The organism is Fontimonas thermophila, from assembly GCF_900113085.1.
GTDB classification, from domain to species: domain Bacteria; phylum Pseudomonadota; class Gammaproteobacteria; order Nevskiales; family Nevskiaceae; genus Solimonas; species Solimonas thermophila.
Map to the genome: position 1 here is coordinate 1 of NZ_FOOC01000014.1, position 51127 is coordinate 51127.

50 protein-coding genes, 3 tRNA genes and 1 pseudogene are annotated in these 51127 nt (G+C 66.0%); 34 read left to right on the plus strand and 20 right to left on the minus strand.

Annotated elements, in window-relative coordinates; all coding sequences use genetic code 11:
* A partial coding sequence (locus BMZ48_RS12900; RefSeq protein ID WP_143383609.1) for a transposase occupies positions 1-87 on the minus strand: 87 nt, incomplete at its 3' end.
* Positions 88-314: 227 nt separating this feature from the next.
* Between BMZ48_RS12900 and BMZ48_RS11260 the strand changes: the two genes are divergently transcribed.
* From BMZ48_RS11260 to BMZ48_RS11270, 3 genes and pseudogenes are all read left to right on the plus strand, one after another.
* Positions 315-611 carry a CopK family periplasmic copper-binding protein gene (locus tag BMZ48_RS11260; RefSeq protein WP_091535216.1) on the plus strand — a complete coding sequence of 99 codons (297 nt, stop codon included), beginning with the start codon at positions 315-317 and terminating at the stop codon, positions 609-611.
* Positions 612-1054: 443 nt separating this feature from the next.
* Positions 1055-1345: an Arm DNA-binding domain-containing protein gene (locus BMZ48_RS11265; RefSeq protein WP_091535355.1), complete on the plus strand. Its 291-nt coding sequence runs from the start codon at positions 1055-1057 to the stop codon at positions 1343-1345.
* 343 nt (positions 1346-1688) lie between these two features.
* Positions 1689-2012: pseudogene (locus tag BMZ48_RS11270) on the plus strand (VOC family protein); the annotation flags it as partial.
* 362 nt (positions 2013-2374) lie between these two features.
* On the opposite strand, the gene BMZ48_RS11275 reads toward BMZ48_RS11270, so the two are convergent.
* Positions 2375-3574: an acyl-CoA dehydrogenase family protein gene (locus BMZ48_RS11275; protein WP_091535220.1), complete on the minus strand. Its 1200-nt coding sequence runs from the start codon at positions 3572-3574 to the stop codon at positions 2375-2377.
* A gap of 117 nt (positions 3575-3691) precedes the next feature.
* Complete coding sequence (locus tag BMZ48_RS11280; RefSeq protein ID WP_091535222.1) at positions 3692-4480, minus strand: glutaminyl-peptide cyclotransferase; 789 nt, start codon at positions 4478-4480, stop codon at positions 3692-3694.
* Between the two features lie 160 nt (positions 4481-4640).
* Here BMZ48_RS11280 and BMZ48_RS11285 point away from each other — a divergent pair, with 160 nt between their 5' ends.
* The 9 genes from BMZ48_RS11285 to BMZ48_RS11325 all read left to right on the plus strand — a co-directional run bounded on the left by BMZ48_RS11285 (position 4641) and on the right by BMZ48_RS11325 (position 14995).
* The gene (locus BMZ48_RS11285) at positions 4641-4778 is read left to right on the plus strand and encodes a hypothetical protein (RefSeq protein ID WP_200769608.1); all 138 of its coding nucleotides are present in this window, start codon (positions 4641-4643) and stop codon (positions 4776-4778) included.
* Between the two features lie 228 nt (positions 4779-5006).
* The gene (locus tag BMZ48_RS11290) at positions 5007-5873 is read left to right on the plus strand and encodes a YicC/YloC family endoribonuclease (protein ID WP_091535226.1); all 867 of its coding nucleotides are present in this window, start codon (positions 5007-5009) and stop codon (positions 5871-5873) included.
* 37 nt (positions 5874-5910) lie between these two features.
* Positions 5911-6540 (plus strand): guanylate kinase, encoded by a 630-nt coding sequence (gmk, locus tag BMZ48_RS11295; RefSeq protein WP_091535234.1) that lies wholly within the window; start codon positions 5911-5913, stop codon positions 6538-6540.
* 52 nt (positions 6541-6592) lie between these two features.
* Positions 6593-6856, plus strand: a complete 264-nt coding sequence (rpoZ, locus tag BMZ48_RS11300) for a DNA-directed RNA polymerase subunit omega (RefSeq protein WP_091535237.1) — start codon at positions 6593-6595, stop codon at positions 6854-6856.
* Between the two features lie 123 nt (positions 6857-6979).
* On the plus strand, positions 6980-8779 hold the full coding sequence (locus BMZ48_RS11305) for an acyl-CoA dehydrogenase (RefSeq protein ID WP_091535240.1): 1800 nt from the start codon (positions 6980-6982) through the stop codon (positions 8777-8779).
* An 11-nt stretch (positions 8780-8790) separates the two neighbouring features.
* Complete coding sequence (locus BMZ48_RS11310) at positions 8791-9729, plus strand: MBL fold metallo-hydrolase (RefSeq protein ID WP_159431163.1); 939 nt, start codon at positions 8791-8793, stop codon at positions 9727-9729.
* Between the two features lie 47 nt (positions 9730-9776).
* On the plus strand, positions 9777-10757 hold the full coding sequence (gene dusB, locus BMZ48_RS11315) for a tRNA dihydrouridine synthase DusB (RefSeq protein ID WP_091535248.1): 981 nt from the start codon (positions 9777-9779) through the stop codon (positions 10755-10757).
* A 207-nt stretch (positions 10758-10964) separates the two neighbouring features.
* The gene (locus BMZ48_RS11320) at positions 10965-11963 is read left to right on the plus strand and encodes a hydrolase (RefSeq protein ID WP_091535358.1); all 999 of its coding nucleotides are present in this window, start codon (positions 10965-10967) and stop codon (positions 11961-11963) included.
* Between the two features lie 116 nt (positions 11964-12079).
* Positions 12080-14995 (plus strand): PAS domain S-box protein, encoded by a 2916-nt coding sequence (locus BMZ48_RS11325; protein WP_159431164.1) that lies wholly within the window; start codon positions 12080-12082, stop codon positions 14993-14995.
* 56 nt (positions 14996-15051) lie between these two features.
* Here the strand turns inward: BMZ48_RS11325 and BMZ48_RS11330 are convergent, their stop codons facing one another.
* From BMZ48_RS11330 to BMZ48_RS11360, 6 genes are all read right to left on the minus strand, one after another.
* Positions 15052-15786 carry a sterol desaturase family protein gene (locus tag BMZ48_RS11330; protein ID WP_091535254.1) on the minus strand — a complete coding sequence of 245 codons (735 nt, stop codon included), beginning with the start codon at positions 15784-15786 and terminating at the stop codon, positions 15052-15054.
* Between the two features lie 23 nt (positions 15787-15809).
* Entirely contained in the window at positions 15810-16190 is a 381-nt protein-coding gene (gloA, locus tag BMZ48_RS11335; RefSeq protein ID WP_091535257.1) for a lactoylglutathione lyase, read from the minus strand.
* Between the two features lie 69 nt (positions 16191-16259).
* Positions 16260-16766, minus strand: coding sequence for a DNA-deoxyinosine glycosylase (locus tag BMZ48_RS11340; RefSeq protein ID WP_200769609.1), 507 nt, complete (start codon positions 16764-16766; stop codon positions 16260-16262).
* Positions 16767-16830: 64 nt separating this feature from the next.
* The gene (locus BMZ48_RS11345; RefSeq protein WP_091535263.1) at positions 16831-17577 is read right to left on the minus strand and encodes an SDR family oxidoreductase; all 747 of its coding nucleotides are present in this window, start codon (positions 17575-17577) and stop codon (positions 16831-16833) included.
* An 8-nt stretch (positions 17578-17585) separates the two neighbouring features.
* Positions 17586-18278, minus strand: a complete 693-nt coding sequence (locus BMZ48_RS11350; RefSeq protein ID WP_091535264.1) for a histidine phosphatase family protein — start codon at positions 18276-18278, stop codon at positions 17586-17588.
* 346 nt (positions 18279-18624) lie between these two features.
* Positions 18625-19494, minus strand: coding sequence for a DUF4382 domain-containing protein (locus tag BMZ48_RS11360; RefSeq protein ID WP_091535269.1), 870 nt, complete (start codon positions 19492-19494; stop codon positions 18625-18627).
* Between the two features lie 184 nt (positions 19495-19678).
* Here BMZ48_RS11360 and BMZ48_RS11365 point away from each other — a divergent pair, with 184 nt between their 5' ends.
* The 3 genes from BMZ48_RS11365 (at position 19679) to BMZ48_RS11375 (ending at position 22998) form a co-directional block, all read left to right on the plus strand.
* A complete protein-coding gene (locus BMZ48_RS11365; protein ID WP_091535272.1) occupies positions 19679-20404 on the plus strand; it encodes a response regulator in 726 nt (241 codons plus the stop codon).
* On the plus strand, positions 20401-21666 hold the full coding sequence (locus tag BMZ48_RS11370; protein ID WP_091535273.1) for an ATP-binding protein: 1266 nt from the start codon (positions 20401-20403) through the stop codon (positions 21664-21666). The genes BMZ48_RS11365 and BMZ48_RS11370 overlap by 4 nt, the downstream gene beginning before the upstream one ends.
* A 117-nt stretch (positions 21667-21783) precedes the next feature.
* Entirely contained in the window at positions 21784-22998 is a 1215-nt protein-coding gene (locus BMZ48_RS11375) for an NHL repeat-containing protein (RefSeq protein WP_143383689.1), read from the plus strand.
* 99 nt (positions 22999-23097) lie between these two features.
* On the opposite strand, the gene BMZ48_RS11380 is transcribed toward BMZ48_RS11375, so the two are convergent.
* On the minus strand, positions 23098-23961 hold the full coding sequence (locus BMZ48_RS11380; RefSeq protein ID WP_234981624.1) for a hypothetical protein: 864 nt from the start codon (positions 23959-23961) through the stop codon (positions 23098-23100).
* Here BMZ48_RS11380 and BMZ48_RS11385 point away from each other — a divergent pair.
* On the plus strand, positions 23936-24256 hold the full coding sequence (locus tag BMZ48_RS11385; RefSeq protein ID WP_234981625.1) for an Ig-like domain-containing protein: 321 nt from the start codon (positions 23936-23938) through the stop codon (positions 24254-24256). The genes BMZ48_RS11380 and BMZ48_RS11385 overlap by 26 nt on opposite strands.
* Positions 24257-24268: 12 nt before the next feature.
* Here BMZ48_RS11385 and BMZ48_RS11390 read toward each other — a convergent pair whose 3' ends face one another.
* Positions 24269-25162: a recombination-associated protein RdgC gene (locus BMZ48_RS11390; protein ID WP_159431165.1), complete on the minus strand. Its 894-nt coding sequence runs from the start codon at positions 25160-25162 to the stop codon at positions 24269-24271.
* Positions 25163-25480: 318 nt separating this feature from the next.
* On the opposite strand from BMZ48_RS11390, the gene BMZ48_RS11395 reads away from it, so the two are divergent.
* From BMZ48_RS11395 to mtnC, 5 genes are all read left to right on the plus strand, one after another.
* Complete coding sequence (locus BMZ48_RS11395; protein WP_091535284.1) at positions 25481-25693, plus strand: cold-shock protein; 213 nt, start codon at positions 25481-25483, stop codon at positions 25691-25693.
* Between the two features lie 200 nt (positions 25694-25893).
* A complete protein-coding gene (gene mgtE, locus BMZ48_RS11400) occupies positions 25894-27342 on the plus strand; it encodes a magnesium transporter (protein ID WP_091535360.1) in 1449 nt (482 codons plus the stop codon).
* Positions 27343-27395: 53 nt separating this feature from the next.
* Positions 27396-28004 (plus strand): methylthioribulose 1-phosphate dehydratase, encoded by a 609-nt coding sequence (locus BMZ48_RS11405; protein WP_091535285.1) that lies wholly within the window; start codon positions 27396-27398, stop codon positions 28002-28004.
* Between the two features lie 4 nt (positions 28005-28008).
* The gene (locus tag BMZ48_RS11410) at positions 28009-28560 is read left to right on the plus strand and encodes a 1,2-dihydroxy-3-keto-5-methylthiopentene dioxygenase (protein ID WP_091535286.1); all 552 of its coding nucleotides are present in this window, start codon (positions 28009-28011) and stop codon (positions 28558-28560) included.
* Positions 28561-28618: 58 nt separating this feature from the next.
* Entirely contained in the window at positions 28619-29293 is a 675-nt protein-coding gene (mtnC, locus tag BMZ48_RS11415) for an acireductone synthase (RefSeq protein ID WP_091535288.1), read from the plus strand.
* 17 nt (positions 29294-29310) lie between these two features.
* Here mtnC and BMZ48_RS11420 read toward each other — a convergent pair whose 3' ends face one another.
* Positions 29311-29850 carry a M15 family metallopeptidase gene (locus BMZ48_RS11420; protein ID WP_091535291.1) on the minus strand — a complete coding sequence of 180 codons (540 nt, stop codon included), beginning with the start codon at positions 29848-29850 and terminating at the stop codon, positions 29311-29313.
* Positions 29851-29853: 3 nt separating this feature from the next.
* On the minus strand, positions 29854-30663 hold the full coding sequence (gene cysQ, locus BMZ48_RS11425) for a 3'(2'),5'-bisphosphate nucleotidase CysQ (RefSeq protein WP_234981626.1): 810 nt from the start codon (positions 30661-30663) through the stop codon (positions 29854-29856).
* A gap of 53 nt (positions 30664-30716) precedes the next feature.
* On the opposite strand from cysQ, the gene yrfG reads away from it, so the two are divergent.
* Positions 30717-31403 carry a GMP/IMP nucleotidase gene (gene yrfG / locus BMZ48_RS11430; RefSeq protein ID WP_234981627.1) on the plus strand — a complete coding sequence of 229 codons (687 nt, stop codon included), beginning with the start codon at positions 30717-30719 and terminating at the stop codon, positions 31401-31403.
* Between the two features lie 36 nt (positions 31404-31439).
* Here yrfG and BMZ48_RS11435 read toward each other — a convergent pair whose 3' ends face one another.
* On the minus strand, positions 31440-32702 hold the full coding sequence (locus BMZ48_RS11435; protein WP_091535293.1) for a DEAD/DEAH box helicase: 1263 nt from the start codon (positions 32700-32702) through the stop codon (positions 31440-31442).
* A 251-nt stretch (positions 32703-32953) separates the two neighbouring features.
* Here BMZ48_RS11435 and trxA point away from each other — a divergent pair, with 251 nt between their 5' ends.
* Positions 32954-33295: a thioredoxin gene (gene trxA / locus BMZ48_RS11440; RefSeq protein ID WP_091535305.1), complete on the plus strand. Its 342-nt coding sequence runs from the start codon at positions 32954-32956 to the stop codon at positions 33293-33295.
* Positions 33296-33610: 315 nt separating this feature from the next.
* Positions 33611-34828: a transcription termination factor Rho gene (gene rho, locus BMZ48_RS11445; RefSeq protein ID WP_234981628.1), complete on the plus strand. Its 1218-nt coding sequence runs from the start codon at positions 33611-33613 to the stop codon at positions 34826-34828.
* Between the two features lie 98 nt (positions 34829-34926).
* On the opposite strand, the gene purD is transcribed toward rho, so the two are convergent.
* The 6 genes from purD to BMZ48_RS11475 form a co-directional block, all read right to left on the minus strand.
* Positions 34927-36207: a phosphoribosylamine--glycine ligase gene (gene purD / locus BMZ48_RS11450; protein ID WP_091535319.1), complete on the minus strand. Its 1281-nt coding sequence runs from the start codon at positions 36205-36207 to the stop codon at positions 34927-34929.
* A 120-nt stretch (positions 36208-36327) separates the two neighbouring features.
* Positions 36328-36924 carry an outer membrane lipoprotein gene (locus tag BMZ48_RS11455; protein ID WP_091535320.1) on the minus strand — a complete coding sequence of 199 codons (597 nt, stop codon included), beginning with the start codon at positions 36922-36924 and terminating at the stop codon, positions 36328-36330.
* A 48-nt stretch (positions 36925-36972) separates the two neighbouring features.
* Positions 36973-37635, minus strand: a complete 663-nt coding sequence (locus BMZ48_RS11460; RefSeq protein WP_091535321.1) for a DUF6989 domain-containing protein — start codon at positions 37633-37635, stop codon at positions 36973-36975.
* A gap of 120 nt (positions 37636-37755) precedes the next feature.
* Positions 37756-39084, minus strand: a complete 1329-nt coding sequence (locus BMZ48_RS11465; protein ID WP_091535322.1) for a serine/threonine-protein kinase — start codon at positions 39082-39084, stop codon at positions 37756-37758.
* 76 nt (positions 39085-39160) lie between these two features.
* Positions 39161-40045 carry an alpha/beta fold hydrolase gene (locus BMZ48_RS11470; RefSeq protein ID WP_091535328.1) on the minus strand — a complete coding sequence of 295 codons (885 nt, stop codon included), beginning with the start codon at positions 40043-40045 and terminating at the stop codon, positions 39161-39163.
* A complete protein-coding gene (locus BMZ48_RS11475; protein ID WP_159431166.1) occupies positions 40042-40959 on the minus strand; it encodes an alpha/beta hydrolase in 918 nt (305 codons plus the stop codon). The genes BMZ48_RS11470 and BMZ48_RS11475 overlap by 4 nt, the downstream gene beginning before the upstream one ends.
* Before the next feature lie 450 nt (positions 40960-41409).
* Here BMZ48_RS11475 and BMZ48_RS11480 point away from each other — a divergent pair, with 450 nt between their 5' ends.
* The 10 genes from BMZ48_RS11480 to BMZ48_RS11525 all read left to right on the plus strand — a co-directional run.
* Positions 41410-43209 (plus strand): M61 family metallopeptidase, encoded by a 1800-nt coding sequence (locus BMZ48_RS11480; protein ID WP_091535336.1) that lies wholly within the window; start codon positions 41410-41412, stop codon positions 43207-43209.
* A 7-nt stretch (positions 43210-43216) separates the two neighbouring features.
* Positions 43217-43864 carry a glycerol-3-phosphate 1-O-acyltransferase PlsY gene (plsY, locus tag BMZ48_RS11485; protein WP_091535382.1) on the plus strand — a complete coding sequence of 216 codons (648 nt, stop codon included), beginning with the start codon at positions 43217-43219 and terminating at the stop codon, positions 43862-43864.
* Positions 43849-44829 (plus strand): biotin--[acetyl-CoA-carboxylase] ligase, encoded by a 981-nt coding sequence (locus BMZ48_RS11490; protein ID WP_091535337.1) that lies wholly within the window; start codon positions 43849-43851, stop codon positions 44827-44829. The genes plsY and BMZ48_RS11490 overlap by 16 nt, the downstream gene beginning before the upstream one ends.
* Complete coding sequence (locus BMZ48_RS11495) at positions 44826-45557, plus strand: type III pantothenate kinase (protein ID WP_091535338.1); 732 nt, start codon at positions 44826-44828, stop codon at positions 45555-45557. Before BMZ48_RS11490 ends, BMZ48_RS11495 begins: the two co-directional genes overlap by 4 nt.
* 160 nt (positions 45558-45717) lie before the next feature.
* The gene (locus BMZ48_RS11500) at positions 45718-47640 is read left to right on the plus strand and encodes a Tad domain-containing protein (RefSeq protein ID WP_091535348.1); all 1923 of its coding nucleotides are present in this window, start codon (positions 45718-45720) and stop codon (positions 47638-47640) included.
* A gap of 35 nt (positions 47641-47675) precedes the next feature.
* Complete coding sequence (gene hrpB, locus BMZ48_RS11505) at positions 47676-50162, plus strand: ATP-dependent helicase HrpB (protein WP_091535350.1); 2487 nt, start codon at positions 47676-47678, stop codon at positions 50160-50162.
* Between the two features lie 97 nt (positions 50163-50259).
* Positions 50260-50346: transfer RNA gene (locus tag BMZ48_RS11510), tRNA-Tyr, on the plus strand.
* A gap of 62 nt (positions 50347-50408) precedes the next feature.
* Positions 50409-50482: transfer RNA gene (locus tag BMZ48_RS11515), tRNA-Gly, on the plus strand.
* Between the two features lie 22 nt (positions 50483-50504).
* A tRNA-Thr gene (locus BMZ48_RS11520) sits at positions 50505-50580 on the plus strand.
* Positions 50581-50661: 81 nt separating this feature from the next.
* A partial coding sequence (locus BMZ48_RS11525; protein ID WP_143383660.1) for a GTP-binding protein occupies positions 50662-51127 on the plus strand: 466 nt, incomplete at its 3' end.

A 51127-nucleotide genomic window follows, 5' to 3' on the forward strand; every position in this document is an offset into this window, starting at 1 on the left:
CCGGCGGCACAGGTCCTTGACCGCCACGCCAGCCTCGGCCTCACGCAGAAAGCCGATGATCTGTTCTTCGGTAAACCGCTTCTTCACGTCCAATCTCCTTGTCGATGGGGATTGGACTCCAGATCGCGGTGCTACTCAAATGAGGGGGGACGTCGGGCACACGATTAATCCCGATCCCATCCCGAATGGAATCTGACATATACGTAACGGCCGTCTCATCTTCCCGTCAGCGGTGGCTTCGCAGAATACATACTGTGCAGTCGCACAAGGCATTGACAGAAATGCCTTCACGTTTGATTGAAAGGAGTGTAGAGATGAAAGCCAGGATTACCGCTGTTGTCGCCGCCACCGTGCTGAGCGCCATCGTAACCCCATCGTTCGCTGGTGACGCGGCAGCGGCCAGCGCCAAGAAAATGTTCCTCCTCAAAGACGGTGGAACCCTGTATGTATTCGAGGACGGCAAGACGGCGCTGGAAGACAAGTTCGGACGGGCTATCCACCTGAAAGAGGGGCAATCGCTCGAAACGGTCGATGGCCAGAAGATTACAGCCAACGGCAACGAGGTCGCTCGACTCGATGGTCTTCTCCGTCAGGGTCATTCCGGCGGTTGACTACTCGATTCAATTCGTGAACTGCACGCCAGCGGATGTCGGGCCAACTCGTTGACCAACACGCGCTGGCGGGCCATCGGTCATAGCTGGGGCTAACCACTCGATGGTAGGCTGCGACGCTACCGGTCAATCGGCGCCGCACAAGGTGAGAGTCCGCCCTGCACTGACTGACCGGCGTTCATTGCCGAGGCCATTGCGTCCACAACAACCCGCAGGATTGCCCGGGATTGCTCAATCGTTGAGAGAGTGGGTTGGATTCCGGTCGCCTCTGCACCACCACCCCTTGACTTCCTGCTGTCTCTGCCGACAACGTGATCCTATGTAAATCAGCAACATAGGCTGATTTCTCGTGTCAGCGGATGGCAGAAAATCCCTTGCCAGCGCGCACGTTTTGCGGGAGCTTTGCGGGTAACCCAGCGCCTGGCCGCGACAGTTACCCGCACATGCTCACGGTTCTGCAGATCAAGTCCGCCCGTGCTCCGGGCCGGCTCACCGACGGCGGCGGCCTGGTGCTCTGGCTGAGAGAGAACGGTCGGCACTGGTGGCGTCTGCGCTACCGCTACGCCGGGAAGGAGAACATGATCTCCTTGGGCGTCTGGCCGGACGTTGGTCTTGCCGAGGCCCGCCAGCGGCGCGAGGAAGCCCGGCGCCTGCTGGCCCGGGGGATCGACCCGGCGGCTTTGTCGCCGAGGTGCACGAACTCGACCTGCGCGAGGGTGGGCGCGATCAGATGAGCTTCATCAATCTCGGTACCGGGCAAGGTCACAGCTTCGGCGGTCGTTACCTCGAAGACAGCTTCGACGACGAACGACTGTCGGGCGGACGCTCGCGTACACCTTGCGCGCCGTGTCGGTCGGCACCGAGCTGACGGTGGAGCAAACGGGGCTACCCGGTGCCATCCCTGCGCAAGCCTGCCGTCCGAGCTGGCAGCAGTTCTTCACTCTCTATGTCGGCTGACCCTAGGGCTCATCCGGCGCAATGGCGCCTGGTGGATCGCGCACGAACATCATTCCGCACCTCACCCCCTCGAAGCTCCGGAGACCGCCCGGCTGAGCAACTGCCTGGACCCGCGGGGCGGTCAAGACGATCCGCTTCCAACTGAACGGCCTGGAGTTGCTGGCGCTCAACGTCGGAGCCTACTTCGGGTGTTTCCACGAAACTTTCTCGCTGTATGTGAACTGCCAGACGCAGGCGCAGATCGATCGCCTGCATGCGCGCTTGAGCGAAGAGGGGCAGGCCGAACCCTGCCGCTGGATTCGCGACCGCTTCGGCGTGTCCTGGCAGATCGTGCCCAACTTCGTCTTGTCCATCGACGAAGGCGCGGCCCCACTCGCTGCTCAACGCATGAACGCGACGCTGCTGCAGATGACCAGCTCGATTACGAAAGACTGCGCAGGATAGCGGCTGCAAACTGAGCGCCGCTGCCGGTGTTCACGATGCGGGTGGGTGCGCGCCGTCCTTGGCCGCAGTCATTCGTGGCCATCGACCTGAAGACATCGAGAACGTCCATCGGGGACGAAAATACCCACCGACACGCTCAAGCCGGCGAGCGTCATGAAGTGTCATGCGATCACAGGGCGCGCGACCCGCGTGTGGACGCGGTGCTGACTGAGGCTCGGCTGGGTCTCAGCCGGAATGGGTGTGGGGTGGCGGCTCCCGAAGAAACTCGGCGCGGTGCGAGCATCTATTCTGTTCTTTAGGCACCGTCCGCGCATCCCGCACGTGACGGTACACCGCCCGCCAGCGAATGGCGGGCGGTGTGCTCAGGCGGCTTGCGGGGCTTTGCGCTGCTCGTTCTTGCGCTTGCCGGGCAGGATGCCCATCGCCTTGCAGATGATGCCGAGCATAATTTCGTCGGCGCCGCCGCCGATCGACACCAGACGGGTGTCGCGATAGGCGCGTGCGACTTTGTTTTCCCACATGAAGCCTTGTCCGCCCCAGAACTGGAGCAGCGCGTCGGTGACTTCACGGGAGACGCGGCCGACCTTGAGTTTGCACATCGACGCCAGCATCGCGATGTGCTCGGGTGTGTGCTTGCCGGAGATGTACTCTTCCGTGGTCTGGTAGATGAGCGCCTTGAGTGCCTCGACCTCGGTGCGCAGCTCGGCAATGCGGAAGTGCACGTACTGATTGTCGAGGATCGACTGGCCGAACGCCTGGCGTTGCGCGGTGTAGTCGATCGTCTCTTGGATCAGATTGAGCAGTCCGTCGATACCGCTCGCGGCGCCGAACAGCCGCTCTTCCTGGAACTGCATCATCTGGTACATGAAGCCCAGGCCCTCCTGGCCGATGAGGTTGCGGCGTGGGACGCGGACGTTGTCGAAGAAGATCATCGCCGTGTCGGACGCACGCATGCCGAGTTTGTCGAGTTTGGTCTTGCGGTCGATGCCTTTGGCGTCCATCGGCACGATGATCAGGCTCTTGTTCTGGTGCGGCTTGCCCTCAGAGGTATTCACCAGCACGCAGGCCCAGTCCGACTGCGTGCCGTTCGTGATCCACATCTTCGAGCCGTTGATCACGTAGTCGCCATCTTCCTTGCGTGCCCAGGTCTTGATACCGGCGACGTCGGAGCCGGCACCGGCTTCCGATACCGCGATCGATACGACCATCTCGCCGCGGATCGCGGGTTCCAGATACTCCTTCTTCAGTTCTTTGGAGCCGAAGCGCGCGAGAGCCGGTGTGGCCATGTCGGTCTGCACGCCGATGCCCATCGGCACGGCACCGCAAGTGCAGTTGCCCAGCGCCTGCGCGAACATCACCTCGAAGGAGTAATCCAGACCCAGACCGCCGTGCTCGGTTGGTTTGGTGATGCCAAGCAAGCCGAGTGTGCCCATCTTGCGCAGTACCTCGTGCGCGGGCCAGATGCCGGCAGCCTCCCATTCGTCGACATGTGGATTGATCTCGTCTTCGACGAATTTCTTCACCGTCCGATACAGCTCCTGGTGCTCATGGGTAATCTGCATTTCCGTTCTCCGCTGCGCTTTTCGTGCCGGCATTTATAGGCGTGTTGTGCATGTGGGTCAAACTTGCGCGCCGCCTGGCTTGGGTATCGGTAATCTCGCGTTCCACAACGCGCCTGCTTAAGGTGAGTGAAGCGGGGCGACGTCGAGCTCGAACAGGACCGGCCAGCATTTGCCGGTGACGTAGAAGCGATCCGATGCCGGATCGTGCGCAATGCCGTTGAGCACATGCTCGTGTTCGTCCCAACCGGCGGGTTTGTCGAAACGCGATTTGAGCGGTGCGAGGTCGAGCCATGCGCGCACGCGGCCATCGGCCGGGTCGATGGCGGCGATGCGATCACTCTTCCAGACGTTGGCGAAGATCAGGCCACGCGCGTATTCCAGCTCGTTGAGCCGATCGACCGCACGTCCTTCCGCGGTCACCTGCAGTTCGCGCACGATCCGGAAGTCATCCGGATGACGGTAGCGCAAGGTGGCGCTGCCGTCGCTCATGATCAGATGCGCAGCGTCGTGCGTGAGTCCCCAGCCCTGACCCGAGTAGGTATGCCGGCCGACTGGGACCAAGTCGAGATCGAAGACCAACGCGATGCGCTCGAGCCACGTCAACAGCATCACGCGGTCGCGCCAGATGGTGATGCCCTCGGCGAAGAAGTGAGGCGCAAGGCGCGTTTCACGCAGAATCGTGCCGGTCTCTAGTTCCTTTATGTAGAGCGCGGAGCGGCCATACAGCCCCGCGCTCTCGAAGAGTTTGCCTTCGTGCAGTTCGAGTCCTTGCGTGTAATGCGCGATGTCGTGTGTGAGCGTGCGCAGCACGCGCCATTGCAGCATCGGCGGTGGTTGTGCGCGTGCGCTCACTGCCGTGCAGCAACAGCACAACAGCGCAATGATCAGTATCGAGTGTCGGTACATGGCACGGTGCGTCGGTGATGTGCCTCATTGTGTGCGCAAAAAGGCGTTTGCTTTAATTTTTTTTTATCGGTAAAAATTCACAGCGTGGAAATGCATTGTGCGTTTCCAAACCTGAGCGGAGTGTTCCGCGACTGTCCTGCACGGAGGATGTGAGATGGTGATGAAGAAGGCGACGAAGAAGGCAGCGAAGAAACCGGCGGCGAAGAAGATCGCGAAGAAGGTCGCGAAGAAAGTGGCCAAGAAAGCGACGAAGAAAGCCGCCAAGAAGGCGGTCAAGAAGGCTGCGGCGAGGAAGTAATCGGCTCACCGCCGACGGGCGGCCCGCACGTCAGCTTCGCGACATCGACCGCTTGCCGCCCGTTTTCAAAAGCAGGTTGTACACGCTGCACCACTTGCGCCGCGGCTGCCCGCCCACAGGAGTGGCCGCGCCTTCTTTCAGCCCGCAATGGGCGTTTTCTCTTCTCTATCCCCCGATCGATCCAGGCATCGCTTGTGCGGTGGCAGAGTCTGTCAAGAAGATTTTCCGATGACCAAGAGCATGACCGGATATGCGCGTGTCGAGCGCGCGGACGAGTGGGGGCGTATCGGCTGGGAACTGCGCGCCGTCAACCACCGCTATCTCGACGTGCAGTTCAAGATGCCCGAGGAGTTCCGCATCATCGAAAGCGAGCTGCGGCAGCTCGCCGGCGCGCGTCTGTCCCGCGGCAAGGTCGAATGTTTGTTGCGCTATCAACGTGAGAGTATGCCGGGCGAGCGTATCGAGCTGGATTACCGTCGCCTTGCGCAGCTACGCCAGGCACTCGACACCGTCAACGCCGAGTTCGGCGCCACCACGGCGCCCGAGCCGATGCGCGTGCTGAGTTTCCCTGGCGTGGTGCGTGAGGAGCGGCCCGATCTCGCGCCGTTGCTCGCGCAGGCGCGCGCTCTGTTTGTCGATGCGCTCGATGAGTTCACGGCTTTCCGTGTCAGCGAGGGCCGGCGTCTGGCGCAGTTTCTTCTCGAACGCTGCGAGGCGCTGCTGGTGCTCGTGCAGCAGATACGTGCACGGCATGGGCTGGTGCGCGACCAGTGGCTCGCACGCTTGCGCGCCCGTTGTCTGGAGCTGGGCGTCGAAGTCGAGCCGCAGCGTCTGGCACAGGAAGTCGTACTCACCGCGCAGCGGCTCGACATCGAAGAGGAGATGTCGCGCCTGGTGAGCCATATCGAGGAAGTGCGACAAGCGCTTGCGCGCGAGGACGCGGTCGGGCGCAAACTGGACTTTCTGATGCAGGAACTCAATCGCGAAGCCAATACCACGGCGTCGAAATCGCAGGATGCCGAGATGACGCGGCTGGCCGTGGAGATGAAAGTGATCATCGAGCAGATGCGCGAGCAGGTTCAGAACATTGAGTGAGCGTAGTAGAACAGCCGCGCTATGAGCGACCCAGAGCATGGTTGAGGGCAATCTCTACATCGTTTCCGCGCCGAGCGGCGGGGGCAAGACCAGCCTGACCCGCGCGCTTTTGCCGCGGCTCGCGCAGAGCGGGATCGAAGCCGTGATCTCGGTGTCGTACACGACGCGTGCGCCCCGTCCCGGCGAGCAGGAAGGGGTGCACTATCACTTCGTCGATGAGGCCACGTTCGTTTCGATGATCGACGCCGGCGCGTTTCTGGAGCATGCCGAGGTTTTCGGGCGGCGCTACGGCACGGGACGCCAGCGCACCGAGCAACTGCTGGCATCCGGCTACGATGTGATTCTCGACATCGACTGGCAGGGCGCCCGTCAGGTCCGCAGCCGTATTCCCAGTGCCCAGGGTATTTTCATCCTGCCGCCGTCGCTGTCCGAGCTGGAGCGGCGGTTGCGCGCGCGCAGCCAGGACGACGAGGCGACGATCGCGCGGCGAATGCGCGAGGCGTGCCAGGAGATGTCCCATTACGGTGAGTATGACTATGTGATCGTCAATGACGATTTCGACCGCGCGCTCGAGCAGCTCGCGGCCGTGTTCATTGCCGGGCGGCTGCGGTGTGCGCGCCAGACCCGCGTCCTGGCCCCGCTGATCACGGCGCTGCTGGCCAAATAAGCGCCATTTCCGTTAAACTCCCGCCCCTTTTCGATGGACCTGCGGTGAAATCATGGCCCGAGTCACGGTAGAAGACTGCCTCGTCAAGATTCCCAACCAGTTCGATCTGACGCTGGTGGCGGCCAAGCGCGCGCGTCAGCTCGCCCGTGGCGCCGAATCGCATCTGCCATGGGGCAATCACAAATCGACGGTGCTGGCCCTGCGTGAAATCGCCGAGGGGCACGTCGGCCGCGAGGTACTCGACGAGGCCGACCTGCCGGCGGTACAGCAGCCGAAGATGGAGCTCGAGGCACTCGACCCGTCTTTCGACGCTTGAAGTCACCATCGATGGCTGACGAAAACCCGCGCCGTGCGCGGGTTTTTTATCGGTGCGTGCTTGACCGTTGCCGCGAGACGTGGCTGCCGTTACCGTGCGTGGCGGGCCATCCGGGAATCTCCCATGCCGCAGCTGATCAACCGCCGCGATCTTGCGTTCATGCTCTATGAACTGCTCGACGTCGAGTCGCTGACGGAAAAGCCGCGTTACGCCCAGCACGATCGCGGGACCTTCGATGCCATCATCGATGCCGCGTACCGGCTGGCCGAGGAGCGGTTTCAGCCGCATGCCGCGAAGCTCGATGCGCAGGAGCCGTATTTCGATGGCGAGCGCGTCCATATCATCGCGGAAGTCAAGGCCGCACTCGATGCCTATATCGACGGCGGATTCCTCGCCGCATCTTTCGATGCCGAGCACGGCGGCTTGCAACTGCCGTACACGGTGACTTCGGCGGTGCAGGGCATTTTCACCGCCGCCAACGCCGGTACCGCCGGCTATCCGTTTCTGACCGTCGCTGCGGCCAACCTGCTGCGCGCGCATGGCACGCCACAGCAGCAGGCGCGCTACATGAAGCCGATGATCGCCGGGCGCTTCTTCGGAACGATGTGCCTGTCGGAGCCGCAGGCCGGTTCCTCGCTCGCGGACATCCGCACGCGCGCGATCCCGCAGCCTGACGGCCGTTACCGTATCGTCGGCAACAAGATGTGGATCTCCGGTGGCGAGCACGAGCTGGCGGAGAACATCGTCCACCTCGTGCTCGCGCGGATCGAAGGCGCGCCGCCCGGCACCAAGGGGATCTCGCTGTTCATCGTGCCCAAGTTCGAGGTGCAGGCGGACGGCACCCTGGGCCGGCGCAACGGTGTGCGCCTCGTCGGGCTGAACCACAAGATGGGCTACCGCGGCACCGTCAACACGGTCCTGAGCTTCGGCGAGAACGAGCCGTGCATCGGCGACATCGTCGGATCGCCGAATCAGGGGCTGGCCTACATGTTCCACATGATGAACGAGGCCCGCATCGGGGTCGGCCTTGGCGCGACCATGCTCGGTTATGCCGGTTATCTGGTGTCCCTCGAATACGCGCGCAATCGCCCGCAAGGCTGGCCGCCTTCAGCCAAGGATCCGACCGCGCCGCCGGTGATGATCATCGAGCACACCGATGTGCGGCGCATGCTGCTGCAGCAGAAAGCCTATGTCGAAGGGGCGCTGGCGTTGTGTCTGTACTGTGCGCGCCTGGTCGATGAGCAGGCGGTCAGCGGCGATGCGGCGCAGCGCAAGGAGCTGGCGCTGCTGCTCGACATTCTCACGCCGATCGCCAAGGCCTGGCCCAGTGAGTTTTGCCTGGAGGCGAACAAGCTCGCCATCCAGGTGCTCGGCGGGTATGGCTATACGCGCGACTATCCGGTCGAGCGCTTCTACCGCGACAACCGGCTCAATCCGATCCATGAGGGCACCAACGGCATCCAGGCCCTGGATCTGCTCGGGCGCAAAGTGATGATGAACGACGGCGCCGCATTCCATCTGCTGGTCGGGCGCATGCTGCAGGATGCCGAGTCCGCCGCCGGTATTCCCGAACTCGCCGAGTTCGTGGATGCGCTGCGTGCGATACTCGATACGGTGGTGCAGGTCACGCAGGCACTCTCACGCGTCGGTGCGCAGGGCAAGGTCGATCTGTTCCTCGCCAATGCCAGCGCCTATCTGGAAATGCTCGGACACACCGTCATCGCCTGGCAATGGCTGCGCCAGGTGCGGTGTGCACAGGCCGCCCGTGCGGCCGCATACGGTGCGGATGCCGATTTCTACGAGGGCAAGCTGCGTGCCGCGCGGTATTTCTATCGCTACGAGCTGCCGCGCGCCGCGCGTCTGGCCGAGTTGCTGCTGCGCCTGGACGACACCTGCCTGACCATGCCGCCGTCTGCCTTCTGAGGAGTATGACGATGCGTGTTTCGACTCTCGTCGTGCTGGGCCTGGGTGCCGGCGTCGCCGCACTGGTCTGGAGCTTCGCACCGCAGACGCTGCCGGTCGATGATGAGGCCGTGTATCCACTGCTCGAGCGCGCGCAGGTGCCGCCGCAGATGCGTGTCGGTGTCCTGCACACCGGGCGCATGGATTCGAAAGCCGTGTTCGCCTATCGCGGCGGCGGCTTGGAGGATCGCGTGTTTGGCATGGACGTCGTCGTGGTCGAGCATCCGGCCGGTACACTGCTGTTCGATGCGGGATTCGGGCGCAATGTCCAGGCTCATGCGCACACGATCCCGTACTTGATGCGCACGCTTTCGAGCATCACGCCGGAGGTGCCGGTGATCGAACAGCTTCAGCGTGCGCACATTGCACCGGAGCAACTGGCCGGCGTCGTGCTCACGCACGCGCACTGGGATCACGTCTCTGGTCTTGAGGATTTGCGCGGTGTGCCAGTCTGGGTCACGCAGGCGGAGCTGGATTTCATCCGCAGCGGCCATCCTGCGGCGCGGCTGGCGCGTGAGCTGGGCGAGCTGGATTACCGGGTCTATGCCTTCGACGGTCCTCCGTATGCCGGATTCGACGCCAGTCACGATGTCTTTGGCGATGGCACCGTCGTGCTCGTGCCGGCCGGTGGGCACACCCCGGGATCGGTCATCGCCTTCGTGCAGGCGCCGCAGGGGCGTTATGCGCTGGTCGGTGATCTGGCCTGGCAGCGCGAGGGTATCGATCGGCCGGCCGAACGTCCGTGGCTGTCGCGGCTGCTCGTGGATCACGATGCCCGGGCCGTGCGCGCGGCGCTGACCCACCTGCACCGGCTGCAACAGGCGAACCCGGATCTGGTGATTCTGCCGGCGCACGACCGGCGCCTGATGCAGACCTTGCCGGCGGCATTCACAGGGGCGCCGGCGCACTGACGGCGGGCAGCGCACGGTGCGATCGGATCGGCGAGAATGCGCGCCGCATGCGTATCGGACCTTACCTCGTCGATCCTCCGCTCGTGCTCGCGCCGATGGCCGGTGTGACCGACCGGCCGTTCCGTCAGCTATGCCGGCGACTCGGTGCCGGGCTCGCGGTCTCGGAGATGACGACGTCCGATGCCCGTCTCTGGCACACCGACAAGTCGCGCCTGCGCCGCGATCACGCCGGCGAGGCCGGGCCGATCGCCGTGCAGATCGCCGGGTATGACCCGCGCCAGATGGCGGAGGCGGCGCGCTTCAACGTCGCACACGGCGCGCAGATCATCGACATCAACATGGGTTGCCCGGCGAAGAAAGTTTGCCGCGTCGATGCCGGGTCGGCGTTGCTGCGCGACGAAGGCCTGGTCGCACGCATCTGCGCCGCCGTCGTCGCGGCCGTGGATGTGCCGGTGACGCTCAAGATTCGCACCGGCTACACGCGCGCGCAGCGCAACGGTGTCGCCATCGCGCGCATCGCCGAGGATTGCGGGATTCAGGCGCTCGCCGTTCACGGGCGCACGCGCGAGGATCATTTCCGGGGGTCGGCGGAATACGACACCATCGCCGCGATCAAGCAGGCCGTGCGCATTCCGGTGATCGCCAACGGCGACATCGATTCACCGCAGAAAGCGCGCGACGTGCGCGCCGCCACGGGGGCCGACGCGTTGATGGTGGGCCGCGCCGCGCAGGGTCGGCCATGGCTGTTCCGCGAGATCGCCCATTTTCTGGCCACCGGGCAGCACCTGGCGCCACCGGCGCCGGAAGAAATCCGGCGCTGGCTGCTGGAGCATCTCGATGCGCTCTACGCTTTTTATGGCGAGGATCGTGGCGTGCGCGTCGCGCGCAAGCATATCCAGTGGTATTGCCAGGATCATCCCGGCAGCGCGGAGTTCTGGCAACGTGTCAACCGGCTAACCGATGCCGCCGCGCAGCGACGGGCCGTGGCCGAGTTCCTGGTCGAGACCTTCGTGGCGCAGGCGGCATGAGCCAGCGTGTGCCGACGACAAAACCCACGCGGACCATGCCGCCATCCGCTGGCAGCGCGCCTTAGGCGGTTCTCTTCCGTCCTGCGTGGCTCGCGTGCGGCTTCGTCGTCGAGTGGTTGAAGGCTTTCGACACGCAGATGGCGTGGCACAATGGCACCGCCGCGGCGCAGCCTCGGTGCGCGCGGCATCCTTGCATTGGAGCCGAGAATGCAGGCGCCGGAAAAAGCCCACGGCCGTATCGTGGCGGCCGATTTCGTGCCGCATCCATGGTTGCGCGGACCGCATGCGCAGACCGTGTACCCAAGCTTGTTCCGCAGGCTGCCGCCGCTCGAGCTCCGCCGCGAGCGGCTCGAATTGCCGGATGGCGATTTCGTCGATCTGGGCTGGAGCGGCAGCGGCGGCGACCGCATCGCCGTGCTCGTCCACGGACTGACCGGCGGATTCGAATCCAAGTATCTGCGCGGACTGGCGCGGCAGCTCCTCGCGCGTAACTGGCGCACGGTGATCCTGCAGCTACGCGGTGGTGGCCCCGAACCCAACCGGCATCCGCGTTGTTACCACCATGGCGATACGGGCGACCTGCGTTATCTCTGGCGGGTGCTGCGCGATCGCGAGCCAGCGGTGCGCCTGGCGACGGTCGGCTGGTCGTTGGGGGCCAACGTGCTGCTCAAGGCCCTGGGCGAGGAGGGCGATGCCGCTCCCGTCGCCGCCGCGGCGGCGGCCTGCGCCCCGTTCCGGCTGCTGCCGTGCGCAGAAAAGCTGCGCACCGGTACGGCGCGGCTCTATCAGGCGCACCTGCTGCGGGGCCTGAAAGCGCTCGTCGCCCGCAAGCATGCCGTCGTGCCGGTGCCGCCGCAGGTCGATCTCGCACGCGCCCTGCGCGCCGCCGATTTCATCGAGTTCGACGACGCTTACACCGCGCCGATGAACGGCTTTCGCGATGCGCGGGATTACTACGCGCGCTGCGAGAGCGGACGTTTCGTCGGCGCCATCCGGCGGCCGACGCTGATCGTCAACGCGCGCGACGACCCGTTCATGACCCCGGCAGTGTTGCCGACCGAGGCAGCGCTGTCGCCATACGTGACCCTGGAGATCGCGCGCCGCGGCGGCCACGTCGGTTTCGTCGCCGCCGGGCCGCACGGTCGGCCGGTTTACTGGCTGGAGCAGCGCCTGGCGCAGTATCTGGAAGAGGCCGTGCCGCGCTGAGCCAGACCCGCGTGCAGACGCCGGCTGCCGATATTCACAGGCGACGGGTCAAGAAATCTCGGTGTGGTTTTTCCTTACTGGCGGGAATGGCGGCATGCCCCCATGCTGCAGAGGTCATGGACGGATATCTCACTGCCGCCTCCGCCGCCCCGGCCGGGACGGCGGATCTTTGCCTGACCGTCGCCGATCCGCGCGGCTCATGTTGCCGGCCGGCCGACGTCGAGTCGGCTTGTCTGCCGATCGACGGCGTCGGTCTGGGTTTCTGGGACTGGAACCTCGCCGCCGGGCGGGTGACTTATTCAAGCGACTGGAAACGGATGCTCGGATATGCCGGCGCTTCGATCGGCGACTCCCCGGAGTTTCGTTCGGCACGGATCCACCCGGAGGACGCGGCCTCCGCTGCCGCGGCTTTGCAACAGCACCTCGACGGCCGGAGCGAGGTCTATGTGCACGAGCATCGCATGCGCGGCGCCGACGGCCGCTACCGCTGGGTGGCCGAGCGCGGGCGCGTCACCGAGCGCGATGCCGATGGCAGACCGCGGCGCTTCATCGGGGTGCAGATCGACATCGACGATGCCAAGCGCGCGGCGGCGGAATTGCAGCTGAGCGAGCGGCGGTTCCGCGCGGTGTTCGATGCCATGTTCGAGCTGATGGGCGTGGTCATGCCCGACGGCACGGTGATCGATGTCAACGAGGCGGCACTGCGCTTCGCCGGACTGGCTGCGGCCGATGTCATCGGCCGGAAAATGTGGGACACCTTGTACTTCCAGACGTCCGAGGCGACCCGCGAGCTGGCGCGTCAGGCCGTGCAGCGCTCGGCCTGCGGCGAGATCGTGCGCTGCGAGATCGAGATTCTCGGTGCCGGCGGCCGCACGATGCCGGTGGATTTCTCGATCAAGCCCGTGTACGACGAGCGTGGCGAAATCGTCATGCTTGTGCCCGAAGGGCGCGACATTTCCGAACGCCGCCTGAGCGAGCAGATCCTGCGCGAAAGCGAGGACCGCTTCCGCACGATGTTTTCCGAAGCGCCGATCGGCATCGCGCTCGTGTCCACGGATGGCCGCTTCCTCGAGGTCAACGAGGCGCTGTGCAGCATCGTGGGCTACGAGGCCGAAGAGCTGATGGCGCTGCGCTTCCAGGACATCACGCATCCCGACGACCTCGAACCCGATCTGGCGCTGGTGCAACGGCTGCTCGCCGGCGAGATTCCGCGTTACCGGATGATGAAGCGCTATTTCCACAAGCGCGGACACATCGTCCATATCCAGCTCGATGTCTCGCTGATCCGCACGCCCGAAGGTGAGCCGAAATATTTCGTGTCCCAGATCCAGGACGTGTCCGAGCGCGTGGCCCTGGATCGTTTGCTGTCTGCGGAGAAGGAGCGGCTCCAGGTCGCGCTGTCGGCAATCACCGATGCCGTGCTGATCACCGATGTCGAGGGCCGCATCAAGTTCTTCAACCCGATCGCCGAGCGCCTGCTCGGATGCGCGCCGCGGCAGGCCATCGGGGCGATGGTTGCCGAGATCGTCGATCTGCGCGACGAGCAGTCCGGACGCAGGGTCGCGGCGCTGGAGGCCTTGCCCGGGCAGCATGCATCCTTCATCCAGGGCTGCGGTTACCTGCATCGCCCCGACGCCCTGCCGGTCTTCGTCGAGTACGCACTCGCGCCGCTCAAGGACGAAGCAGGCGAATTGATGGGCTATGTGGTCACCCTGCACGATGTCACGCAGGCGCGAGCGCTGACCCATGCGCTCGAGCATCAGGCCACGCACGATGCCCTCACCGGCCTGCCCAATCGCAGCGGCTTCGAGCGCGCACTGGAGCAGCAGCGCCAGTCCGCTGCCGGTACGCTGCGCAACTGGTGTCTGCTTTATCTCGATCTGGACCGGTTTAAGACCGTCAACGACACGGCCGGTCATGTCATCGGCGATGAATTGCTGCGTGCGATCGCGGTGCGCATGCGTGCCGTGCTGCGTGCGACCGACACGCTCGCGCGGCTCGGCGGCGACGAATTCGGCGTGATTCTGGACAACTGCAATCTGGAAAATGCCGAACGAATCGCCATCAAGCTGATCGACGCCGTCGACCGCTTCCGTTTCCGGCGCGGCGAGGACGAGTTCCAGATCGGCCTGAGCATCGGGATCGTCCGTGGCGCGGAAGGGCTCACGATCGCCGATCTCATGCGCATGGCCGATACGGCTTGTTATGTCGCCAAGCGCACCGGCCGCAACCGTGCCTGCGTGTACAACGAACAGGCGATCGAGGGGGTATCGCCCTCGACCGAGTTCGACCTGCTGCACGAGCTGCAGCGCGCGCTGGATCGCGACCGCCTGCGGGTTTACGCGCAGAAGATCGTCGATGTCACCAGCGCACGTCCGGTGGGGCTGGAGCTGTTGGTGCGCATGATCAGGCCCGACGGATCGATCGTCGCGCCGGATCGTTTCCTGTCCATCGCGGAGCGCCATGACGTGGTCACGCGCCTCGACGACTGGATGCTCCGGCATGCGGCGCGCCTGATACGCGGGGAGGACGGCCACCTGCCGGACGACTGGTTCGTGACCATCAACGTCTCGGCGCGGTCGATCTCCGATCCGCGCTTCCATCGCACGATTTCAGAGGTGGTCTACGGCGATCGTGCCTTGCGTGAGCGTATCTGTTTCGAGATCACCGAATCGGCGGCGCCGGCGAGCTGGGCGATGACGCGGCAGGGTATCGAACTGCTGCGCGCGCACGGCTCGCGCGTGCTGCTCGACGACTTCGGATCCGGATTCACCTCGTTCGAGTATCTGCGCAACATGCATGTCGATGGACTCAAGATCGCGCAGGATTTCACCCGCAATCTGTCTGCGGACCCGATCAACGACCCGGTCGTGTCCATGGTTGCCGAGCTGGCCCACCGGCTGGACATCTTCGCGATCGCGGAGGGTGTGGAAGATCCCGAAGCCTGGCGCGGAGTCGCCGCCAAGGATATCGGCATGGCCCAGGGGTTTTACTTCCATCGCCCCGAGCCGGTGGAGAATCTGCTGCGCTGAGGCGACTGGGCACGGGCAGGCGCGCGCGACGAACCAGCGCCTGCGCGCGGGCTCATTTACGGGAATCGTTCACCGCGCAGGCGCTCGGCCACCTCGGGCTTGAGACGGTCCATACGGTAACCGTTGCACAGGATGCCCCACAGGCCGCAGGTGAGGTCGCTGGTGCCGAACAGCCAGTCGGCGAACGGGACGGTGAGATTGAGGTTGTAGTCGGTCATCAGCGCCTGGTGATGGTGTACCCAGTGGTTGCGGCGCATGGTGCTGACCAGCGGCAGGCGCGCGAGCCACCGGTTTTCCGGCAGATGCGCAGCCGTGTGCAGGACTTCGTAGGCGAGGTAGTGCAGCATGCCGCCGGCCATCCAGATCCACATCGCATCGACTCCGAACGCAAGACCCCACACCAGCCCGAACAGCGCGTGGATCAGGCCGATGCCGACGATCGCATACGGTGGAAAGAAAATGATGCGGTATTCGCGGTGCGAATCCACCGTCATGCGCGCCTCGGTGAAATAGCTGTGATGCTCGACCGTGTGCCGGTGCCAGAGCGCGCGCAACGCATCGATGCGTCGGTGCAGCGCGTATTTGTGCAGCCACCATTCACCGAGGTTGGAGACGACGAGCGCCGGCACGGCGCTGAGCCAGGCCCAGCCGGCGGTTTCGACCCGAGACAGGGTCAGCCCGATGTAGGCGAGGCCGAAACCGAAGATCCACGCGCCGTGCAGCCAACCGTTGTAATACGGCGAGATCTTCGCCTGGTATTCGGCGCGGAACGCCAGTTGCCGCGCGTCCATGTTCTCCTCCGTGCCGTCTGGCCTCAATGCTTTTTCTGGATGAACTCGATCTTATACCCGTCCGGATCCTCGACGAAGGCGATGACGGTGGTGCCGTGTTTCATGGGCCCGGCCTCGCGGGTGACCTTGCCGCCGCGCGCCTTGACACGTGCGCAGGCGGCGTAGGCGTCATCGACTTCGATGGCGATATGCCCAAATCCGGTGCCGGGTTCGTAGCGCTCGACGCCGTAGTTGTAGGTCAGTTCGATTTCGGCGCCGCCGTCGCCATAGCCGACGAAGGCAAGCGTGAAACGGCCCTCGGGGTAATCCTTGCGGCTGAGCAGTTTCATGCCCAGCACTTCGGTGTAGAACGCAATCGAGCGGTCGAGATCGCCGACGCGGATCATCGTGTGCAGGATGCGCATTTTTCTGGACTCCTGGAGAAGCGTGGATACGGTGGCGGCGTCTGCCGCCGGTGTGCACGACGGCGGCCATCAGCGACGCAGTGCATCGGTGATGGCACGCCAGCATTCGAGTTTGCGCGCAAAATCGTAAGTGGCGTTCGCGGGGCTGGTCGAGGGCAGCCGCCGGTACTGCAGATCGGCGTGGCGCGCGGGCAGATGCGGGCGCACGTAACGGGCAAACGCAGCCGCAGCCTTGCTGCCGTTGAAGAATACGTGCGTGATCGCCGGGTGGCGGCGCAGGAAGGTGGCAAAGTCGTTGGGCACGATGGAATCTTCTTCGATCGCAGTGTCGAGGCTGCCGGTGCGCACACAGACGCGCAGCACGTCCCACAGCGCGATGCCCTGGGTCTTGAGCGCGGCGAGACGCTGCGCATATGGCGCCTGTGCCGGCACACCCGTCAGCACCGACATGATCGGCCAGAACGCGTTGCGCGGATGCGCGTAATACTCCTGTGCTGCGAGCGAGGCACTGCCCGGCATGCTGCCGAGCACGAGTACACGCGCGTCAGCGTCTGCGACCGGCGCAAAGCTGTGCACCGTGGTTCTGCATGCATGGGTTCTGGGCGCACGCCGATGCGACGGCATGGCAGCGCGTTTTCGATCAGATCATCCGGGCGATGATCGCCAGCGGCAGCCGGCGCATCAGCACCGCCAGCACCGCCCACGGCCACCACGGCACGCAGGCGCTCGCCGGTTCCTTCTCGATGGCCCTGACCAGCGCGCGGCAGCCAGTCTCGGTGTCCACGATAAAAGGCGTGTTCTTGAGTTTTTCGTTGATCTCGGAACGGATGTAGCCAGGGAAAATCGTCGTGACCCGGATCGGCGTGCGGATCAGGTCGGCGCGGATGCCTTCGCTGAGCGCGGCGAGTCCGGCCTTGGTGGCGGCGTAGGTGGTGAGGTTGCGCGGCATGCCGCGCAAGGCGCTCATCGACGAGATCGTCACCAGATGGCCGGCATTCTGTTCGCGGAAGATCTCGACGGCGGCTTCGCATTGCGCCAGCGCGGCGACGAAGTTGGTTTCCGCGGTCTGGCGGTTGGCGTGGAAATAACCGGTGCCGATCGGTTGCCCTTTGCCGAGCCCGGCGTTGACGATGACGCGGTCCAGCGTACCCAGTTCCTCGCGGAAGCTGCGGAAGACCCTGAACACTTCGTCGTGCTGATTGACGTCCAGCGCGCGGATGGCGACATGGATACCGGGATGGCGCGCGCTGAGCTCGGCTTTGAGCGCTTCGAGTCGGTCGGTGCGGCGCGCGCACAGCGCGAGATTGCAGCCGCGTGCGGCAAACTCGCGCGCCATGCCGCGGCCGAGGCCGGAGCTGGCGCCGGTGATGAGAATGTTCTTGCGCATGGCTTGTCCTAGCGGTAGGTGATCAAGTCGGGATGCACGCCCTCGAAATGGGCATGATCATTGACCGTTGACAGGTACAGTCCGCGGTCGGAGTAGATGAGCTTGGTGATCGCGGCATTGGCCAGCGTCCAGTTCAGGCGCAAGGTGGTTTCGTCGGACAGCTGTAGGAGCCGTTGCACGACGACACTGATCGGCCCGCCGGAGGTGAAGACCAGCGCGGTCTGCGATTTATCCAGGCGCTGGCGCAGGCGCGTCAGCGCCCCGGCGATGCGCGCGCGAAACGCCGTCCAGCTCTCCGGGTAATCGGCATCGTGCGCACCGCTCACCCAGCGGGTGATGGCTTTTGCGAACTCCTGCTGGAAGATGCGGCGCGGATCGGCGGTCGCCGCCAGCTCGGTTTGCATCCGCGCGGGGTCGGCCCAGTGCGGTTTGTACGCGGCGAGCACGGCGACGTGATCGTACTCGGCCCAGCCGGGATCGTCTTCCCAGCCGATGGATAGTCCGGCGGCGTCGAGCGCGGTCTGCGCGGTTTCGCGGTGGCGGCGCATGCCGCCGCACAGCACGAGATCGACCTGCGGCAGATGGCGCCGCAGACGCGCTCCGAGCACACGCGCCTGCGCAAAGCCGGTTTCCGAGAGCCGGTCGTAATCGCCGGTGCCGAACGAGGCCTGGCCGTGACGGATCAGAAGAATGGCGCCCATGTCAGAGGATGGACGTGCCCGGCGGCCGGCGCCGCTGGGGCAAGGACGGTGGGATGTGCCAACTCATCGGTACGGTCTTCGAAAATGGGCGGCGGGTCATGGTGCCTGGCATCGGCGGCGAACAGCGGCGCGCGCGGGCCGGCCGGGTGATCTGCGCACGCCGGCGACCGCCGCAGCGACGGGCGGCTGCATACCGGATCGGCCAGGCCAATCAGGCGTCCGGCGCACACGGTAGCGGCGTTTGGGTGTGCACGCTACTGATGATTGTGCATGACGATCCATGCATGTGCTGCATGGGTCGTCCTCTTATCTTGCCCCCCGCTTCCGCTGCCGGTGCTGTTCTCGATCAGAAATTCACGGTGACGGTCTGCGCCTCGCCGACTTCGACATCGGCAGCGTCGCGGAATGACAGATCGTCGTCTTGCTGCGGGTGCTCGCGGTCGGCTTCGCAGGTCCAGGCCAGGGTGTAGCGGCCGGGCTGGACGTAATGGAAACGATAAGTCCAGGCACCGCTGGCGGCATCCTCGCGTACGTCGGCGGCGGCGAGCGGCTGGGCGAGCGGGGTGACGGTGGCGTCGGCATCGTAATCGCCCGGTGTCACGCCAGTGCCTGTGTAGAGATAGACGGCGACGCCGGTGCCGATCGCACGGCCATCGCGACAGTCCGCGTCGGCGATGGCGTTGGCGTCGATCGTGCCCTCGATGCGGCCGGCGCGATCGGCATCGATCACACGGATCACGGGAATCATCTGATAGACGCCGAGCGTGTCGCGCCGGTCGATGAGGGAAAAGCGCAGATCGAGATCGACGATCAGCGTCCTGGCGTCACCGTCGTCGAGGTCGAGATCGACGGTGGCGTACTCGCCGGCGGACAGCAGTTCGATCGGGGTCGAGTCTTCGTCCTTGCGCAGGAAGGCATTGTCATCGTCGAGGCGCAGGCGCAGGCCGACATGACGGCCCTTGAGCTCGCCGCTGGCATCGACCAGCCGCAGACGCTCGCCGTCGCGGTAGTCGAGCATGTCGAAATCGTCCGTGTACTGCGAGTCGATTCGCGTGACGGTGCCGTCGCTGCCCAGCAGCTCCACCGCACTGACCGCGAGCTGCACGCGCGTTGCGCCATCGATCGGCGCATCGGTCAGATCGATGGACAGCTCGCTTTCGCAGGCACAGAGCAGCAGGGTGACGGCGACGAGGCAGAGGCGTGAGGCATTCGGCATGGCAAATCGGCGTACAGTCGGAATGGAAACGGATCGTGCGCGGCGGCCGGGTGCGGAATCCTTTCGAGTGTGTACCGAACTGTATCGAATTGTTTCGCGGCGGAACGAGTCGCAAACCGGCGTGGTCGGAAGGTCCGGAGCCGGCCCGGCGCCGCGGGCGGCCGAACCGCCAGGGACCTCGGGGATGAAAGCGAAAGTATTGTTGGTGGATGACGATCAGCGGCTGCGGCAAATGGTGGCCGAGTATTTGCGCCGGCATGGCATCGACAGCGAAGGGGTCGGCACCGCCGCTGCCGCCCGCCGCTGCCTGCAGCGCGGGCACTACGATCTGGTCGTGCTCGATCTGATGTTGCCCGACGACGACGGCATCGCCCTGTGCCGGCGCCTGCGCCAAGAGTCGGCGCAGATGCCGGTGATCATGCTCTCGGCCAGGGGCGACGACGTGGACCGCATCGTCGGATTGGAGATCGGAGCGGACGATTATCTGGCCAAGCCGTGCAATCTGCGCGAGCTGGTGGCGCGCATCTTCACCGTGCTGCGGCGTGCGAGCGGGCGTGCCGGGGTCGCCGTGCGCAGCGATGCGGCGGTCGTACGCATCGGCGAATTCGAAGTCGATTTGTGGGCGCGCAGCCTGCGCCGTAATGGCGAAGTGATCCGCATCACCACGGGCGAATACCAGTTGCTGGAAGTGCTGGTCACACATGCCCGGCGTGTGCTCAGCCGCGATGAGTTGATGGCACTCTCCTGCGGCCGGCGCAACGACGGTTTTTCACGCAGCATCGATATCCTGATCTCACGCCTGCGCCAGGTACTCGAGCCAGATCCGGCCGTGCCGCGCTACATCCAGACGGTCTGGGGGCGCGGTTACATGTTCGTGCCCGATGCACCGCTTGCCGAGCGTACGCCATGAGCCTGCGCATTCTTATCGGCCTGCTCGTCGCCGCCGCCGTAGTCATGGTGCCAGCAACAAATGCACTGCTGCTGCGGTGGTGGCCGCCGCCCGATTTCGCCGTGCATCTGCGCCCCTGCGACACACAAAGATCCGAAGATGGGCCATGTGTGCGCGCAGATGTCCTAGCACGCCATACCCTGCGGTTGCCTGCACCCGCAGCCGACCGGCGTGACGGCGATCCGGCCGCCGACGCCGGTCGGCAATGGCACGGCGCGGCGCCGCAAGCAGGCGGGTTGATCGGCCCCCTGCCGCCTCCGCACACCATGGCCGGCAGTCCGCCCGGTGGCGTGGAGCCTTTCGTGCGTACGGTCCGCTTCGGCGGTGCCGACGCAGGACCGGTGCGGCGGCATTTCCTGATGATCAATCTGATCAGCCTGATCGTGGTCGTCGGCGCCGCCGTCGTCCTGATGTCGCTGATGTTGAGCCGGCCATTCCGTGCCTTGCTCGATGCCATCGGCGACATCGAACGCGGCGCCGTGCCGCCGGCCTGGGCATTCAGCGGTCCGGTAGAGTTCCAGCGCGTCGGCCGAGCCCTGGAGCGGCTCGGCCGGCAGTTGCGCAGCAACGTCCAGGAGCGCGAACTGATGCTCGCCGGGCTGTCGCATGACTTGCGCTCGCCGCTTGCCCGCATCCAGGCCGCGCTGGAGCTGCGTGCCGCCGACGGCGAGGATTGGAGCGAGACGCTCAATGACGTGCGCGAGATCGACCACATCGTCGGCCAATGCATCGACTTTGCACGCGATGGTCAGGACGAGCCGGTCCAGCAAGCGAGTCTCGACGGCATCGTCGCCGCCGCGCTGGGGGCGTCCGCCGGACCGGATCTGCGGCTCGAACTCGCAGCACCCCAGCCGCTACCCGTGCGTGTCTGTGCGCTGCGCCGGGCCTTGCTCAATCTCGTCGATAACGCCCGCGTGCACGGACAACCGCCCATCGTCGTGCGAACCTATGTCCAGGGCGGCACGGCCGTGCTGGCAGTGGAGGATGGCGGCGAAGGGATCGCGCCGGAAGCCTGGGATCGGCTGCGGCGGCCGTTTGCGCGCGCCAGTTCGGCGCGCAGTCCCCGTGGCTGCGGTCTGGGATTGGCGATCGTCCAGCGTGTCGCCGACATGCACGACGGCAGCCTGCAGCTGCATCCGCGCAGCGCGCAGCAGCGGTTCGCGATCGCGCTGCATCTGCCGCTGGCGTCGCGATCGGAGGCGGAGCGCTCACGGCAGCGATGAAAAGCCCAGACGCGTTACGCCGCTGGTTACGGTTTGAAACAACTCGAAGCGGACACTCACCAAACCGCTGCGCCAAGCTTGTGCGTCTCTACACTCGGCTTTGCAGGAGACTCACGCATGTCCGCCGCGGTTACGCGCATCCCCAGAAGTCTGTTCTCGCGCCGCTGGATTCCGGCGCTCGCGCTTATGTCCGCTGTCGTGTTCGCAGGCTGCAGCGACAGTGGCGGCGGCGACGATGGGGCGGATCTGGTCGCAGCATTCACGGTGATCGGACAGGCCGCGTTCGACAGCGGCAGCCCCAACCGTGGTGGGGCCGCCAGCGCAGCAACACTGGCACAGCCGCTCGGTAATGTGGCCACCGATGGCACACGCCTGTTCATCGCCGATACCGCGAACAACCGCGTGCTCGGCTATGCCCGCGTGCCGGTCGCCAACGGCGCTGCCGCCGATCTGGTGCTCGGGCAGGACGACTTTGGCGGCACGGCTGCCGGCACGGCCCAGAACCGGATGGCTTTGCCGGCCTCGGTCTTCATCGGCGGTGGTCGCTTGGTCGTCGCCGACTCCGGCAACAACCGTGTGCTGATCTGGAACACCATTCCGGCCACGAGCGGCGAATTACCGGACGTCGTCGTCGGTCAGGCCGATTTCACCACCGGCGGATCGGGGACGTCGCAGACGCAGTTGGCTTTCCCCACGTCGGCAATCATCGCCAATGGCCGTCTTATCGTCGCCGACCAGAACAACAACCGCGTGCTGGTCTGGAATGCAGTCCCCACTGACAACGGTACGCCGGCCGATCTGGTCCTGGGCCAGCGTGATTTCGTCTCGCGCATCGCCGACGACGAGGCTGACGAGATGAATCGGCCTGCCGCGGTGTGGAGCGACGGTTTCCGCCTGCTCGTCGCCGATTCCGGAAACCATCGCGTGCTCTACTGGTCGCTGTTCCCCAACGAATCGGGCGCCGAGGCCGATTACGTCATTGGCCAGAGCGGGTTCAGTCGCTCCAGTCCCGGGACTTCGTCGTCGACGCTGCGCACGCCTTTTGGCGTCAGCAGCGACGGCACGCGCATCTACGTCGCCGACTCCGGCAACAACCGCGTGCTCGAGTTCGACGCCTTTCCGATCGCAAACGGTGTCGCAGCCAGTGCGGTCTTCGGTCAGGAGAAAAACAATTTCTCCGCGGCGACGGCCAATGACGACGATCAGGATGGCACGGCCGACGACCGCCCGAGTGCACGCACGCTCAGCGGTGCGACAGGGGCTTTCGTGTACAGCGGCGTGCTCTACGTGACCGACCGCAACAATCACCGCGTCTTGATGTTTCCGCAATGAGGAGAGTTCGCGTCATTGCCGCGGCACTGGCCGCCGCGGCCAGCGTGCTCGCGGGTTGCGGCGACCTGGATATCGGCGAAGGTACGGCGCCGACACGGCTCACGATCCACTACAACGGTATCGAGGGGGGGGTATCAGACCTATGAGTGCGCCGCGTTCCAGCTCACCGCGACCGCGCATTTCGAGGGCGAGCGCGAGACCGACGGCGACGTCACCACGCGGGTGACCTGGCGCTCGAGCAATCCCGGGGTGATTGATGTCAGCAACGGCGACATCGAGGCCGAACCCGGATCCGGGACATACTTCCCGGCCGGCACCGTCATCGCGCGCACGGCGGGGACGGCCGTGATCCGCGCGGATTATGTCGGCCTGTCTGACAGCTTCGGTGTCACCGCCGACCCGATCGGTCATTTGCGCATCACTCCAGAACTGACGCGCATGGCGCCCGGGTCGAAGCAGACCTTCGCGCTGCGAGTGACCTTGGAGGACGACACTCCCGAGCAGGATCTCACCGCATCGGCGGTGTGGCGCATTCCCACCGCCGGTGCGCCGGTTGAGCTGTCCAGCGGATCCACGGTGCAGGCGCTGACCGATCCCTTGGATCAGCCATTCGTGCTCGAGGCGCAATTGTTCACTTGCGACCGCAAGGTCGAGCGTGAACTGGCACTGGATGCCGTCCGTGTGCTGCGCTTGAGCTACGAACAGCCTCAGGACGTGCCGCTGCCGCTCGGGTACAGCGACGAAATCCGTGTCGAGGCCATCTTCGAAGACGACGACGCGCCGCCGCAGAATCTGTCTGCCCAGGTCGGAATTGAGCAGATCCTGGGCGATGCCGACGAGGCTTCGATCGTCGCCGACGAATACCTCACGATCCGGGGCGCGAAGAGCGGTGCATCTGCGCAATTCCGGCTGCGCTATGAGCCGCTGGCGCTTGGAAGTGCCCACGCGCATCTTCGATTTCACCGATGCCGAGATCCTGGGCCTGCGCGTGACCCCCGAGCGCAGCGAACTGTTCTATCCAGATACGCTGCAGCTGCAGGCGTTCGGATGGTTCGAAGACGGGTACGAGCGCCCGGTGCGACGCGATGTCACTTGGACCAGCCTCGATGCAGATCTCGTCAGCGTCGCGACGGCGGGCAGCGAGATCGGCAAAGTGACGCCGCAGGGCGCAGAGGGTCTGGCGACCGTGCGGGCGACGGCGCGGAACACAGAGGGCGAACTCAAGGCCGACGCCGATATCCGCGTCTATCGGCCATGAATCGCGGTTTGCTCATCGCGGCACATTGACGGCGGTTGCCAGGTCCGCGAGCAGTGCGGCATACGTGCCGCCGGCGAGGGCGAAGTCGATTTCGAACTGCCGCTCGGGGGCAAGGCCGTCCGACTCCTCGCGGATGCGGTCGATGTCGAGAAACTTGAAACGGCGGATCTGCAGCTTGTCGTCGATGACGAAGCTCACCCGATCCTTCCAGGTCAGGGCCAACCGGGTGACGAGCTTGCCGTCGGCGAGATGGCCGGCGATGTCCTTGCCGTCGAGCGCGTGGCGCAGGTAGCGCACCGTGGATTTGTGCGCGTCGGTGCTGGTGAGCTCGCATTCGTCGTCGAGGTCGAACGCACCGGGTGCTTGCTGGGCGCTCAGCCACTGCGTCATCAGTGCGCTCATCGAGGGTTCGGATTGCAGCGGGGTCACCGGCAGTTCGCCGAGCGCATTGCGCAGGGTGTGCGTGAAGTCGTCGGCGCGTGTCGGCGAACCGGTGTCGAGGACGAGCCAGCCGCCGGCGAAGTCGAACCAGCCGCGGATTTCGCGTCGGCGCGCGAACGCGCGCGGGGCCAACTCGGCAGCGACCTGCTCTTTGATTTCGGCGCGGGCCTTGCGTCCGAGTTTGAAGCCTTTGTCCTGCTCAAGCCGCTGGATGCGCTCGGATGCAGCCTGGCTGACGATCGCGCCCGGCAGCAGTTTTTCTTCGATGCCCAGCGCGATCAGCACCTGCTGCTCCTGGCCGTAGGCGAACTGACCGGTGTCATTGACCGGCACGAAGCCGCGGCTGACCAGCGCAAGGCCGGTGCAAGGCTGTAGCGGAAATGCGCGCAGCGTGGCTTCGATCTCGCCGGGGGTGCGCGACCAGCCCGGCGGCAGGCGGTAGATCGTGAGGTTCTTGAACCACATGGCAGGAGGCAGGGAGCAGTTCCCGGTGCGGAAAGCCGGGAAAAAGGGCGCGGATGATAGCAAGCGCCGCGCCGGCAGCGGATGGCATGGGGTCGGGTCCGGGTCATCGCCTTGCTGGCGGTGCGAAAAGCTGCGATTCGACAGGCCGCGAAGGACCGTGTACAGTCCGACGTGCATCCGTTTCAAGCAGTGTATTCACCGCGGTTTTTCTTACCCGTCCTCGTGGCGGTGCTGTGTAAGTTCCCGGCTACCTTTCTTGATCGCTTGCACCTACGGGCGGTTAGGCCCGCTCCCAATCTGTTTTGAAAGGAATGTCGTATGTCGAATGTTGCTACTGGCACGGTGAAGTGGTTCAACGAAACCAAGGGCTTTGGCTTCATCACCCCGGAAGGCGGCGGGGAAGACCTCTTCGCCCATTTCCGCGAAATCCAGGGGACGGGCTTTAAGACTCTGAAGGAAGGCCAGAAGGTGCAGTTCGAGGTTCGCCGTGGTCCCAAGGGGCTGCAGGCGGCCCAGATCCGCCCTCTCTGAAGACCTCCGCCGCACCCTGCGGCATCGATTCGACGACCCCGGCGCAAGGCCGGGGTTTTTTGTGCCCGCGATCGGTCGGTGTGCCGCTGCTCGCTTGAAACCGCCGCTGTCGATGCCGCGCGTCTGCCCTCGCGCCGGATCGTGGCGGCATGCGCGCCGGTATCCGGTCGGCGGCACATAAAGTCACTTATGATGCCCGGATGAGTGACGTCTCCGAAGCCCGTCCCCACCACCGGCACCTGGAGCAGGCCCGCGCCCAGGTGATCGAACTGCTGCTGCGCCAGGCGGTGGAAAAGGAGCTGGTGTCGCGCTCCGAGAGCCGCCGGCAGGATGTCGTCGCCCAGCTCGTCGCGCGGCAGCACCAGGCGGCGCTGGAGCAGCGCCTGGCGCATTTTCATCCGGCAGACATCGCCTTCGTGCTGGAAAGTCTGCCGCCGGATGCACGTGCGATGGCCTGGTCGCTGGTCAAGCCGGAACGGCGCGGCGCCGTGCTGCTGGAGGCCTCCGATGCGGTGCGCCGGTCGATCGCGCTGGGCATGTCCCCGGACGAGATCGCCGCCGTCGTGCGCACGCTCGATTCCGACGACATCGCCGATCTCGTCAGCAGCCTGCCCGAAGATTTGCGTCACGCCGTCGTCGAGCGGCTCGACCGCACCGACCAGGACGAGGTGCGGTCGGTGCTGTCGTTCCCGCCCGGCACCGTCGGCGCGATCATGGACATGGATTTCATCGCCGTGCGCGAGGATACGACGCTCGAGGCCGTGCAGCGGCTTCTGCGCCGCCGCAAGACGCTGCCGGCGCATACGAACCAATTGTTCGTCGTCGATCGCAGCAACACGCTCAAGGGTTTGCTGCCGCTGTCACGGCTGCTGCTGGAGGAGCCGGAGACTTCGGTCGGCGAGGTGATGATCCGCCAGCCGGTTTATTTCTATACCGACGACGAGGTCCGCGATGCGGTCGATGCCTTCGAGAAGTACGATCTGATCTCGGCGCCGGTCGTCAACCTGCACCAGCAGGTGGTGGGACGGATCACCGTCGATGCCGTCGTCGACGAGATCAATGCACGCGCGCAGAGCGAGTCGCTGCGCCAGGTCGGTTTGTCCGAGGAAGACGAAGATCTGTTCGCGCCGATCGCGCGCAGTGCGCGGCGCCGCTGGCCGTGGCTCGTGCTCAATCTGCTGACCGCGTTCTTCGCCTCGCGGGTGATCGGCGCTTTCGAGGACATCATCGCCGAGCTGGTCGCGCTCGCCACATTGATGCCGATCGTCGCCAGCATCGGCGGCAACACCGGCAACCAATCGGTTGCGCTGGTGATCCGCGGGCTTGCGCTCAACCAGCTCGGGCCCTCGCAGTTGCGCCAGATCCTGCTGCGCGAGCTGCAGATCAACGCGATCAACGGTGCCCTCTGGGGCGCAGTGCTGGGTCTGGTGACGCTGGCGATTTATCACCACCTGCCGCTGGCCGCGGTGATCGCCGCCGCGCTGCTGCTCAACATGTTGGTCGCCGCGCTCGTTGGTGTGCTGACGCCGGTGGCCCTGCATCGCTTCGGGCGTGACCCGGCGATGGGGTCCAGCATCATTCTGACGGCGACGACCGACAGTATGGGCTTTTTCATCTTCCTTGGTCTTGCCGCGGCCTTCCTGGTTTGAATTGAGCCCCGGCGGCATTTGTCCTAGAGTGCCCGGCCCTGACGGTTGCATCCATGGCCAACGACGCACAGCTCATCGAAGACTTGATCGGCGCCGGTCGCCTGTTCCACCGGCGCGGCTGGGTGCCGGCGACCGGCGGCAATTTCTCCGCGCGTCTGGACGCCGCGCACATGCTGATCACCGCCTCCGGCTGTCACAAGGGCGAGCTGGCGGCAGCCGATTTTCTCGTCGCCGACCTCGATGGCCGACCCCTCCAGGCCACGCGCAAGGCCTCGTACGAGACGCTGCTGCACTGCCAGCTCTACCGCTTCGATCGCGGCATTGGCGCGGTGCTGCACACCCATTCGGTCGCCAATACCGTGCTGTCGCGGCGCTACGAGGGGATTCGTCTGTCCGGTTACGAGCTGCTCAAGCTGCTGCCCGGGATCGCAACGCACGATGCCGAGGTCGTCGTGCCGGTGTTCGAGAACGACCAGGACATCGCCCGGCTGGCCGCGGCCGTGGACGCACACATGCACCGCCATCCGCAAATGCCCGCCTATCTGATCGCCGGCCATGGTCTCTACGCCTGGGGCGCGACGGTCGCGCAGGCGCGTTGGCGCGTCGAGGCCCTGGAATTCATGTTCGAATGCGAGTTGCGCGCTCGCCTTCTCAAGGAGTGATGCGATGACGACCCTGACTATTTATGCCGAACACGATGCGAAAACCCCGCTCGCGCGGCACACCGAGTTCGCTGCGATCCGCGATGCGCTCGCGCAAATCGGCGTGGAGTTCGAGCGCTGGGAGGCGAGCCAGCCGCTGTCGCCGACGGCGAGCCAGGAGGAAGTCATGGCCGCCTATCGCACGTCCATCGACACACTCGTCCGCAAATACGGCTTTCAGTCGGTCGATGTGGTCAGTATGCATCCGGACCATCCACAGGCCGAGGCCGCGCGCGGCAAATTCTTATCCGAGCACACCCACACGGATTTCGAGACCCGCTTCTTCGTCGACGGCTCCGGGGCGTTTTACATCCGCAAGAACGGCAAGGTGTACATGCTCGTATGCACGCGCGGCGATCTGGTCAACCTGCCGGCGAACACCACGCACTGGTTCGACATGGGGCCCCGCCCCAACTTCAAGGCGATCCGCTTTTTCCGCATCCCGGACGGCTGGGTCGGCCACTTCACCGGCGATCCGATCGCCGACCGGTTCCCCAAATACGAGGCGATGGTCTGATCCAGACCATCCGTGATCCGGCCGGACACAGCGCCACGGACGGCTTTCTGGAGAACCGATGATCAAGGCCATCGTGACGGATATCGAGGGAACCACCTCCTCGATCGATTTCGTGCATCGCACGCTGTTTCCGTATGCCAAGGCGCACCTGCGCGCGTTCTTGCATACGCATGCCGGTGACGCGGCGGTGCGCCGCCTGCTCGCCGAGGTCGAGCGGATCGAAAACCGCACGCTCTCGGTGGACGCGGCTGCCGATGTGCTCGAGCGCTGGATCGACGAGGACCGCAAGCTCACGCCGCTCAAGGCGCTGCAGGGCATGATCTGGCGGACCGGCTACGAAAGCGGTGCGCTCAAGGGTCATGTTTACCCCGATACACCGGAGTATCTGCGTCGCTGGCAGGCCCAGGGTAAGCGCTTGTACGTCTATTCCTCGGGCTCGGTGGAGGCGCAAAAGCTGATTTTCGCGCATACCGATTACGGCGATCTGACGCCGCTGTTCTCCGGGTATTTCGATACGCAGATAGGCGGTAAACGCGAGGTGGATTCGTATCGCAGGATACTGGAGCACCTCGCCTTGCCAGGCGCGGACGTTTTGTTTTTGTCGGACGTCGGCGAGGAGCTGGATGCCGCCCGTGCCGCAGGCATGCAGACCTGCCAGCTGCTGCGCGACGACAAGGCGGTTCCGGCCCGTGCCCATCCACAGGCGCGCAGCTTTGCCGACATCGTGGTATGAGGCCAGGCGCTGCCTGGCTACCGGTGCCCGGTGTAGTACCAGTGCCAGGGTTCGTATGCGAACCCGACGGCATTGCCGCGCGGATACGACAACCGAAAGCCAAAGCGACCTGCATGCTGGCTTAGCCAGCGAAAGGCATCCGTGGACTCGAAGGCTTCGTCGAGGGCGGGGATTTTGTCGGTGCCGATGTCCACGGCGCGGCCGCTGTGGTGCTCGCTATAACCGGGTGGCGCATTGATGCGCAGGACTTCCGCGAGCGCCATGCCGCGCTCGAGCTTGGAGCGGATCAGCGCCGCCTGGAAGTCGATGCTGCGGAACGCCGAGATGAGCGTGAGCTGGACACCGTCGGCGCTGGCGCGCTCACGCAGCTTGAGCCAGGCCCGTGCCGCGGCCGGCGAGAGCAGCTTGTCGCGTCCGTCCGCGCCCAGGCCGACCGGCGTCAGCCGTCGGGCCTGTCTGCAGAGCGGTAGCCCGCGCCGCGCGGGCAGATCCGGCGGAATGCCCAGCGCGCTCAATACGGCACGGATGCGTGCAGAATCGGCGTCGGCGTTTGCCAAGGGTCACCCGGCTGCGCGCAGGCGTTCGCGCCATCCGGCATGAGGGTCGCCGATGACGACGAAGCCCGGGTTGAGCAACGAATCCTTCTGGTTGTAGCGCAGCGGCGCGAGATCCGGCAGCCGCAGCACCTCACCGCCTGCGCACTCGACGACACATTGGCCAGCGGCGGTATCCCACTCGGAAGTCGGACCGGTGCGCGGGTACAGATCCGCTTCCCCGCTGGCGACGAGGCAAAACTTCAGCGAACTGCCCTTGCTGACGGCCGCATGGTCCGGCAGTTTCGCGAGCAGCGCATCGAGTGCGGCGTCCTTGTGTGAGCGGCTGACGACGAACACCGGACGATCGGCGCAGGCGCGCGTGCGCACGGCCTCGCGCGTCGTGCCGAGAATACGCACCGCGCCCAGCTCGCGCGCACCGGCAAAGACCGTGTTCAGCACTGGCGCGTACACCACGCCGAGGACTGGCGTGTGATTCTCGATCAGCGCGACATTGACCGTGAATTCGCCATTGCGCTGGATGAATTCCTTGGTGCCGTCGAGCGGGTCTATGAGCCAGTACTGCCGCCAGCGCTGGCGCGTTTCAAAGGGCGTATCGGCGCCTTCTTCGGACAGCACCGGTATGCCCGGCGTCAGCTTTGCCAGACCTGCGCTCAGGGTCCGGTGCGAGGCGAGATCGGCCTGGGTCAGCGGCGATGCATCGTCCTTGTGGGAAACGGTGAAGTCGGATGCGTAGATGTCGAGGATGCGCTCGCCGGCCGCGCGGGCCAGGGCGATGACCTCGTCGAGCAGGGAGGAATCGGGATGCAAACCCACGCGAGAGTCCTGGTGGAATGAGCGGCTATGATAGCTGTGCCATGGATGCTTCCGTGAATTGGACGGAGGTCGAGTGGGTGCTGCTCGATATGGACGGCACCGTCCTCGACCTTGCTTTCGACAACTACTTCTGGCGCGAGCTGGTGCCGCAGCGGTATGCGCAGAAGAACGGCCTGACCCTCGAGCATGCGCGTGCCGTGCTCAAGCCCAAGTTCGAGGCGGTGATGCACACGCTGCCGTGGTATTGCACCGACTACTGGAGCGCACTCACCGGGCTCGACATGGCGGCGCTCAAGGCGGAGGTCAAGCACCGTATCGGGCCGGTTCCAGGCGCGGAAGCGTTCCTGCAGGCGGTGCGGCGCAGCGGCCGGCGCTTGTGGCTGGCGACCAATGCCCATCCCGACAGCTGGCGGCTCAAGCTCGAATACACCGGTTTCGGCCGGTATTTCGAGCGGGTGATCTGCTCGCACGACGTGGGTTATCCCAAGGAGGATCTGCGATTCTGGAGCGCCGTCTGCGAGGCGCATCCGTTCGCGCGCACACGCACGCTGTTCGTCGATGACAGCCTGCCCGTACTGCTGGCGGCACGGGCCTTCGGCATCGGCCAGGTGATCGGTATCCGCAAACCCGACGGTACCCAGCCGGAACGGCCGCTGGATGCGGTGCCGTCGGTGCGCACGCTCGCCGACCTGACCCCGGCGCTGACCGCTGCGGATGCTTCTGCCGCGGCGCGGTCCTGAGGTTGCCGGCGCCGTATCGGCGGGTGTGCTGTCGGCTCAGCGTCTGCCGCGCCCTCGCCGGCCGATGCGGTCGGAAGATCCGCCGTGATGCCGGCGATCGCTCTCCCGGCGTGGGGCGATGTAATCCTGGGCGATCAGGTTGTATCCGCCTTCGAGCGGGGGAATGCGCATGCCGATGTATTTTTCGATTTCCGGCAGCGAGTAAACCCAGGTTTCACAGCACAACGAGATGGCGTCGCCCGAGGCACCGGCGCGCGCGGTGCGGCCGATGCGGTGGACATAGTCTTCCGGGTCCTGGGGGAGATCGTAGTTGACGACCAGATCGACGCCCGGAATGTGCAGGCCGCGGGCGGCGACATCGGTGGCGACCAGCACCGGCAGTCGGCCCGCCTTGAATTCTTCGAGCAGGCGCAGGCGTTTGCCTTGGGAGACGTCGCCGGAGAGCACGCGCGCCTCGAAGCCGTTGGCACGCAGGCCGCGCTCGACCGTTTCCGCCTCGCGCTTGGTGTTGACGAAGATCAGCGTGCGCACGGTGCTACGGCTGCGCAACAAACCCACCAGCAGCGGCAATTTCTCGTCATTGGCGACATGAATCATGGCCTGGCGGATTTTGTCCGCGGTGACCTGTTCCGGCTCGATCGCGATTCTCTGCGGATTGTTCATGTGCTCGTAGGCGAGCTCGAGCACACGGTGCGACAGCGTCGCCGAGAACAAGTAGTTGCGCCGCGCCGATGGCGGCGGCATCTTGCGGATCAGGTAGCGGATGTCGGCGATGAATCCCAGATCGAACATGCGGTCCGCTTCGTCGAGAACCAGGACTTCGATCTGGCTGAGCGTGTAGGTGCGCTGCTTGTAGTAGTCGATGAGCCGGCCCGGTGTGCCGATGAGCAGATCGACGCCGGATTCGATCGCGGCGCGCTGTGTTTCGTAGCCGGCGCCGCCATAGCAGACGGTCATGCGCAATCCGGTCTTCGCACCCAAGGCTTCGGCATCCTTGTGGATCTGCACGGCAAGCTCGCGCGTCGGTGCCAGAACGAGTGCGCGCGGCTGGCGGGGATCGTCGCCGGGTTTGCGCGGATGCGTGAGCAGCCAGTGCATCGTCGCCAGCAGAAACGCGGCCGATTTCCCGGTGCCCGTCTGCGCCTGGCCGGCCAGATCCTCGCCGCGCAAGGCGCGCGGCAGTGCAGCGGCCTGGATCGGGGTGCAATGCGTATAGCCGAGGGCATCGAGCCCGGCGAGCAGGCTCGGATGGAGTTCAAGATCGTGGAAGCGGAGGTCTGAAAGGTGGCTGGGGTGCATGAACGGTAGAAACAAAGAACTCGCTGCTCTTGCAAGCAGCGGAAGGATCGGCTCAAATAAGAGCCGTCACGGCTGCACGGCGAATCTCGAACTGACGCCGCCGTTTTTGGCCCGCAGTCATTCCCCGACTGAAAGAATCATAACCTTCTGTCGTTTTTTTCGCGCGGCTTGAGGCCCGGGATCCTCGGCCCCACTACCGATCGAGCGGGCGTGTGCCTGCGATTCCACCTTCATTCCGAGGTCATCATCCCATGAGTGAACACATCTCTGCAGTTACCGACGCCAGCTTCGAGCAGGAAGTCAAGCAGGCCAGCCAGACACAGCCCGTGCTGGTCGATTTCTGGGCCGAGTGGTGCGGCCCCTGCCGCATGATCGCGCCGATTCTCGATCAGGTCGCAGCCGAGCACGCCGGCAAGCTCAAGGTGGTCAAGCTCAATGTCGATGAGAATCCGCAAACCCCGGCGGCCCTGGGTATCCGCGGCATTCCGACCCTGATTCTGTTCAAGAACGGCGCGCCGGTGGCGACCCAGGTCGGCGCCGTGCACAAGGCGCAGCTCAATGCGTTCGTCGCTCCCCATCTCAACGTCGCCTGATCGCAGCAAACGAGCAACATGAAACATCGTCGGCGCTTCCATTCCGGCAAGAACCGCGGCGGCAACGCCAACCAGGGGGGCGGCGGCCCACAAGGCGGCTTCCCCGACGATCTGGCACTCGAGGAAGAAATGGCCGAGGCCGAAGCCGAGGCCGCCGCACTCGCCGAGGGCGGTGCACCCCAGGGCTTGCCCGGCATGCCGGACGACGCCACCGCCGAGGACGGCGGAGAGGGGCAGGTGCGTCCACAACTGCCTGCCGCGCCGCCGAGAATCATCCGCGTCCAGGATCTCAAGCGTAAAACCGCGGCGGAGCTGATGGCGCTCGCCGAGGCCGAGGGACTCGAGAACATCGCGCGCGCCAAGAAGCACGACCTCGTCGTGTCGCTGTTGCGCGCGGCGGCGCGGCGTGGAGATCACATCTACACCGAGGGCGTACTCGAGATCATGCCCGACGGATATGGATTCCTGCGCGGAGCCGACAGCTCTTATCTGGCCGGTCCCGACGATGTCTACATCTCGCCGAGCCAGATCCGGCGGTTTGCGCTGCGTACCGGCGATACGATCGCCGGGCGGGTGCGTTCCCCCAAGGACAACGAGCGCTATTTCGCGCTGCTCAAGGTCGATACGATCAACTACGAGCCGCCAGAGGTCTCCAAGCGCAAGGTCAGTTTCGAGAACCTGACGCCGCTGTTTGCCGACCAGCAACTGAAGATGGAGCGCGGCAACGGGACCACCGAGGACATCACCGCGCGCATCATCGACATCATCGCGCCCTTCGGCAAAGGCCAGCGCGGCCTCATCGTTTCGCCGCCCAAGGCGGGCAAGACGATCATGCTGCAGAACATCGCGCAGTCGATCGCGGCCAATTATCCGGACATCTATCTCATCGTTCTGCTGATCGACGAGCGTCCGGAAGAAGTCACCGACATGCAGCGCACGGTGCGCGGCGAAGTGGTGGCCTCGACTTTCGACGAACCGGCCGCACGGCACGTGCAGGTTGCCGAAATGGTCATCGAGAAGGCCAAGCGCCTGGTCGAGCACAAGCGCGACGTGGTCATCCTGCTCGATTCGATCACGCGTCTGGCACGCGCCTATAACACGGTGGCGCCGAGTTCCGGCAAGGTGCTCACCGGTGGCGTCGATGCCAATGCCCTGCAAAAACCCAAACGTTTCTTCGGTGCCGCGCGCAACATCGAAGAGGGCGGCTCGCTGACGATCATCGCCACCGCGCTGATCGATACCGGCTCGAAGATGGACGAAGTCATCTACGAAGAGTTCAAGGGCACCGGCAACATGGAGCTGCATCTCGAGCGCCGTATCGCCGAAAAACGCGTGTTCCCGGCCATCAACATCAACCGCTCCGGCACGCGCAAGGAAGAGCTGATGCTGGATCCAAACGATCTCAACAAGGTCTGGATCCTGCGCAAGCTGCTGCACGATATGGACGAGATCGCCGCGATCGAGCTGCTGATCGACCGCATGAAGCAGACCAAGACCAACGCCGCGTTCTTCGAGTCGATGAAGCGCAACTAAAAAAGCGAGCACAGTGCATGCAGCGGAAAAAGGCGCCGTTGTGGCGCCTTTTTCGTATGCGGGTGGTGATGTCCCGCACGGGGCGCGATGCGGGAGTGCTAGCCCTCGCGGCTGATCGCGCGATGACCGATGTCGCGGCGATACTGCACCCCATCCCAGTGGATTTTCTGCACGGCGGCATACGCCATCTGCTGCGCCTGGCGTACGCTGTCGCCACGGGCCACGACGCACAGCACACGGCCACCGTTGGTGACGATTCTTCCCTGCTGCTCGACGGTACCGGCGTGGAACACCTTGGCCGTTCCCAGGTCGGCGTCGAGTCCGTGGATCACGTCGTGTTTGCGCGGCGTGCCCGGATAGCCCGCCGCGGCCATGACCACGCCGAGCGCCGGTTGTGGCGACCATCGCGGTTGCACGCCTGCGAGCCGGTTCTCGACCGCCGCTTCGAGCAGATCGAGCAGATCGGATTCGAGCCGCATCAGGATCGGCTGTGTTTCCGGGTCGCCCATGCGCACGTTGAACTCGAGCACACGCGGTGTTCCGTCGCGGTCGATCATCAGGCCGGCATAGAGAAAACCCGTGAACGACGCGCCTTCGGCCACCATGCCGGCGAGCGTCGGTTCGATCACTTCGCGGCAGATGCGCGCGTGCACCTCGGGTGTGACCACCGGCGCCGGTGAATACGCCCCCATGCCTCCGGTGTTCGGTCCTGTATCGCCGTCACCGATGCGCTTGTGGTCCTGGCTCGTCGCCAGCGCGACGTACTGTGTGCCGGCAGCGACGACGATGAAGCTCGCTTCTTCCCCCTCGAGGAAATCCTCGACGACGACGCGTCCGCCGGCCTGCCCGAGCAGCGTGCCACTGAGCATGTCGCGTACTGCGGCCTGGGCTTCGGCGATGTCCTGGGCGACGACCACGCCCTTGCCGGCTGCCAGGCCATCGGCCTTGATCACGATCGGTGCGCCACGCTCGGCGATGTAGGCGAGCGCCGGCTCGATTTCGGTGAAAACCCGGTACTGCGCGGTGGGAATGCGGTGGCGCGCGAGGAAGTCCTTGGCGAACGCTTTGGAGGCTTCGAGCTGGGCGGCATTGCGGCGCGGGCCGAAGATGCGCAGGCCGGCGGCGGCAAAGGCATCGACGACACCGAGCGCGAGCGGCGCCTCGGGTCCGACGACGGTGAAATCAATGCCCTCGCGTTGGGCCAGTGCGACCAGGCCAGCGAGATCGTCGGCGGCGACGGCGACGTTGCGGCAGCGCGGTTCGCGTGCGGTGCCGGCGTTGCCAGGGGCGATTAGCACCTCGCGTACACGCGGCGATTGCGCCAGTTTCCACGCCAGGGCGTGTTCGCGCCCGCCACTGCCGATCACGAGGACTTTCATGGGCTGCGACATGGGGTTGGGTCGGTCGAAAAGGGGCGATAGCGTAGCCAAAGCGCAGCCGGCAAACAAAAACCCCGCGCCGGTGCGCGGGGTCTGAAGGCTGTGTCTGACGGGCGTTGTTCAGCGCAGATAGATCGTGTTGCCGTCGACGCGGACCTTGGCACCCACGGTGAGGCCGCCGAGCTCGCTGACGTTGATGACGCGCTGGCTACCGTCTTCCATCGCGACACGGACGTCGTAGGTGGTGGTCGAGCGCACCCGTTTTTCGACCTCGTGTCCCGCCATGGCGCCGAGGATCGCACCGGCGACGGTGGCGACATCCTTGCCTCGACCGCCGCCGACCTGGTGTCCGGCGACCCCGCCGGCGACGGCACCGATCACCGCGCCTGCGCCGGTTCCCTGGCCTTTCTGCTGCACCTCGGTGATCGCGGCCACCGTGCCGCAGTCGGCGCAGATCACCGGCTGCGCCGGTTTGGCTGGCGCCGGCGGTCGCGGTTTGGCCGGGGTGGGTGCAGGCGCCGGAGCCTGGGCCTGGGTCGGCGGCGCAGCTTGTGCGGTGTCCGCGGCGGGTTTTTCGGCAGTGCTTGCGGGCTCTGTCTGCTCGGCGGAGGCCGTGGGCTGCGTCTGGCTCTCGGATGCATCCGGCGCACAGCCCGCCAACAGAAAGAGAAAGACGCAGGCACCGGTCAGGGTGCGCAGACAATGCTGATGTTTCATGGCGATTCCCCGATGAATCTGGATGGGCGCAAGCCTAGGCTCATCGGCTTAGCCCCCGCTGAATACTGGATCGATGAGCAGCAGCGACAGAAACAGCGCGCCGGCATAGAACACGGACACGCCGAGTGCCGCGAAAACCCGCGCTGCGATTCCATCCCGGCGATGCTGGCGGTATGCACGCAGGGTTGCGAGCACCAGGAGCACTTCGGCCACCAGCACATAGAGCGCGACACCGCCCACCATCGCGACGTTTTGCGCATACCAGAGCTGCAAGGGGCGTGCGGCCCACTCGGCGATGGCGAACAGCACAAACCCCAGCAAGGCGGCGATGAGGAACGGATGACGGGTCGATTGTGCGACGAGCACGATCGGGAACAGCAGCATCGTCCACATGCCGGCGAGATACAGCGGCACGGCTCCGCCCAGGCGCGCGATGCCGTGATCCGGGAACACCAGCGTCTTTGTGATGGCGACCAAGGCCCAGTCCGGCAATAGCTGTGCAACTGACAGAGGCAACAGGAACAGCCACAGGGTCAGCCACTCGGTCTGCGCGCGCAGCAGGGCCCAGCCCAGCAGTCCGATGTGATAGGCGATGGTGAGCCAGAGCAGGGCACAGCCGAGCGTTGCGGGCGGGATCCACCACAGCGTGACACTCGCAGCGATGAAGAAGACAACGTGAAAAATTAGTGCCTCGCGCACACCCAGGTGCATCAGGATCTCCTCTCCGGCGGAAGGCCGCCGCGACGGCGGGTTTGCGCGCGCCGCAACGGGTGTGGTCGTGACTATAAAAACCGTTGCCCGCTGCGGCAACCGTGGACGATCACGACGTGCTCACGTCGACAGCGCAGACAGTTTCGCGCTGGTGAGCGAGAGCCGGTAGATGAGCGTTTCCGTGAACACTTTGTAGAAATGCAGCTGGCAATCGCGCGACACCTGCTCCATCAGCGTCGCATTGATCTTGAGCGCGAGCACCTGGGTTGCCGCGACGACCGATGCCGTGCGCCGCGCCGCGGTGAGAAAACCGATCTCGCCGAAGCAGTCACCGCGCTCCAGACGGTGGATGGGTTTGCCGCCCTTGAGTACTTCGGCGCTGCCGACGGCGATGATGTAGCACGCGTTGTCGACTTCGCCTTCTTTGATGATCGTTGCACCGGCGGCGTAGGTCGCCATCGTGCTCGCGTTGAGGATCTCGTCGATCTCGTCGTCGGAAAAACCGTTGAAGAAATGCAGGCGGCGCAGCGCATCGCGCGATTCGCGGCGCTGGGTTTGCGCGCCGGCCAGGCGCAGCTGGTCGCCGAGGCGGGCCAACGCGATCGCCAGCTCGCCACCGGACTGGAAGCGCTGTGCCGGGTCTTTGAGCAACAGCCGCGCGACGATCTCGGACAAGGCTTCCGGAAGGTCGGGGCGCAGGCTGCGCACGCGCGGTGCCGGATCGTGGCGGATGGCGCGGAACAGCTCGGGGATCGGAGCGTTGGCGAATGGCGGCGTGCCCGTGAGCAGCTGAAACAGCACCGCACCCAGGGAATACAGATCGCTCTGCGGCCCGAGCGGTGCGCGGCGCACCTGCTCCGGCGACATGTACAGCGGCGAGCCGAGGACGCTATCCGGTCTTTGCTCCGGTTCGCCGCCGAGGATTTGCGCGATCGAGAAATCCATCAGCTTGGGCGTGCCGTCGCGGGTGAGCATGACATTGCTGGGTTTGATGTCCCGGTGCAGGACACCCTTGTTATGTGCGTACTCGAGGGCGCGCGCGCACTTGTAGCCGATGTCGATGACCTGTTCGAGCGGTATGCGGGGGCCCTTGGGCCGGCACAGCGGCACCAGGGTCTCGCCATCGACGAACTCCATGACGATGTAGCTGAGGTTGTTCTCCACGCCGGCGTCGTAGAGGGCGACGATGTGCGGATGCTGCAGCATGCCGGCGGCGCGCGCCTCGGCGAAAAAATTGTGCTCCTGCGCCGGACTGTCGCGGAAGGCTGCATCCTGCAGCGCCAGCTTGATCGCGACATCCCGTTGCACGAACGGATCGAATCCCTTGTAAACGACGCCGCAGGCGCCGCGGCCGAGCTCGCCGCGCAGGATGTACTTGCCGATGCGTTGCGGAATCGATCCGGGCAGCTTGCTCTGTCCGGGTTCGGTGACGGCCGTCTGCTCGGTCATGGGGGCGTATGTCCTCCGCACGCGACGCAAACCCTGCCCGCAGCATAGCCACGCGCCATCATGCCCGCCAGCGTCTTCAGGACGGCGAAGGTACGCGCTCGCGATGGAAGGCCAGAAATGCGGCGAGCGTGCGGTCCGGGGCTTCGACCTGCGGGTAGTGTCCGATGCCCGGCAGCAGGACCACATCGGCAGCGGGCACCAGTTCGCGGTAGCGCTCGGCCATGTGCGCGCCCGAAACCGGATCTTCGGGACCATTGATCAGCCGCAGCGGCACGCGCGTGTGGATCAGTGCGCCGACCCAGCGGGTGCGATACTTTCGGCGCTCGTCGAGGTAGCGGATCAGCCGGGGCATCACACGCACACCGTCGTTTTCGGCGACGAGGCGCCAGAAGTCGTGTAGCTCGATCGGTGTCGGTTGCGTCTGCGGCCCGAAGACTTTCGCCAGCGCGCGTCCGAATCCACGCTCGCGGATGAAGCGGGTGAGCAGGGGGGCGAGCGGGCTGTGCAGCAGTTTTTGCATGGCGGTGGCCCGGTGCACCTCCGGGAACAGGCCGCCGTTGAGGAACGCGACGGAGCGCAGGCGCAGGCCGTGGCCGTGGCGCTCGAGATCGCGTGCAAGCAGTTCCTGGGCGACGCTGACGCCGTAATCGTGAGCGAGCAGGTGGACCTCGTTGACGCCGCAGTGGGCGAGCAGTGCCTCGCACAGGTCCGCCTGTTCCATCAGCGAGTAGCGGTGGTGCGGCGGCTTGTCCGAGAAGCCAAAGCCGAGCAGATCCGGTGCCAGCACCTGCGGGAAGTGTGCGCACAGCGTCGACCAGATCGGTTCCCAGTCCCATGAGGCGGTCGGAAAGCCGTGGATCAGCAGCAGCGCGCAAGAACCCTCGCCGTGGCGCTGGTAAAAGATCGAGTGAGGGCCGAACGCGAAGCGCCGTCCGCTATCGCGCCAGCGGCTGAAATTCACGCCGCCCCCCGCGCAAGGAACGCTGCGGCGTCGGCGAGGGCGGCATCGGCCTCCGGCAGTTTGCCGGCGAACAACGGCCAGACATGCCACAGGCCTTGGTACACCCGCAGTTCGGATGGACTGCCTGACTTGATCAGGGCGTCGTGCAGGCGCACGGCGTCGTCGTAGAGGATTTCATGGTCGGTGACCACGGTCAGCGTGCGCGGCAGGCCGCGCAGGTCGGCGAACAGCGGCGAGGCCAGGGGCGTATCCGCCGGTGCGCCGGCGAGGTAGTCGGCGCCGGCGGCGCGCAGGCGCTGTGCGTCGAGCATGTCATCGCGCCCCATGCGCCGTGCCGACTCCCCGCCGACGGCGAGATCGACCCACGGTGAAAACAGCACCAGCGCCGCCGGTAGCGGCAGGCCACCATCGCGGGCTTGTAGGGCGCAGGCCAGCGTGAGGCCACCCCCGGCTGAATCCCCGGCGATGACGATCGTCTGTGCGGGGATGCCCTGCTCGAGCAGGGCCTGATAGGCATTAAGTGCGTCCTTCGCCGCGGCGGGATACGGATGTTCGGGCGCCAGTCGGTAATCGACGAGGGCGACTGCGGCCTGCCAGGCACGTGCCAGATGTGCCGCGAATTCCCGGTAAACCTGCGGTGAACCCAGCGCATAGGCGCCGCCATGAAAGTAAAGCACCGTGCGCGGGTGACCCACACGCGGATTGCGCACCCAGTCGGCCGGTACGCCGCGTAGCGTCGTCGATTCGATGCGCGTGCATGGCGGCAGCGGCAGGCGCGACAGGCGCGCGATGCGTTCGAGGCGCTGCCGCCGGCGCGCAACCGGTGCATCGCCGTTGACGGTCGGCGCGATCAGCCAGCGCACGGCCAGCCGCAACAAATGCGATCGCAAGGATGGGCGGGCAAAAGTGTTCATGGCTGCGCAGCATAAAGCCATCATCAACGCGGCGATAGAATCCGCCCGTGCGTCCGAGCTTGCGCCTGTTTTTGTGTCTGCTCGTACCGGCCTGCGATGGCGGCGCTGATGCCCTGACTGCGTATTCGCGTGCCAATGCCGCTGCGGCGTTCGCCGTGCGCAGGTGGCCCATGATGAGGCGGTGACGCAGAGCACCGGCGCCACCCAGGAGTACAGGGCACTGATGCGTGACGACTGGGCGGTGTTGCGCCGCGCGGGTCTCGCAGAACACCGATTTCGACGGTTACGTGACCGCGCGGCCGAGGGTTTGTTTCTCCGGATCGCTGCCGGGGGCGGCGGATTCGCCGCGACCTGCGGATGCGTAGTACCGAGCGATTGTGGCGTGCGCCCGGGCACTGATGTTGCGTCCGGCGGCAGGCATAATGAAAGCCTGCTCAGAATCGTTCACCCATGACTGCCGTTCGCTATTGCGTGCGCCCGGCTTCGCCGCGCGAGCACTGGTTCGAGATCGACTGCCAGCTCGATCACCCCGATCCGCAGGGCCAGCGATTCTGGCTGCCGTCGTGGATCCGTGGGAGTTATCTGGTGCGCGATTTCGCCAAGCACGTCATCGACGTGCGGGCGCAGGACGCGCGCGGTCCGCTTGCCCTCGAGCGGCTCGACAAGCGCACGCTGCGCGTCGCGCCGGCCAGCGGAGCGTTGACGCTGCGCTACCGTGTCTATGCCTTCGATGTCTCGGTACGCAAGGCTTATCTCGATCTCAGCCGCGGTTTTTTCAACGGCAGCGCATTGTTTTACTGCCCGGCGGGGCATGAGCGCGCCGGCTTTGCGCTCACGATCGAACGGCCGCAGGATCCGGACTGCGGGCACTGGCGCGTGGCGACGACGCTACGTGCCACCCAGATCGACGCCGATGGCTTCGGCTGCTATGCGGCCGCTGACTACGAGGAGTTGATCGACCATCCGGTCGAGATGGGGCGCTTCGTGCGCCATGATTTCGACGTCGACGGGATTGCGCACGCGCTCGTGCTGTCGGGCCGCTGCGAGGTCGATGGTGACCGTATCGTGCGCGATCTTGCCCGCATCTGCCGGGTTCAGCGTGAGCTGTTCCGGCAGGAGCCGGCCCGGGGGCCGGAGTTCGCGCAATACCTGTTCCTGACCCATGTCGTGGCCAGCGGTTACGGCGGACTTGAGCACCGCAGCTCCACGGCCTTGATCTGCGCCCGCACCGATCTTCCGCGCCCCGGCGAAACCGGCGTCAAACCCGGCTATCGCGCTTTTCTGGGCCTGTGCAGCCACGAGTACTTCCATCTGTGGAACGTCAAGCGCATCACCGCCCAGCGTCTGGCCGAGTCGGATCTGGGTGCGGAGGCCTACACCGCCGATCTGTGGCACTACGAGGGCGTGACCTCGTACTACGACGATCTGTTCCTGCTGCGTGCCGGCCTGATCGAGGCGCCGGCTTACCTCGATCTCGTCGCCGAGAACATGACGCGCATCGAGCGGACGCCGGGTGCGCGCATCCAGACCCTCGCCGATGCCAGCTTCGAAGCCTGGGTCAAGTACTACCAGCCGGATGAGAACAGCCCGAATGCGACGGTCAGTTACTACGTCAAAGGTGCCCTCGTCGCGCTGTGCCTGGACCTGATGCTGCGCCTGCATGCGCACATGACTCTCGACGATGTCATGCGCAGTGCCTGGCAGCGGTGGGGACGGACGGGGGTGCCGGTGCCCGAAGGCGGGCTCGAGGCCTTGGCCCAGACGGTGTCCGGTCTGGACCTGCGCGCCTTCTTCGACCGCGCGTTGCGTTCCACCGAGCCGCTGCCGCTGGCCGAGCTGCTCGCAGCCTTCGGTGTGCGTGCCGAGCGACGCGCTGCACGCGGCAGCAAGGATGCGGGCGGCCGCAGCGCCGAAGACGGGCCGGCACCGGCCTGGCTCGGGCTGCAACTGCGTGCGCAGGAGACGCGGGTCGCCCACGTGCTCGCCGGCAGCCCGGCTGCCCAGGCCGGTGTCCATCCGGGCGATCAAGTCGTCGCCCTCGATGGTTTGCGTGTGGGCGCGGCCAACTGGGACAGTGCGCTGGCGCGACTTGTGCCCGGCCGCCGCTACCCTCTGCACGTTTTCCGCGACGATGAACTGATCGAGCTCGACATCGAGCCGGCGCAAGCCCCGCTCGATACCTGGACCTTGACGCTCGCCGAAGCCGACGGCGAGCGCCTGGCGCGCCGCAAGGCCTGGCTCGGCGTCTGAGGTGGGCATGCTCGATCTGGTACTGCGCACGCTGATCGCCTATCTGCTGGGCACGATCATGGGTGGACGGATCGTCGGCGCCCTGCGCGGCGGTGTGGATTTGCGCAAGCTCGGCAGTGGCAACATCGGCGCGACCAATGCGCTGCGCACGCAGGGTGTTTCCTTCGCGCTCGCCGTGCTTGCGATCGATGTGCTCAAGGGTGTCATCGCCGTGTCCCTGGTGCCGGCGTTGCCGCAGTTCAGCGCCCCCATCCTCAAGCCCGCTGTGCAGGCCTATGTGTGCGGAGCCGCCGTCGTCCTTGGGCATTGTTATCCGGTGTTTTCGGGTTTCCGTGGCGGCAAGGGAGTGGCCACACTCGCGGGCGTGTTCGCGGCGCTGATGCCGGCGGCACTGCCGTGGCTGCTCGGCGCGTTTGCCCTGGTGGTGATGCTCAGCGGCTATGTCAGCCTGGCCACCATCGTCGCGACGCTGGTCGCCGTGTTTTACGTCACCTGCCTGAGCGCAGCGGGGCTGTTTTCCAGTGCTGGGGTGTTCACGCTGGCGATGGCGTTGCTGGTGGTCTGGAAACACCGCGACAATCTGCGCCGGCTCGCGGCGGGGACCGAACATCGCTTCGAAAAGGCGCGGGTGTTGGCACGATGGCGCAGGTCCTGAGCGAAACCGAGCTGCTGGCGCTCGTCGACCGGCTCGCCGATGGCGCCTGGCATTCGGGCGAGCAGCTCGCCGCGGCCAGCGGGATCACCCGCGCGGCGCTGGCCAAGCGCATCGACCGGCTGGCCGACTGGCAGCTCACCGTGGAGGCGCGGCAGGGATTGGGTTACCGGCTGTCGACGCCGATCGAGCGGCTCGACGAGGCCGCGCTGCAGCATGCGCTCGGAGAGCGGCTGCGCGTGCGTGTCGTGCCGGTCACCGATTCGACCAGTTCGCGCCTGCTCGAAACCCCGGCGCAGAACGATCCGCAGGCGCTGCTCGCGGAATTCCAGACTGCAGGTCGCGGCCGCCGTGGCCGGAGTTGGCTGTCGCCGTTCGGTACGCAACTGGCGCTGTCGCTGGCCTGGTCTTACGACGCGCTACCGCCGCAGCTGACAGCACTGCCGCTCGCGGTCGGCGTCATCTGTGCGCGCGTCCTGCAGGCGCAGGGCGCCGCCGTGGCGCTGAAATGGCCGAACGATCTCGTCGTCCGCGGCGAGAATGGGGAGCTGCGCAAACTCGGCGGCATCCTGCTCGAACACCGCGGTGAGGGTGGAGGAGGGTGCCGTGTCGTCGTCGGAATCGGCATCAATCTGTCGGTTCCGCCCGGGCAGGCGGCGACGGTCGCGCAGCCGTGGATCAATCTCGCCGAGCTCGTGCCGGTGCGGCGCAACCGCCTGGCCATCGACCTGCTGCAGGCACTGGAGCGGATGCTGGCGGAATACCCACAGACCGGCTTTGCGCCACTGGCCGCGGACTGGGCGCGGTTCGACGTCGCTGCCGGCCATGCCGTGCGGGTGCTCATCGGTGAGCGTCCACTCGATGGCATCGCCTGCGGCATCGATGCGCACGGCGCGCTGATCGTCGAGGCGCATGGTGTGCGCCACCATCTGCATTCCGGTGAGATCAGCCTGAGGCTCTTGTCATGACCGCGCCGATGCTATTGCTCGACGTCGGCAACACGCGCCTGAAGTGGGGGCTGGCCGATGCGCAGGGCTTGCGCGAGAGCGGCGCGGTGGTGCACGACGGTGAGCCGGCGGCGGCGCTGCGCGCACTGCATCTGCCGCAACCCGCCGAGCTGTGGGTTGCCCACGTGACCGGCGCGGCGCACGAGACGCGCCTGAGCCAGACTCTGCAGGCGCTGTTCGGCCGCCCGCCGCGCTATGCGCGCAGCGCAGCGCGGTGGCGCGATCTGCACAATGCCTATGACGAGCCCGAGCGCCTGGGCATCGACCGCTGGCTGGCGATGATCGCGGCCTGGGGTGAGCAGCGCGCAGCGGTATGTATCGCCGATGCCGGAACCGCGCTGACGGTGGATTGCATCGATGCGAAGGGCCAGCATCTGGGCGGCATCATCGCCGCCGGGCTCCACACCCACCAGCGCGCGGTGCTGGGGCATACCCGTTTTGCCATGCGCGATGGCGCCGCAGCCTATGGCGGCGGACTGGGAGGGGATACCGAAACCTGCGTGCGCCAGGGCGCACTGCTCGCCTGCCTGGGCGCAATCGATCGCGCAGCCCTGGCCGTGGGGCCGGACGCCCGCTGCCTGCTGACCGGCGGTGATGCCGAAGTCCTTTTGCCCCATCTCGGGCGTCGCTGGCAACACCGGCCGCATCTCGTGCTCGAGGGCCTGCTGCGCCTCGCCACCGACCGCTGACGCGCGGGGGGATGCCGATCCGCCGGCTGCGCTGCGCCGCTTGGCGGCCGGCGCCGGCATTCCGGTCGTTCCGCTGCGAGGCTGTGCGCGGATCGGAGCAGGAAGCCGGGATATGTCCCATCCATCGTGGCACACGGGGCGGCGTCAGCAACGAGGTGCGGTGGCCATCGTGGCGGCGTTTGCGCTGCTCGCGGCGCTGGCGGCGGTCGTGCTCGCGATCGACGTCGGGCGCCTGTACTGGGCCAAGCGCGAGCTGCAGAAGCAGGCCGTGATTGCCGCACTCGATGCCACACGCCTGGTCGGCGGCTGTTCGGTGGACGATACCGCCCCGGTCGAGACCGATCCAGCCGTGCTCACGGCCGAGATCCAGACCCTCGTCGATCAAATCCTCGCGACCAGCGGCCTGGGCGAGACCATCCGCCGCCGTGTCGATGGTAACGGTCAGCCGGCGGGTGTCGATCTTGGCGTGATCCAGACCGATGCCCAGGGGCAGCGCCGCCTCGCCAGTACCAGCAGCGAGCCCCCCGATGCCGTGCGCGTGACCCTGGAGCGGCCGTTTCCGACACCGATCCTGCCGCTGTGGCCGACGCGCAGCGACCGGCTGATGGTCGCCTCGGCGACGGCCGAGCAGGCGGCGCTGGGGAGTTTCTACGTCGGCAGCGGCCTGCTCTCGCTCAACGAGGGGATGCTCAACGCGCTGCTATCCGGGCTGCTCGGCGGCAATGTCAATCTCCGGCTGGTGGATTACACCGGATTGGCCGGTGTCGGTGTATCGCTGGCCGATCTCGCCATCGCCATCGGTCTGGAGGTCCAGGATTTATCCGACCCGCTGGTGCTGGATACGCAGACGCCGCTGCTGTCCGACACCATCGATGGACTGGCCGATGCCTTGTCCGGGCAGGTCAGTGGTGCGGTCACCGGGCTGCTGCGCCAGCTTGCGGCCGTTGCCCGGGCCGGTGCCGATGCGACTGTCCCGCTGGGGGCGCTGTTCGGACCAGTCGGCGACACGGCCGCAGACGTGCCGATGGTCAACCTACTGGATTTACTCATCGCGCTCGGCGCTGCCACCCATGCCGACGCAGGGGGGGGTGTCGCGCCGATCCGGCTGCCGGTGGGGATTAGTATTCCCGGTGTCAGTTCGCTTCAGGTGTTCCTGCAGGTGCTGGAGCCGCCGCGTTTCAGCGGCATGGGTCGCGCCGGCATCGCGCGCGCTGAATCGGCACAGATCCGGCTGATGGTGCGGCTGCAGGTTAATGCCTTGAATACCGTCTCCAATGCTCTGACGCTGCTGCTCGGCGGCGGACTCCTCGGCCAGGTCACCGTCACGCCACTCAACCTGGGGATTGACCTCGAAGTTGCCAAGGCCGAGGCCTTTCTCGACCGCATCCGCTGCCCGCGCAGCGCCGATCCGACACTCGCCACGGAACTGAGCGCGCGGCCGGCCGTCGCCCAGCTCCGGCTCGGCACCTTCAGCGGTAGCCCAGCGACTGCGCCGGCCATCACCCAGGGCAGCGCCCAACTGCTCGGGACGACGATCAAGTTGCTTGGCGGCCTGATCAGCACGATCCAGGTGAATCTGTTTCTGGAGAACGCCGTCACTACCACGGCCGGCAGTGGCGCGGCCCGGCCGCTGCCGCATGCGGTGACCGAGTTCACGCGGATCGAGGACGCAACGCAAGTGCCCTATTGGCAGGCCGAGGGCGTGCCGCCGGACGCGCCGGCAGCCGACAATCCGCAGACCGTGGGCACGACGAATATTCTCGGCGGCGCGCTTTCGAGTCTGTTCGCGTCGGCCCGCATCACCGCCACCGATCCGGCACATCCGGATGCGAGCAGCAGCATCTGTCTGCTCAAGGTGCTGAATGTCTGCACGCTGTCGATTCCGGTCGGCAGCCTCCTCAATGCGGTGCTCAATCCGGTGGTCGCGCTACTCGGCTCGATTCTCTCGCCCACCGGTGCGCTGGTGGATTCGCTGCTCGATCCGTTGCTCGACATGCTCGGCATCGACGTCGGTTCGGCGACGGTGACGATGAACACGGTGACGGTCGATACCCCCCGGCTCGTGACCACCGCGCTGCCGTAACGCCGATCCGGGCCTGGCCGTACACTGCACGGCCCATGTCCCGCCGCACGGATTCTTCGGTATTGCCGGCTTTGCCGGTCATCGACGCGCTGCCCGCTTTGCGCGCGGCGCTTTCGCGTGGCTGCGCGGTGCTGTCGTCGCCGCCGGGGTCGGGCAAGACCACGCTCGTGCCGCTCGCCCTGCTCGATGAACCCTGGCTCGCCGGGCAGCGCATCGTCATGCTCGAGCCGCGGCGCGTCGCCGCCCGTGCGGCGGCAGCGCGCATGGCGAGCCTGCTGGGCGAGACCGTCGGCCAGACCGTGGGCTATCAGATCCGCTTCGAGCGGCGCGTATCCGCGCACACGCGCATCGAGGTCGTCACCGAGGGTCTGCTCGCGCGCCGGCTGCACGCCGATCCGGAATTGCCGGGGGTAGGGCTTGTGATCCTCGATGAGTTTCACGAGCGCTCGCTCGATGCCGATCTTGCACTCGCGCTCGCTCTCGATGTGCGCGCCAATCTGCGCCCCGATCTGCGTGTGCTGGTGATGTCGGCGACACTGGATACCGAACGCGTCGCCGCGCTGCTCGGCGATGCGCCGGTGGTGCGCAGCGCCGGCCGGCTGTTCCCGGTGGATGTGCGCTATACGCCGGCGCGCGCCGATGCCGACCACGGCACTGCAGTGGCCCACGGAGTGCTGGCGGCGCTGCGCGAAACCCAAGGGGACGTACTCGCTTTTTTGCCCGGTGCGCGCGAGATCCGTGCCGCGCAGGCTTTGCTCGCACAGCGCGTGGGGGCTACGGTCGGCCTTTATCCGCTCTATGGCGAGCTCGGTTCCCGGGAGCAGGATGCGGCGCTCTGCCCCGATCCCGCGGGGCGCCGCAAGGTAATTCTCGCCACCAACATCGCGCAGACCAGCCTCACCGTCGAAGGCGTGACGACGGTGGTCGATGGTGGGTGGGTGCGCGTCGCCCGCTTCGATCTCGGCGCCGGCGCCGACCGGCTCGACACCGAGCGGGTGTCCAAGGCGGCAGCAGACCAGCGCGCCGGCCGTGCCGGCCGGCTGGGGCCCGGTGTCTGTTACCGTCTGTGGAGCCGCGAGCAGCACGGCATGCTCGCCGTCCACGACACACCCGAGATCCTCGCCGTCGATCTGACGCGGTTTGCGCTGGAACTCGCCGCCTGGGGTGTGCGCGATCCGCGGGCACTGGCCCTGCTCGATCCGCCGCCGCCGGCGAGCTGGCAGTACGCGACGAGCCTGCTGCGTGAGCTCGGCGCGCTCGACGACCAGGGTCGTATCACCGCGCATGGCCGTGCGCTGGTGCGCCTGCCGACGGCGCCGCGGCGTGCCCACATGCTGCTGCGCGCGCGTGAACGGGGGCTGGAGACGTGCGCGGCCTGGGTCGCCGCGGTGCTCGACGAGCGTGAATCGGGCGATCTTGCCGACGTCGTCGAGCGCTATCGCCGCGGCGGCGGTGAGCCCGGCGCACAACGCCGTGTCACCGAGACCGTGCGCCAGATGCTGCGGTTGCTCGGGCGGGAGCCGGACGGTGCCGCGGATTTCGATCCCGCCGACAGTGCCCGCATCGTCGCCTGGGCCTATCCCGAGCGCATCGCCCGCCGCCGGCCGGGATTCCGTGGTGCCCGCGAAGTCGCCTACCAGTGCGCGGAGGGCGGTGAGGCGCGACTCGCCGAAGACCACCCGCTGGCGACGCGTGAATGGCTGGCGATCGCACACTGGGATCCCGGCCCGCCGCGGCGCATCCGCCTTGCCGCCGCGCTCGACGAAGCCGCGCTGCTGCGCGACCACGCCGATGCCATCCGCAGCGAGGACGTGGTCGCCTGGGACGCAACGAGCGAGGCCGTCGTCGCTGAGCGCCAGCAGCGGCTGGGCGCGCTCGTGCTGGCACGCTCGCCGTTACCCGATGCCGGCACGCGCAGCGCGCGCGCACTGCTCGACGGCCTGCGCGCCCTCGGGCTACAGGCCTTGCCGTGGACCGAGGCGGCGCGCCAATGGCAGGCGCGCGTGCTGTCGCTGCGTGCCTGGCGGCCGCAGGAAAACTGGCCGGACGTCAGCGATACGGCCTTGCTGGCCAGCATGGAGGACTGGCTGCTGCCGTACCTGGACGGCAGCACGCGCCGGGAGCATCTGGCGCGGCTCGACGTGCTCGCGATCCTCGATGCGCAGCTTGATCCCGTGGCCCGGCGCCGGCTGGCGCAACTGGCGCCCACCCATCTCGAAGTGCCGAGCGGTGCCCGTATCCGTCTGCACTACAGCCCACCGGAGCCGCCCGTGCTGGCGGTCAAGCTGCAGGAGATGTTCGGGTGCGCGCAGACCCCGACGGTGAACGAAGGGCGCACGGTCGTACGGCTGCAGTTGTTGTCGCCGGCCCAGCGCCCGGTCGCCATCACCGCGGATCTGGCCAGTTTCTGGGCCAAGGGATATGCCGAGGTCAAGAAAGATCTGCGCGGCCGCTATCCCAAACATCCCTGGCCGGACGATCCGCTCACCGCCATTGCCACCCGCAAGACCAAGCCGCGTTAGCCGTGCGTTGCGGATGCAGGGTTTTTCTTGACGCAACCGGTGCGCGCGCGGACAATACGCGGCCCTTTCGGGGCGCATTGCACTCCGATGGGCTGGCGGAGGGGTACTCAAGCGGCCAACGAGGGCAGACTGTAAATCTGCTGGCTTTACGCCTACGTAGGTTCGAATCCTACCCCCTCCACCAACAGCGATTGCCGCTGGGGCGCGTTTGTGTCCCGGCGTGGCCGTTTTCGAAAAGCGTGTGAAGCGGGTGTAGCTCAATGGTAGAGCAGAAGCCTTCCAAGCTTACGACGAGGGTTCGATTCCCTTCACCCGCTCCAGATAGCGTGGCCGCACCGATTCGCCCACCTAGCTCAGTCGGTAGAGCACACCCTTGGTAAGGGTGAGGTCATCGGTTCGATTCCGATGGTGGGCACCAGTTGTGAGGTGGCGTTTTCCGCCACTGGCAGTAGGCGTCTTTTGAAAACCGCGTGGTACACCGAGACTGGAGTCGCAAGACATGGCAAAGGAAAAGTTTGAACGCAAGAAGCCGCACGTGAACGTGGGGACGATTGGGCACGTGGACCATGGGAAGACGACGACGACGGCGGCGCTGACGAAGGTGTCTGCGGACAAGTACGGTGGGACGTACGTGCCGTACGACCAGGTGGCGAAGGCGTCGGAGGCGCAGGGTCGTCGTGATGCGACGAAGATTCTGACGATTGCGACGTCGCACGTGGAATATGAGACGGCGAACCGTCACTATGCGCACGTGGACTGTCCTGGGCACGCGGACTTTGTGAAGAACATGATCACGGGCGCGGCGCAGATGGACGGTGCGATTTTGGTGGTATCGGCGGTGGACGGTCCGATGCCGCAGACGCGCGAGCACGTGCTGCTGGCCAAGCAGGTGAACGTGCCGAAGATCGTGGTGTGGCTGAACAAGTGCGACCTGGTGGAGGACGCGGAGCTGCTCGACCTGGTCG

Excerpts from the sequence above, each read along its gene's own strand:
- BMZ48_RS11260 (WP_091535216.1), top strand. The coding sequence starts at position 315 with ATGAAAGCCAGGATTACCGCTGTTGTCGCCGCCACCGTGCTGAGCGCC.
- BMZ48_RS11265 (WP_091535355.1), top strand. The coding sequence starts at position 1,055 with ATGCTCACGGTTCTGCAGATCAAGTCCGCCCGTGCTCCGGGCCGGCTC.
- BMZ48_RS11275 (WP_091535220.1), bottom strand. The coding sequence starts at position 3,574 with ATGCAGATTACCCATGAGCACCAGGAGCTGTATCGGACGGTGAAGAAA.
- BMZ48_RS11280 (WP_091535222.1), bottom strand. The coding sequence starts at position 4,480 with ATGTACCGACACTCGATACTGATCATTGCGCTGTTGTGCTGTTGCTGC.
- BMZ48_RS11285 (WP_200769608.1), top strand. The coding sequence starts at position 4,641 with ATGAAGAAGGCGACGAAGAAGGCAGCGAAGAAACCGGCGGCGAAGAAG.
- BMZ48_RS11290 (WP_091535226.1), top strand. The coding sequence starts at position 5,007 with ATGACCAAGAGCATGACCGGATATGCGCGTGTCGAGCGCGCGGACGAG.
- gmk (WP_091535234.1), top strand. The coding sequence starts at position 5,911 with ATGGTTGAGGGCAATCTCTACATCGTTTCCGCGCCGAGCGGCGGGGGC.
- rpoZ (WP_091535237.1), top strand. The coding sequence starts at position 6,593 with ATGGCCCGAGTCACGGTAGAAGACTGCCTCGTCAAGATTCCCAACCAG.
- BMZ48_RS11305 (WP_091535240.1), top strand. The coding sequence starts at position 6,980 with ATGCCGCAGCTGATCAACCGCCGCGATCTTGCGTTCATGCTCTATGAA.
- BMZ48_RS11310 (WP_159431163.1), top strand. The coding sequence starts at position 8,791 with ATGCGTGTTTCGACTCTCGTCGTGCTGGGCCTGGGTGCCGGCGTCGCC.
- dusB (WP_091535248.1), top strand. The coding sequence starts at position 9,777 with ATGCGTATCGGACCTTACCTCGTCGATCCTCCGCTCGTGCTCGCGCCG.
- BMZ48_RS11320 (WP_091535358.1), top strand. The coding sequence starts at position 10,965 with ATGCAGGCGCCGGAAAAAGCCCACGGCCGTATCGTGGCGGCCGATTTC.
- BMZ48_RS11325 (WP_159431164.1), top strand. The coding sequence starts at position 12,080 with ATGGACGGATATCTCACTGCCGCCTCCGCCGCCCCGGCCGGGACGGCG.
- BMZ48_RS11330 (WP_091535254.1), bottom strand. The coding sequence starts at position 15,786 with ATGGACGCGCGGCAACTGGCGTTCCGCGCCGAATACCAGGCGAAGATC.
- gloA (WP_091535257.1), bottom strand. The coding sequence starts at position 16,190 with ATGCGCATCCTGCACACGATGATCCGCGTCGGCGATCTCGACCGCTCG.
- BMZ48_RS11345 (WP_091535263.1), bottom strand. The coding sequence starts at position 17,577 with ATGCGCAAGAACATTCTCATCACCGGCGCCAGCTCCGGCCTCGGCCGC.
- BMZ48_RS11350 (WP_091535264.1), bottom strand. The coding sequence starts at position 18,278 with ATGGGCGCCATTCTTCTGATCCGTCACGGCCAGGCCTCGTTCGGCACC.
- BMZ48_RS11360 (WP_091535269.1), bottom strand. The coding sequence starts at position 19,494 with ATGCCGAATGCCTCACGCCTCTGCCTCGTCGCCGTCACCCTGCTGCTC.
- BMZ48_RS11365 (WP_091535272.1), top strand. The coding sequence starts at position 19,679 with ATGAAAGCGAAAGTATTGTTGGTGGATGACGATCAGCGGCTGCGGCAA.
- BMZ48_RS11370 (WP_091535273.1), top strand. The coding sequence starts at position 20,401 with ATGAGCCTGCGCATTCTTATCGGCCTGCTCGTCGCCGCCGCCGTAGTC.
- BMZ48_RS11375 (WP_143383689.1), top strand. The coding sequence starts at position 21,784 with ATGTCCGCCGCGGTTACGCGCATCCCCAGAAGTCTGTTCTCGCGCCGC.
- BMZ48_RS11390 (WP_159431165.1), bottom strand. The coding sequence starts at position 25,162 with ATGTGGTTCAAGAACCTCACGATCTACCGCCTGCCGCCGGGCTGGTCG.
- BMZ48_RS11395 (WP_091535284.1), top strand. The coding sequence starts at position 25,481 with ATGTCGAATGTTGCTACTGGCACGGTGAAGTGGTTCAACGAAACCAAG.
- mgtE (WP_091535360.1), top strand. The coding sequence starts at position 25,894 with ATGAGTGACGTCTCCGAAGCCCGTCCCCACCACCGGCACCTGGAGCAG.
- BMZ48_RS11405 (WP_091535285.1), top strand. The coding sequence starts at position 27,396 with ATGGCCAACGACGCACAGCTCATCGAAGACTTGATCGGCGCCGGTCGC.
- BMZ48_RS11410 (WP_091535286.1), top strand. The coding sequence starts at position 28,009 with ATGACGACCCTGACTATTTATGCCGAACACGATGCGAAAACCCCGCTC.
- mtnC (WP_091535288.1), top strand. The coding sequence starts at position 28,619 with ATGATCAAGGCCATCGTGACGGATATCGAGGGAACCACCTCCTCGATC.
- BMZ48_RS11435 (WP_091535293.1), bottom strand. The coding sequence starts at position 32,702 with ATGCACCCCAGCCACCTTTCAGACCTCCGCTTCCACGATCTTGAACTC.
- trxA (WP_091535305.1), top strand. The coding sequence starts at position 32,954 with ATGAGTGAACACATCTCTGCAGTTACCGACGCCAGCTTCGAGCAGGAA.
- rho (WP_234981628.1), top strand. The coding sequence starts at position 33,611 with ATGGCGCTCGCCGAGGCCGAGGGACTCGAGAACATCGCGCGCGCCAAG.
- purD (WP_091535319.1), bottom strand. The coding sequence starts at position 36,207 with ATGAAAGTCCTCGTGATCGGCAGTGGCGGGCGCGAACACGCCCTGGCG.
- BMZ48_RS11455 (WP_091535320.1), bottom strand. The coding sequence starts at position 36,924 with ATGAAACATCAGCATTGTCTGCGCACCCTGACCGGTGCCTGCGTCTTT.
- BMZ48_RS11460 (WP_091535321.1), bottom strand. The coding sequence starts at position 37,635 with ATGCACCTGGGTGTGCGCGAGGCACTAATTTTTCACGTTGTCTTCTTC.
- BMZ48_RS11465 (WP_091535322.1), bottom strand. The coding sequence starts at position 39,084 with ATGACCGAGCAGACGGCCGTCACCGAACCCGGACAGAGCAAGCTGCCC.
- BMZ48_RS11475 (WP_159431166.1), bottom strand. The coding sequence starts at position 40,959 with ATGAACACTTTTGCCCGCCCATCCTTGCGATCGCATTTGTTGCGGCTG.
- BMZ48_RS11480 (WP_091535336.1), top strand. The coding sequence starts at position 41,410 with ATGACTGCCGTTCGCTATTGCGTGCGCCCGGCTTCGCCGCGCGAGCAC.
- plsY (WP_091535382.1), top strand. The coding sequence starts at position 43,217 with ATGCTCGATCTGGTACTGCGCACGCTGATCGCCTATCTGCTGGGCACG.
- BMZ48_RS11490 (WP_091535337.1), top strand. The coding sequence starts at position 43,849 with ATGGCGCAGGTCCTGAGCGAAACCGAGCTGCTGGCGCTCGTCGACCGG.
- BMZ48_RS11495 (WP_091535338.1), top strand. The coding sequence starts at position 44,826 with ATGACCGCGCCGATGCTATTGCTCGACGTCGGCAACACGCGCCTGAAG.
- hrpB (WP_091535350.1), top strand. The coding sequence starts at position 47,676 with ATGTCCCGCCGCACGGATTCTTCGGTATTGCCGGCTTTGCCGGTCATC.